Genomic DNA, 52,740 nt, shown 5'->3' with positions numbered 1-52,740 from the left:
GAGCGCGGACGACTGCAGGAATCGGCCGTAGCCGGCGGTGCTCATCCCGGCGAGGACGGCGACCAGGAGCACCAGCAACCGGACGTAACGGGTCATCGCCTCCTGAACGGTCCGGTTGTTCCGGTTGCGAGTGCGCACGATGCGACCGACGACCGGTTCGACGACGTACCAGCCGAGAAGGGCGACGACGAGGAACGCGGCGAAGAACCACGCGAGACGGACGACGAGTGACCAGTAGCCCACCAGTTCCTCGGGTTCGACACCCGGTGGCGGCGGTGTGGTCTGAACCACGACCGCGGCGTCCAGGACCATTACCGTGAAATAACGTGTCACACCACCAAAAGTCCGTGTGACGACGGGCCCGGGCGTAGCGGGCACGGACCACTTAACTCGGCAGGGGGTGAAATGCCGACCATGCCAGTGGTGCTGCCCAGCGAGATAGTCGTCGAGCGGTTCCTTCCGACGGCTCGGGCCATGCTCGTCGCCGAACTCGCGGAACGGGGGCTGACGCAGCGCGAGGTCGCCGACCACCTCGGGGTGACGCAGGCGGCGGTGAGCAAGTACCGGAGCGGGGACGTGACCGTCGAGGAGCGGTTCAGCGAGGACGCCCGGATGGTCGCGACCATCGAGCGCGTCGCGGACGGACTGGCCGACGGCGGGATGGACCACTACGAGGCGCTGGCGGAACTGGTCGCGCTCGTCGAGGAGTTCGAGGACCGGGGGCCCATCTGTGCCGTCCACGAGGACGTGATGCCCGCGCTCCGCGGGATGGGCTGTGACCTCTGCGTCCGGGGACCCGACAGCGGCCTCCTCGCCGAGCGCGAGGTGCTCTCGACCGTCCGCGAGGCGGTCCGGACGCTCTCCGGGTCGCCGTCCGTCGTCGACCACGTCCCGAACGTCGGAACGAACGTCGCGATGGCGCTCCCGGACGCCGAGGACGTGGGTGACGTGGCCGCGATTCCGGGACGCCTGCACGCCATCCGGGGGCGACTCGACGTGCCGGGGAGCCCCGAGTTCGGGGCGTCCCAGCACGTCGCGACCGTGGTCCTCGCCGCGACCGCGACCGACCCCGAAACGCGCGGCGCGGTGAACCTCAGGACCACACCGGAACTGCTCGAAGCAGTCCGGGAGGCGGGACTCGACCCGCTGTCGTTCGACGCCGACTACGAGGGCCGGGCGAGACGCCTGCGCGAGCGCTTCGCAGAGGCGGGCGTCCCGCGCGTCGCCTACCACGAGGGCGACTACGGCGTCGAACCCATCCTGTACGTCCTCGGACCGACCGCGGTCGACGCCGTCGACCTCGCCGTCGACCTGTGCGACCGCGCCGACGCCTGACTCACGCGCCGGTGGTGCTCGTGGCAGGGACCCCACCCACGAGCCACGTCGGACCCGGGTGAGCGGAAAGACTATGAGCGAAGTACAACACTACCTCGACATGAACGAGCGCCAGACGGTGGTCGCCAGCCTCGTGGCGGCCGTCGGACTCGCCGGCGCGACCAGCGTGGCGACGGGGCAGCCGACGCTGTTCTCGCAGACGCCGCTGGGCGTCGCCATCTACGCCTTCGTCGGCATCGCGGTCCCCCAGCACGTCCTCGCCACCCGGACCGGCTCCGACGTCCGACGCGGCCTGTCGGGCATCGCCGGTGCCGGGGCCGTCGTCGCCCTGCTCGCTGGCTACGCCCGCGGCGGCGTCAACGACCCGTGGTCGTTCGGTTTCACGTCGCTCATGCTCGCCATCGTCCTCGGCGGCCTGTTCGGGAGCGTCCTCCGCGAGTTCTGGGCCGGCTACCGGGCCGCCGCCGTCGAGCAGTCGCGCTGAGGAGGGTCGAGAGCAGGTCGAACCACTGCCGCCGAACCGAGGTGGACTGGTCGTCGCACCGCCCCACCACCGATTTATACTACCGTGTAATACCGTCGGGTATGCACGACCGTCAGCCAGCGGACCGACGGCCAGCACCGGACGGACGACCGGTCGCACTCACCGTCGCCGGGAGCGACTCCGGCGGTGGCGCGGGCGTCCAGGCGGATATCCAGACGATGGCCGCCCACGGCGCGTTCGCGACCAGCGCGATCACGGCCGTCACCGCCCAGCACACGCGTGGCGTCGAGTCGACGCACGTCCTCCCGACCGGCGAGGTGGCGGCACAGATAGACGCCGTCGTCTCGGACTTCGACGTCGGCGCCATCAAGACCGGGATGCTCGGGACCGCGGCCGTCGTCGAGACCGTCCACGACCGGGCGTCGGCGGTCGACGCGCCACTCGTCGTCGACCCGGTCATGGTCGCCACCTCCGGAGACCGACTGCTCGACCGAACTGCCGAGGCCGCGTACGAGGACCTCGTCTCCGCGGCGACGCTGGTCACGCCCAACGTCGACGAGGCCGCCGTCCTCACCGGTGCCGACCCCGTCGACGTCGAGTCCGCCCGTGTGGCCGCCGAGGAACTCGTCGAACTGGGCGCCGACGCCGCGCTGGTCACGGGCGGTCACCTCGACCAGGCCGCCGACGGCGTCGTCGACGTCCTCGTCACCGGCGACGGGGCGACGGTCGTCGACCACCCCAGCATCGTCGACGCCGCGACCCACGGCTCGGGCTGTACCCTCTCGGCCGCCATCGCGGCCAGACTCGCGGGCGGCGACGACCTCGTCACGGCGGTCGAGGAGGGCGTCGCCTTCACCGCCCGGGCCATCCGGTACTACGCGAACGTCGGCACGGGCCCCGGTGCGGTCAACCACGTCGTCGACGCCAGGAACGAGGCCGCCGCCCGCGAGACGCTCAGCGCCGTCGAATCCGTCGTCGACGACCTCGTCGCCGCAGACGCTCGCGCGCTTGTCCCCGAGGTCGGGACGAACGTCGTCGGGGCGCTCCCGCACGCCGAGACGGTCCCCGAGACCGTCGGCGTCGACGGCCGACTCGTCCGCCGTCACGACGGCGTCCGTCCCACCGGTGGAGTACGCTTCGGTGCGTCCAGTCACGTCGCACGCTTCCTGCTCTCGGCCCGCGAGTACGACCCCGCCCTCCGGTTCGCGCTGAACTGCCGGTTCGACGAGGACGTGGAAGCCGCCGTCGCGACCCTCGACTGGCCCGTCGCGGCGTACGACCGCGAGTCCGAACCCGACCCGGCGGTCGAGGACAACACGATGGGGTGGGGTGCCCGGCAGGCGTTCGGCGACGCGACGACGCGCCCCGTCGCCGTGTTCGACCGCGGCGCCGTCGGGAAGGAGCCGATGTGCAAACTCGTCGCCGAGGACGCCGCGACGCTGTCTGCGCGTGCGCTGGCGCTGCTGGAAACGGTACAGGAGTGAAACGAGTCCGACCGGAGAACGGAGCTACGCCAGCTGGATGTCGTCGACGTCGAAGTGTCGCGCCGCGAGTCGTCGCGCCGCGTCGATGTTGCGGCCGTCGACCCCGATGGCGACGCCCGTGTCCTCCTCCGCCACCTCGGCGTAGGCGACCGTGTCGCCGTTCTCGCTGATGGTGACGTGGTACACCGCCGCCGGTGCGAGCGCGTTCGCCACGAAGTCGGGTGCGGTGGCCGCGTCCTCGACCAGTTTCACGTCGCGGCCGAGTCGCTCCTCGAACTCGCGGACGTGCTGTCCACCCGGACCGATGGCGGTCCCCATGTCGCCGGCGGCGACGAGGACGACGACCCGGTCGTCGTCGACCAGGCAGTCCCGGCCGGTCGCCTCGGTCACCTCCTCGAACAGCCCGAGTATCTGGCGCGCCTCGTCGGACAGCGTGACCGCCATCAGTCCGCCTGCTCGGTCTCCCTGGTGATGGAACCCATCCGGAGGTTCACGTCGCCGGTGCCGAGCTTGATGGGTTTCCCGACGATGACGTTCTCGGTGACGCCGTTGAGGTCGTCCACCTCGCCGTGGATGGCCGCGTCGAGCAGGTGATTGACCGTCACCTCGAACGCCGCCCGGGCCAGGACGGACTCCTTCGACCCGGAGATGCCGTGACGGCCGATGGACTCTATCTCGCCGCGGTTCGTCATGATGTCCGCCACGAGCATCAGGTGGCGGACGTTCACGTCGTCGAGGCCCTGCTCTTCCAGGGTGTTCTTCGTCTCCTCGATGATCGTCTCGCGGGCGGCCTCGATGCCGAGTTCCGAGTGTATCTCGTGGATGTTGTTACACGTCGTCCGCGAGGCGTCGACGCCCTCTATCGTGAGCACGTCGCCGAAGGCCGACCCCTCGGTGTAGAGGACGAACTCCTCGGTGCCGTCGTCGAGTTCCTCCTTGCGGATGACGACCCGGGATATCTCCTCGATGCCCTTGAACGTCACGTCGCGCAGTTCCTCGACCAGCTGGAGCAGGTCGCGATAGGACGGTTCCTCGGGACCGAACTGGATGTCGGTGCCCTGCTGGACGGTCTCGACGCCCAGCGAGTCCTCGATTATCTCGGCGACCTCGCCAGCTATCTCGTCGGTGCTGTCGACGGTCGGCCAGCGCTCCTGCAGCGTGTCCGGGTTCAGGCTGACCTGGACGCGCATGTCGGCGACGTTCGTCGAGATGTCACCGAGTGCGAGTATCTTCGTCGCCTCTATCTTCCAGACGACCTCGTGGGCCTTCTCGCGGTCGGTCGCGTACTCCTCGTCGAGGTGGACCGTCATCATCGGCGTGTCCGGCGTCTTCCGGGCGTCCACGAGTTCGATGAGTCGCGGCAGCCCCTGGGTGACGTCGATCTCCGCGACGCCCGCGAAGTGGAACGTGTTCATCGTCAACTGCGTCCCCGGTTCCCCGATGGACTGGGCGCTGACGGTCCCGACGGGGTCGAGCGGGTCGACCCGCGTGTCCAGGTAGCGGTGTTCGACCGCGCGGGCGATCTGGTCCGCCTGCTCGACCGAGGCGCCGCGCTCGTCGACCGTCCGGTACACCTCCTCCTTCAGCCGGTGCGGCAGTTCGGTGTCCTCGACGACCGCCTCGACGTCGGGGGAGACGTCGAACTCAGTCATCGGACTCCACCTCCGTCAGGAGGTCGGGGTTCCGACGTGACTCCCCGTGTTCGGAGAGGTTCGTCGGGCGCGCCTTGGCCCCGAGGAACTCCTGTTTCGCCTCCTCGTCCTCGAACTCGGCCTCGATGACGCGGTCGGCGATCTGGTCGACGTCGATACCGTGCTCGTCGTCGTAGGCGACCTTCGTCGGCGACGTGCCGTCCTCGCCGAACTCGAACTGGACGACGGTGTCGCTGGTGTCGCGCACCGTGCCGTCGTACTGGGTCTCCAGTTCGGACAGCGCGTTGATGAGGCGACGCTGGAGGTACCCGGACTTGGAGGTCCGGACCGCCGTGTCGACCAGCCCCTCGCGGCCACCCATCGCGTGGAAGAAGAACTCCCGCGGGGTCAGACCGCCGGTGTAGGAGTGCTCGACGAAGCCGTGTGCCTCCGCACTCAGGTCGTTCTTCTGGTAGTGGCTGAGGGTGCGGTCCTCGTAGCCACGGTTGATGCGCTCGCCCCGGACCGCCTGCTGGCCGACGCACCCGGCCATCTGGGTCAGGTTGAGCATCGACCCACGGGCACCGGAGTTGGCCATGACGACCGCCGGGTTGTCGTCGGCGAAGTGCTCCTCGGCGATGTCACCGGCGTTGTCGCGGGCCTTGCCGAGCGTCTGCATGACCTTCATCTCCAGGGTCTCGTCGACCGTCCGGCCGGGCAGGGACTCGAGTTCGCCCGCCTCGTAGGTCTCGATGAGGTCCTGGACGCGGTCGTAGGCGTCGTCGATGGTCTCGTCGATGCGCGCCTGTGCCTCCTCCGGGATGGTCTCGTCGTCGATGCCGATGGAGAACCCGAAGTGCATGATAGAGCGCATCGCCAGCGTCGCGACCTCGTTGATGAAGATGCGGGCACGCGTCATGCCGTACACCTTCGCGAGCGTGTCGACGACCTCGCCGCCGAACGCCCCGACGCCGTCCTCGTCGATGGTCCCCTCGACCAGCTGTCCGTCCTCGATGACGACGGTGTCGCCGGTGTTCGAGACGAACTCTAGGTTCAGGTCGTCGGGGAGCAGTTCCGAGAACAGCTGGCGACCGGTCCAGAACGGGGCGTCGTTGTCGTCGGTGCCGACCGGTTCGGGCAGTTCGTCGATGCGCGTCGCACGGAGCAGGTCGAGCGCCTGCGTCTCGTTGAACCGCGGGTTGTCGTGGGTGAGGAGGTAGGTGCCACTGATGTGGTCCTGGATGGCACCGATGATGTTCTCGCCCATGCGGGGGCTGAGAATCTGCTCCTGCACGCGCATGAGGACGCGCGCCTCGGCGCGGGCTTCCTCGTTCTGCAGGGCGTGCATGTTCATCTCGTCACCGTCGAAGTCGGCGTTGTACGGCGGGCAGACGACGGTGTTCAGCCGGAACGTCTTGTACGGCATCACGACGACCTCGTGGGCCATGATGGACATCCGGTGCAGCGACGGCTGACGGTTGAACACGACGATGTCGCCGTCGATGAGGTGCCGGTTGACCTCCCAGCCAGGTTCGACCTTCTCGGAGAGTTCCTCGCAGTTCTTCTCGGTCACCTTCAGGCGACGGCCGTCGGGCCGTCGAACGTAGTTCGCACCGGGGTGGCCCTCCGGGCCGTTGCGGACGTACCGGCGCGCGTCGGCGAGGTTCCGCTCGGTGACGTTCATCGTCTGGGTCATCTCGGTCGCGACGCGGTCCGGGACGCCCACCTCGTTCAGCGAGAGCGTCGGGTCCGGCGAGATGACTGTCCGTGCCGAGAAGTTGACGCGCTTTCCGGACAGCGAGCCACGGAACCGGCCCTCCTTGCCCTTGAGGCGCTGGGAGAGCGTCTTCAGCGGCCGGCCGGAGCGGTGTCGCGCCGGCGGCGTCCCCGATATCTCGTTGTCCATGAACGTCGTGACGTGGTACTGGAGCAGTTCCCACAGGTCCTCGATGATGAGCTGGGGAGCACCGGCCTCGCGGTTCTCCATGAACCGCTGGTTGATGCGGATGATGTCGACCAGCTTGTGGGTCAGGTCGTCCTCGGAGCGCTGGCCGTTGTCCAGCGTGATGGACGGTCGGGCGGTGACCGGCGGGACCGGCAACACCGTCAGTATCATCCACTCGGGCCGGGACTTCTCGGAGCTGATGCCGAGGACCTCGATGTCCTCGTCCGGGATGTCCTCGAACCAGTCGCGGATGTCGGAGGGCATCAGCTTGTTCATGTCCTCCTCGGTCAGGTCGATGTCGAGGGCCTTCTCCAGGGCCTTCCGGTCGGACTCGCGCGGGCGGAACTCGCCCGAGAGTATCTGGTTCACCCGGGAGAGCTCGATGCCCGTCTCGTTCGCGAGGTCCTCCCGACTCATCGGTTCGTCGTCGTCCTCCCCGGGCTGCATCGCGGCGGCGATGCGCTGGGAGTACTCGGACGTGAGCACCTGCTGGACCTCGTAGTACGTCGTCGGCTTCTCGTGCTGGATGTCGAACTGGACCTCGCCACAGAAGGGACAGCGGTCCTTCTTCCGGGCCTGGCGGATCGCGGCCTTCGTCACGTCGTTCAGGTCGCGACCCAGCTTCCGGGTCTGGTCGAGTTGCTTCCGGAACTCCTCGCGCTCGTCCTCCGTGAGGCAGAGCCGAGCACACTCCCGGCAGGTGCCACGGAGGAGGCGACGGATGAGCTTCGTGAACCCGACGTGGATGACGGGCGCGGCCAGTTCGATGTGACCGAAGTGCCCGTTGCACGACCCCGAGTGCTTTCCGCAGGTCTTGCACTCCAGCCCCGGGTCGATGACGCCCAGTCGCGGGTCCATCAGCCCCATGTCGATGGGGAAGCCGTCGTCGTCGTACGTGTCCGCCGTGATTATCTTCGTGGCGGACATCTCGCGGTACTCCTCCGGGTCCATCAGCCCGAAGTCTATCTCGCCGATCTCTTTGGGTGTCTGAGAGCTTGCCATGTTAGACTGCGTCCTCCAGTTCCAGTCGCGGTGCGATACCCAGCGCCTTCATCTCGTCCAGCAGGAGCTTGAAGGCGTAGCTCATCTCTATCTCGTGGATGTCCGTCTCCTCGCCACAGTTCGGACAGTAGACCCGGCGCTGGTCGACGTTCTCGACCGCGCTCATGCCACACTGACCGCAGATGTGGATGAACTCGCGGTCGGACTCGTCGAGCAGGCGCTCCTTGAGCGCCATCGCCGCACCGTGTCCGATGAGCACGTCGCGCTCCATCTCCCCGACGCGCAGGCCGCCCTCCCGGGCGCGACCCTCGGTCGGCTGGCGCGTCAGCACCTGCACCGGACCGCGCGACCGGGCGTGGAGCTTGTTCGAGACCATGTGGTACAGCTTCTGGTAGAAGATGACCCCGACGAAGATCTCGGCGTCGATCTTCTCGCCAGTGACGCCGGAGTAGAGTATCTCCTTGCCCGAGGACTTGAAGCCGACGTCCTCGAGGCCGCCGCGGAGTTCGCTCTCGTCCTCGCCGGTGAACGGCGTCCCGTCGACGCGCCGTCCTTCGAGCGCGCCGACCTTGCCGCCGAGCATCTCCAGCACGTGGCCGACCGTCATGCGCGACGGGAGCGCGTGCGGGTTGACGATGAGGTCGGGGACGATCCCCTCCTGCGTGAACGGCATGTCCTCCTGGGGCGCGATGTGGCCGACGACGCCCTTCTGTCCGTGCCGGGACGCGAACTTGTCCCCCAGTTCGGGGATGCGCTCGTCGCGCACCGACACCTTCGACAGCTTCGACCCGTCCTCGCCCTCCATCAGCGTGACGGTGTCGACGACGCCGGACTCGCCTGAACGCATCGTCACGGAGGTCTCACGCCGCTTCTGCGGGGAGAGACCACCCATGTCGTCGGGTTCCTCGAGGAACCGGGGCGGCGACGTCTTCCCGAGCAGCACGTCGTTCTCGCCGACGCGCGTCTCGGGGTTGACGAGGCCGTCCTCGTCGAGGTGCGTGTAGGCGTCCTCGCCGCGTGCGCCGCGGACGTCCTGGCTCGGGATCTCGAAGCGGTCCTCCTGACCGCCGGGGTAGCGCCGTTCCTCGCCCTCGTACGTCCGGAAGAAGTGCGAGCGAGCGAGCGCGCGGTCGACCGACCCGCCGTTCAGGACGAGCGCGTCCTCGATGTTGAACCCCTCGTAGCTCATGACGGCGACGACGAAGTTCTGTGCCGCCGGCCGGTCGTCGTACCCGATCTGCTCGGTCGTCTGGGTCTTCACCATCGAGAGCTGGGGGTAGTGCAGCAGGTGCTGGCGGGTGTCCGGGCGGATGCGGTAGTTCGCGCTCGGCAGCCCCAGCGACTGCTTGATCATCCCCGCACCCATCGTGATGCGCGGGCTCGCGTTGTGTTCCGGGTACGGAATCATGCCCGCACCGATGCCGAAGATGAGCTGCGGGTCGACCTCCAGGTGCGTGTGGTCCTCGTCGAGGTCCTCCTCGTCGACGGCGACGTAGATGTCTTCCTCCTCCTCGGCGTCGATGAACTCGACGTAGCCGTGCTCGACGAGGTCGTCGAACTCCAGTTCGCCGTTCTCGACGGCCTCGAACTCCTCCTCGGAGATGAGCGGTTCGCCGTCCTCGACGACGAGCAGTGGGCGACGGGCGCGGCCGGCGTCGGCGTTGACGATGACCTCGCGGGTGCGGTCTTTCACCGAGACGTTGACCATCTCGGAGATGTCGCCGAGGCGACGGGCCTCGCGAATCTGCTCTGCCAGCTGGTGCGGTTCGGGATGTGTCCCGACCAGACTCCCGTTGACGTATACCTTCGCTTCGCGCTGTTGACTTGCCATGTATTAGTCGTCCGCAGGGTGTTCCTGTCCTTCGAGCCCGGGGATACCCTGCACCCCCATCGACGCCAGCTCCCGTTTGAGACCCTGTTCGTCCTCGATGTTCTGTGACAGCTCCATCGCCTGGGCGAAGTTCTTCACCAGCCCACAGTTCGGCCCCTCCGGCGTCTCGGAGGGACAGATGCGACCCCACTGGGTCGCGTGCAGGTCGCGCGCCTCGAAGTGCGGTTGCGACCGCGAGAGGGGACTGCGCAGTCGGCGCAGGTGCGACAGCACGCCCATGAAGTCCGTGCGGTCGACCAGCTGGGAGACGCCCGAGCGCCCACCGACCCAGTTACCCGTCGCGATGGGGTGTTCGAGGCGCTCCGTGAGCACGTCGGACCGAACGACGGTGCTGACCGAGAGCTGCCGGTTCCGCATGTTGGCGCGTTCGAGCTGGTACTTCACGTCGCGTGCCAGCTTGTTCAGCGCCGTCCGGAACAGGTCCTTCATCAGGTCGCCGCTGACCTTCAGGCGCTTGTTCGCGTAGTGGTCCTTGTCGTCGGAGTCCCGGCGCTGGAGCGCGAGTTCGAAACACGCCTCGGCCATCCGGCAGAGGTAGTACGCCTTGTTGATGCGCACGTCCTCCTCCTCGACGCCGTCCTCGTGGAGGTGCGGCAGGAGGTACCGGTCGATGACGTAGTTGGCGCGCTTGAGCTGGTAGTTCTTGCCCTGCCCGCTGGCGACGCGCTTGCCCAGCGTCTCGATGGCCTCCTCCTGGGTCTGGACCTCCGCCGCCTCCAGGTTCTCCAGCATGTACTTCACGACCTCCGGGTCGTCGCTGACCCGGTGGACGATCTCCTCGTCGGATTCCAGGCCGAGTGCGCGAACGAGGGTGACGAAGTTGATGCTCCCAGACACCGACGGGAACGACACTTCGAGCAGGCCCTCGCGGTTGCGCTCGGTCAGGACGAGCGCCCGGTAGCCCCGGCGCTGGCTGAACGTCTTCGCGACCTGGATCTCGTCGCCGTACTTCGTGTCGTACTCGGCGAGGATCTTGTTCGGTGCGAGGTCCTCGCTCGTCATCAGCACCCGCTCGGATCCGTTGACGATGAAGTAGCCACCCGGGTCGGCGGGGTCCTCGCCGATCTCGATGAGTTCCTCGTCGGAGAAGCCCGCGATGTTACACTTCTCCGACCCCACCATGATCGGCATCCGGCCGATCTTCGTCTCGGTCGAGTCGACGACCCGCTGTTCGCCCTCCTCGCCCTTGACGATGGACATCTCCATGAACACGGGCGCGGAGTACGTGATGTTGCGAAGCCGGGCCTCCTGCGGGTAGAGCAGTTCCTCGGAGCCGTCGGCCTCGCGGACGCGCGGGGTGACGACGCGGACGTCGCCGAGTTCGACGTGGACCGGCTCCTCACCCTCCTTGTCACCGATGTCCGTGTCGATGGTCTCCTTCTCGTCGACGACGCGCTGCATGCCCCGCGTCAGGAACGCGTTGAACGAGCGGAAGTGGTGTTCGGCGAGTCTGTCCTTCGAAAAGTACTCCCTCGAGATTGCGCGTCGGTTCTGTCGTTCCATTAGTTCAGTCCACCACCAGTCGGTACACTACGGCTGTGTCTGTTGTGCGCGATTCTCGGATTATCTTCACCACGTCCCCCATCTCCGCCTCGTCCGGGAGCGCGGGGTCGGTACGCTTGATCTTGGGAAGGTCCGTCCTGTCGATGTCGTACTCGGAGAGCACGTCGCTCAGTTCGTCCTCGTCGAGGACGACGTGTTCCGGTACGAGTTCGTGTTGGCTTACGTCTACCATGGTTGTGTCTGGCCGGAGAGAGAAGCTGCGGTCACGAGATACTACAGGCCACTATAGGCGGCAACCATTTAACGTTTGCCAAGTAGCTTCGAAGCTATCCGCTACTCGATTCCGCCGCGGCGGCGGCGGTGGCGAACTCGCACCCGAATCGACGCGGCCAGATTCAGTTCGTCCTGACGATTGCGCTACTTGCCTAAAGCGTTTGTGCCGAGGTGAGCACCCACACACGTCCCACGATTGGAAAGGCTTAAACGTACAACCCGGGTACGGGTAGGTGAAGCCCGGGTGGTGTAGTGGCCCATCATACGACCCTGTCACGGTCGTGACGCGGGTTCAAATCCCGCCTCGGGCGCTTCTGCGAGGAACCTCGTGACGAGCGGAGCGACTGCGTGCTACCCGCAGACGATTGTGCCATGCGAGACGCCCGTTCCTGCGAGTATCTATACGCGAAAGCGACCCAGTACGGAGCATGAACCCCTCGCGTCGAGGCGACGAAACCGAGGCGACACTCCTCGGGTTGTTGATGGAGGTCGGCTGTTCCGTCTCCGTCCCGTTCGGCGATAGCGACCGGTACGACCTGATCGTGGACGACGGTACCGAGTTACACCGGGTGCAGTGCAAGACCGGTAGCTGGGTGAACGGGACGGTCCGGTTCAACCTCTACAGTTCGACCGTCGGTACCGATGGCCGCGTCGACGCTGACTACACGCCCGAGGAGGTCGACGCCTACGCCGTGCACGCACCGGAGCAGGACGAGAGCTACTGGGTCCCCATAGCGGAAACTGGCTGCGGCGAGATGCGACTGCGCGTCGACGAACCGCATCCGAAGGCGCCAACCTCGAAGATCAACTGGGCCAACGACTACGAACTGGTGGACCGATTCACCCTCCCATGACCAGATTGTCACGGCGTCACACCCTCCGGCGACATCGACACCCATTAATAAGTTCACCCAGAACTGCCGAGTGCGTTCGAAGCCCGGGTGGTGTAGTGGCCCATCATACGACCCTGTCACGGTCGTGACGCGGGTTCAAATCCCGCCTCGGGCGTATTCTGCTGGCGCACCGTGAATGAGGAGCAACGCGACGAGTGAGCCATCGCCAGCGAATCGCCAACGAAAGGGTGAGACGCACCTCTGTCGAGCAGCGTCGCCCGTCGCGCCGCCGCCCCGTAGCCGACAGTAATCATCACTGGATGGCCTCTAATCGTTTAGTACCAGCGTTGCGTAGGACGCGATATGTCTCAGGACGGTCGCGACGACGTCGGCCACGGGACCCAGTCCACGGGGCCGGTATCGGTGCTCTTCGTGGACAACGACCCGGATTTCGCGGACATGTCCAGGGCGATGCTGGAACGGGAGAGCAGTGCGATGCGTGTGACGACCGCGGCAGACGGTGCCGAAGCGCTGTCGGTGCTCGACGACGGGGACCAGCCCGTCGACTGCATCGTGAGCGACTACGACATGCCGACGATGGACGGCCTGGCGTTGCTGGAGGCGGTCCGGGAACGGGACGAGCGCCTCCCGTTCGTCCTGTTCACCGGGAAGGGGTCGGAGGAGATCGCGAGCGACGCCATCGCGGCGGGCGTGACGCAGTATCTCCAGAAGCGACCGGGGGGCGAACGGTACGCGTTGCTCGCGAACCAGATAGCCAACGCGGTGTCGCAGTACCGCACCGAGAGCGCGTTGCGAGAGCGGGTTCGCCAGCAAGAGGCCGTCGCGACCATCGGGCAGCAGGCGCTGAACGAACCACAACTCGACGTGCTGTTCGGGACGACGGTGCGACGGGTCGCCCGGGCCCTGGACGTCACGCACGCACGGATTCTGTCGCTGGACGAGGCGACGGGCGAGTTGCGGACCGAGGCCGGGGTGGGGTGGCCGTCCGACGCGCCGCCGTCGGGGCAGGCACGCTACGCGGTCGAGGAGGACGCGCCGGTCGTCGTCGTCGACGACGCGAGTGCCGAGGAACGGTTCGAGGTGGACCCGACGTCGGGAGGGGACCTCCAGAGCGGCGCGTGCGTGACGGTCGGACTTCGCGGGAGCGACTGGGGCGTACTGGAGGTGCACGCGACGACTCACCGCCGGTTCACGCAGGACGACGTCACCTTCCTCCAGAACGTGGCGACGGTGCTCGCGAGTGCCGTCGAACGGACCGTCATCGAGGACGAGCGACGCGAGAGTTCGGAGCGCTACCGGACGCTGGTCGAGGTGTCCCCGAACCCGATCGTCGTCCACCGGAACGGCGAACTGGTGTACGCGAACCCGGCGTTCGTCTCTCTGGTCGGTGCGGCCGACGAGGCGGACCTCCTCGGGTCGGCGCTGTCGTCGCTGATGCACCCGTCGGAGGAGGAGCGCGTGTCGACGACGATGGCGCATACGCAGGCGGGCGAGGCCGAACCGACGCGGCAGGAGCGACGCATCGTGCGCCGGGACGGAACGGTCAGACACGTCGAGGTGACCTCGCGAGCCATCGAGTACGAGGGCGAGGACGCCGTGTTGACCATCGCCACGGACATCACCGAGCGAACGCGCTACGAGCAGACCCTCGACACGCTCCACGAGACCTCGCGGAAGTTCATGCGCGCGGAGACGCGCACGGACATCTCGGAGACCGCGGCGGAGACGGCGGCCGACCTGCTCGGGGTGAGCGCACTGGTCGTCTACACCTTCGACAGCGAGTCGGGGACCCTCAGGCCCGTGGCGACGACCCGGAGTACGGCCGACCTGCTCGAATCGCCACCGGTGGTCGAACGGGGGACGAACTACGTCTGGCAGTCGTTCAGCGAGGGTGAGTCGAGCTACCACCCGGACCTGACCGACGACGCGGACCGACTCGACCCCGCTGTGTGCAGCGAACTCGTCATCCCGCTGGGGACCCACGGCGCACTGGTCGCCGTCTCGGACGTTACGGACGGGTTCGACGAGTCGACCGTCGAACTGGTCCACATCCTCGCGGCGAACACCGAGGCGGCCCTGGACAGGGCGGAGCGCGAGTACCTGCTGCGCGAGCACGACCGGCGACTGGGCCAGCAGAACGAGGAACTCCGGAAGCTGAACCACACGAACAAGCTCGTCCGCGACGTGAACCGGGCGGTCGCGCAGGCGTCGACGCGACGCGAGATAGAGCAGGCGGTCTGTGACCGACTCGCCGAGGCCGACCCGTACGTCGCGACGTGGATCGGCGCGGTGGAGGAGACGGACGGGTCGGTCTCGCCGCTGGTCTGGGCTGACGCGGACGCGAACTACATGGACCGCGTCGCGGACAATCGGGAGACGCCGACGCCGGAGGGAACACTGGTGCGTCGGGCGGTCGAGGACCGCGAGGTCCGCGTCGTCGAGGACGTACTCAACGACGACGAGTGGGAGCGCCGCCGGACGGAGGCGCTCACCTACGGGTTCCAGACGCTGGTCGCCGTCCCGCTGGTCGACAACGAACGGGTCTACAGCGTACTCGTGTTGCACGTCGCGACGCCGGACGTCGTCACCGACCAGGAGCTGTCGGTGCTCGCGGAACTCGGCGAGACCATCGGCTACGCCGTACACGCCGTCGAGCGGACGCGCGCGTTGCTCACCGACAGCAACGTCGAACTGGAGTTCCACCTGCACGACGAGCGCTTCTCGTTCTCCCGACTCTCGGGGGCGGTCGGTGGGAGCCTCCACCTCGACGGCGCCATCGCCCGTCCCGACGGGACCCACCTCTGTTTCGTCCGGATGCAGGACGTCGACGACGAGGTGGTCGAGTCGACGCTCTCGACGTGGTCCTCGGTCTCGACGGTGGCGGCCATCAACGCAGAGGACGAGCAGTCGCTGTTCGAGGTCCGTCTGGCCGAACCGCGGCTGTTCGAACTCCTCAGGGAGTACGACGGGACGTTACAGGAGTTGTCGGCGACCGAGGGCGAGGTGTCCATGGTCGTCGAACTGCCACAGGGTGGCGACACGCGTGGACTGTGGGACGACCTCCGCGAGGCCTACCCGGAGACGGAACTCGCCGCCAGACGCGAGACGAGTCGTGGGGCACGACGCCACCGCGACCTCCAGTCGTGGGTCGAGGGCGAGTTGACCGACCGACAGTTCGAGGCGCTCCAGGCCGCCTACTTCGCCGGGTTCTACGACTGGCCGCGAGAGGTGACGGGCGAGGTGCTCGCCGAGGCCCTCGGGGTGACGCCCCCGACGTACCACTACCACCTGCGTGCGGCCGAGCGAAAGGTCGTGACCGGCATCTTCGACTCCGAATCTAATTGATTAGAGTGGGGTTCGTCGTTCCACTAATCAGTTAGAGTAAACTGTTAATCCCGTCGCATCCCTACCTACAGTCGGCGAACGAGCAGCTACCCGCTGTCGCCACCCGATACCCCAACCCCTTCCTGACGACGTCGCTCGCGAGTGGCGTCGCTGGTCCAGGTCGTCCGACACCTCGAAAGAAACAGTGGTGCAGTCGGGTCGCGCGCTGGCGTCAGTTGCGTTGCCCGATGGTGGTCGTGTTGTACTTCTGGCGGGAGGTGCCGCCGGCGCCGTAGGCGTCGACGTCGACCCAGTCGTACGCGAAGCGCTCGCTCGTCGCGTGGTAGGTCGGCAGGAGCACCACGTCCTCCCAGTTGGCCTCCTCCATCTCGACGTACGCGTTCGCGCGCGCGTTGCGTGCCGACTCGGTCGGGGCCTGGTTGTTCTGGATCGTCTCCCAGGCGCTCATCGCACGGTCGGAGGCGTTCGAGTTCGCGTCGTCCCAGTCGACGTACGCACCCTTCGCGCCGCCTTCCTGGTCGGTGTTGGTCAGCGACGGGACGAGTTGCCCCCAGAAGTTGTCCGGTGCGGGCCAGTCCATGACCCAGCCGAGCGAGTACACCCCGAGGTTCCCCTGCTGACCGCGGCTGAGCAGGGTCGCGAATGGCGCCTCTTCGAGGTTCATGTTGACGTGGGCGTTCGCGAGTTTGTCTCGGAGGATGGTCCCCAGCCCCTGCCACGTGTCGGAGGGATACGTGGTGAACGTGACCTCGTACTGGTTGTTCGGTCCGTAGCCGGCGTCCTCCATGACCTGCCGGGCGGACTCCAGGTCGGTCGTGTCGTAGCCGTACGGGTAGTTCTGTTCGGCGTGCTGGTCGTAGGCACTGACCCCGCCGGGGTAGATTCGCGGCGGCGTGAAGTGGTACGCGGCCTTCCCCCGACCCTTGAAGACCTCTTCGATGCCTTCCTTCTGGTTCATCGCGTACGCGATGGCCTTCCGGGCGGGGCGCTCGACGTTCTTCGCGTTCAGGCCGATGTAGTACGTGTTGATGGTCGGGACCGCGGTGTAATCGACGGTCTTGCCGTTCCGCATCGGTCCGTAGGTCCCCGTCTTGCGCCCACGGTCGTCCGTGTTGTCGGTCGAGACGAGGCTGGGGTCGTACTTCGACGTGGGAATCGAGAGGAGGTCTGCGTTCTCGTTCTGGCCGTAGTTGTACAGGGCGTCCGGGTCGGTGATGACCTGCCAGTGGACGCCGGCGACGTAGGGTCCCTCGCCGTGGTAGTTCTCGAAGCGACTGACCTCGGCCATGGTGTTGGACTCCCAGTTCTCGAACGTGAACGGACCCGCACCGATGGGGTTCGACCGGGCGAAGTCCTCGTAGGCCATCTCGCCGTCGTAGCCCTCGACGTCGCCCAGCAGTCCCTCGGGGACCGCGCCGCAGGCGCTGTAGGCGAGCAGTTCGAGCGTCGAGTGGAAGGGACCGGCGAGTTGTATCTCGAGCGTCGTCTCGTCGATGGCGGTGACGGCCAGCGAACCGGAGACGTAGTTGCCGTCGCCGTCCGTCTCGTGCTGGATGTTCATCGACGAGAGCAGGAAGTACGCCCGACTGGAGTTCGGGGACGACGCGAGGCGCTCGAACGAGTAGACGAAGTCGGACGCGGTGACGGGGTCGCCGTTGTGGAACTGCGCGTCCGACTCGAGGTCGAACGTGTACGTGGTGTAGTCCTCGGACACCTCGTAGTCCGACGCCAGCAGCGGTTCGACCTCGATCTCTCCGTCGGGGTAGTTCGTCAGCGGGTCGAATATCTGCTGGATGACCCGACCCGACGCAGTGTCGGTCGCCGCGATCGGGTCCAGCGTGCTCATCGTGGCGTTGGTCAGCTGGAGCGTCTTGTCGGACGGTTCGGGTGGGGCGTCGGTTTCGGTGTCCGTGTCGGGACCGTCGGTCCCGTCGGTGTTCGTGTCGGTCGGGTCGGACGGGTCGTCCTCGCCCGTGCAACCCGCGAGTGCGACTGTGGTCGCCGCGCCGCCGGTCGCTTTCAGGAACGTCCGGCGCTGGAGGGTCTGGTCGTCTGACATGCGCTCACACGTTGCCGGTCGTCGAAGAAATATCGACCGGAGACACAAGTGGACACTAGCCCAACGAAAACCCTTATAACGAAGTTACCGGATACGCCTTCCGGGATGAATCAAACAGACGTTTCAGTTTCGGCTATAGAATCTGACGGTGATAGCTGTCGACAGGAGGTGGACTCCGGTCGCAATCGTGAGTGGCGCTCCGCGGGGGATGACAGCGGGCGGCAGTCCTGTCGACGCTTCCGACTTCGGCTGGGACGATATTAACTCCGGTGAAGGGTCAAACCCTCACTTGATGCACTCCGGGCCTGTCGCCTCGCTCGCACGGGGACTCCCCCCGCCGTGTGGCGTCTCGCGTTCACGGACGCGAACCGCGTGCACGCGCTCGGTGGCGTCGTCGACCACGGTCACGTCGCCGGGTCGCGTCGGCATCGACTCCGCCAGTTCCGTGCCGGCGTAGGACGGCCGTGCCCGCTCCAGGGCTGCCCGGTCGCTGCGGTCGGTGAGCCGATGGACGACCAGGACGTCGGCCTGCGACGCCGCGACGTCCGGCAACGCACCCGGTCGCTGGGTCGCCGCTACGAGGCTCACGCCCGGCTGTCGTCCACGGGTGAGCACCGTCCGCAGTGCCGGTTCCGCCACGCCGCCGAAGAATGCGTGTGCCTCGTCGAGCAACAGCCACGGCAACCTGTCGACCGTGCCCGACGAGCGTCCCCGATAGCACGTCGACGCGACGGCGCGGACGACGGCGTTCGCTGCCGCCCTCGGCCGTCCGGACACGTCAAGCACCGTCGCCCGGTCCGACGCGAGTTCGGCCGCGTCGAGTCCATCCGGGTCGAACACGTCCCAGGACCGGGCGAGGGCGACGTGGTTCCGGGCCGCCCGACGCGCACCCCGTGTGCAGTCGAGGTCGACGAGCGCGTCGTCGACGCCGGAGAGCGTCGACGCCGTCGCCGCCGCGCGCCAGAGCGCCGCCCCGGCGGCCGATTCCGGGTCGAGTCCGACCAGGTCGCACCAGGCCGTCGGGGGGAGTGCGCCGGGGTCGACCCGCGGTTCTGGGACGACGGACGCCCGACCGCCGTCGGCCGCGAGCGTCTCGAACACGCCCATGGGGTCGACCACGACCGGTGCGACACCACGCGCGGCAGCGAGTCCCTCCGCCAGCACCCCCAGCGTGTAGGACTTGCCGTACCCCCGTTTCCCCACGACCAGCGCGGCGTGGGGGTGCTCGCAGTCGAGTTCGACGTGCGCACCGGCGCTCCCGTCCGGGGCGCGGTAGCGCCCGAACTCGACCGTCTCGCCCTCGCCGCCGTCGCGTCCGATGACGACCATGCCCCGTCTGGCCCCTCGATGGTACTTGAAGGGCGGGACCGGGATTCAAGTACGATGAGGCGGCCAGGGGCGGCGTGAACTGCACCCACCTCCGGCGCGACGAACGCGCCATCGAAGGACTGCCCATCCGACTCGTCATCGCCCTCGTCGTCGGCGTCGCGAGCCTCTCGGTCATGATGAACATGATATCGGGCATCGGCGGCCTCGCGGTCACCGAGGTCGACGCCCAGCCGACGCCTGACGTCGTCACGCCCGGCGACCAGACCGTCACCGTCCGCGTCGTCGACACGGACGGCAACGGCGTCGAGGGTGCGACGGTCGTCGTGAAGGGCGCGACCGCCCGACTCGACGGTATCGAGACGGTTTCGACCGGCGAGAACGGGACCGCGTCGGTGTCCATCTCGCCGTCGCTCGGTCCGAACCAGGTCGAGGGGACGCTGGAGATAGACATCAAGCCGCCCGCAGGAAGCGAGTACGCCGACCAGAGAGCGAACACCGTCATCCTGGTCGTCGAGGAGTAGGCCGGCCCGGGGCGGACGGGGCCAGTCAGTCCCAGTCGATCCAGTCGTGTTCCCAGCCGCGGCCGGCGGACTGCTCGGCGCGTTCACGGTCCTCGCGGTCGGTCCGGTTGCGTTCGAGTGCGCCGGCCTGCTCGCCCTCGACGAGAAGCGGTGCGTACGCGACGGGGCCGTGCTCCTCGACGACCCGGCCGTCGCCGTCGACCACGACGAGCGTCTGGTCGCCGACCCCTCGTGGCATGACGAGTCGTCCGTCGTCGGCCAGTTGCGAGACCAGCGCCCGCGGCGGTTCGACGGCGGCGGCCTCGACGAGTACCCGGTCGAAGGGGGCGTACTCGGCCAGTCCCTTCGAGCCGTCCCGGCAGTCGACCAGCACGTCACCGTAGCCGGCGTCGGCGAGGTTCTGGCGCGCGTCGTAGACCACGTGCCGGGTGATGTCGACCGCGTGGACGTTCCGTGCGCCCGTGAGTTCGGCCGCGACCGCACTCGTGTAGCCGACGCCGGCACCGACGACGAGGACGGCGTCGTCCGGGCGGACCTGCAGGGCCTCGAACAGCCTTGCGACCGACCGCGGGGCGAGGACGCGCGTTCCGGCGTGTTCGTGGGACTGGTCGCTGTACGCGCGTCGCTCGTCCGGAACGAACTCGTGTCTCGGGACGTCCCGGAGGGCGAGTCCGACAGCCTCGGTGCGTACGACCCCCTTCGAGTCGTGTTCGAGGCTGTCGACCATGTCGTCTCGGATGACCGCCCGGTCCATGCCCGGGGGTCGGGCATGCACGGTTATGAATCTCGCGCCTTCCCCAGCACCGTCTGCCGGTTCGTCCCCGGCACGTCCCGCACCTGTACGGCCTGCAACCCTGCCGCCTCGAACCACTCGCGGTAGGTTGACGGGTGGTATGCCTCGCCCGCGCCGAGCGCGAGTCTGGCGACCGTCGTCGGCGTCGCGGCGGGCGAGCGTCCGCGAAGGTGGTCGACGACGACCAGCCAGCCCCCGGGGACGAGCGCGTCGGCCGCCGCCGCGACCAGTCGCCGGTTCGTCGCCCGCGAGAACTCGCTGGTCCGCATCGGTACGAACGCGCAGTCGACGCCGTCGACCGGGAGCGAGTCGGCTTCGTCGACCGTCGACGGGTCCCACGCGACGGTCGTGACGGACTCGCGTTCGAGCAACGACGTCGACGCGTCGAGCCGGGGTCGCCCGTCCAGCAGCGTCACGTCGTAGCCCCGCCTGGCGAACTCACGGGCGTAGGGGCCCGGCGCTCCGCCGAGGTCGACGACCCGGTCCGCGTCGGGGGCCGCGTGCTGGGCGACCGTCACGCTGGCTCGCACCGTCGCCTCGTCGGTCGCCTCGACCCGCCCGAGTCGGTTGCGAACCCATTCGTCGGGAGCAGTCTCCGCCGCCAGCTCCGCGTCGGACGCCGCCCCGCCAGCGGGCGGGTCGGCACCGGTCATCGTCGCCGGAAGCGCCTGCAGCGCATCCAGGTCGTCGAGGTCGGCCGGTATCGACCCGACCGACCGGAGGTCACTCGCCGCCAGGAAGCCCAGTGCCCGGTTCGTCGGCTCGTAGGTCCCGTCGACCGGCGTGAAGAACCCCTCGTCGGCGAGCGCCTCGACCGTCAGTCGGGCCGCGCGCTCGGTCACGTCGGTCCGGTCGGCCACCTCGGCCGGCGTGTCGGCGTCCGAGAGCAACGCGTCGAGGACGCCCGTCTCGCGGGCCGCCCACAGCAGGAACAGCGTCTCCGTCTCCTCTGTCATGGCGGGAGCGTTCGACCGCCAGCGGATTAATACCCCATCCGGCCGCGACGACGCCCGGGTCGTCCGGTGGCTATCGGCCCTGCATCCTGACGAACCGCACGCCACCCCGGCCGTCGCGCTCCAGCGAACCGTCGGGACGCCGGGTCGCGTGCACCAGTTCCTGTCGGGTCGTGCCGATGGGGCCGAGGAGACGCCCGCCGGGGTGGACCTGCTCGACCACCGCCTCGGGGAACTCGCGTGCAGCACAGGTCAGGTACGCCGCGTCGTACGGCGCGTTCTCGGGCCACCCCTCGCGTCCGTCGCCGACGCGGACGGACACGTCGCCGTAGCCCAGTCGGGCCAGTCGCTCGCGGGCCTCCCCGGCGAGTCGTTCGCTGTACTCCACGGAGAAGACGTTCTCGGAGCCGACCACCTCGGCGGTCACCGCCGCGTGGTACCCACAGCCCGTCCCGACCTCCAGCACCGTCTCGCCCGGCGACAGGTCCAGCGCGTCGACCATGATGGCGACCATGTGCGGCGCGCTGATGGTCGCGTCGTCACCGATCGGGAGCGGCCGGTCCGCGTACGCGTTCGCCCGTCGCGACTCGGGGACGAACTCGTGGCGCGGGACCGACCGCATCGCCGCTAGCGTCGACTCGTCAGTGACGTCCCGGCGGCGCGCGAGGGCGTCGACCAGCGACTCGCGGGCTGCCTCGACGTCCACGCTACCACGCGGACCAGGCCGTCGTCTCCTCGTCCCAGGCGTAGACGCGCTTGACGTCCTTCGCCACGACGGTGTCGCCGTCGTGGTCCAGTTTGTCGTGGTCGTAGCCCGACGCGTCCCCACGGACCGCGATGCCACTGACGCTGAACTCGTCGTTGTCGAACGTCTCCGTCTCGCCCACGACGAACTCGTAGTCGCCCGGGACGAAGACGCGCTCGGAGCGCGTCTCGTGGTTGCGCCCGTCTCGCGGGTGGATGGTCACGTTGACCCCGACGTTCCCGACGGCACGGGTCCAGAACGTCGCTACCTCGCCGGCCGCGGCCTCGTCGACGCGACGGTCCCCGTCGAGTTCGAGGCTCGTTATCCGCACCGTCATGATGGCCTCCTCGGTGTCGAGGATGAACTCCTCGCCAACCGCGACCGTCTCGTCGGCCGGTGCGTCGACCGTCGCCGCGAAGGACTCGCCGTCCTGGCTGACGACGACGTCCACCGTTACGGTCTCCTCGGGTTCTATCTGTTCCTTGTGTACGTGGCCACACTCCGTGCAGCGCACGGTGTACATCTGGCCACGCTCCTTCAGGACCTCGTGTGCCCGTTCGAACTCGGGCGAACACGAGGGACAGGGGAGCGCGACCCTGTCGGCGACTTCGTTCATACCCCTCCCTACACCGCGACGCGGTAAAAGCCGTCGGACCCGTCCGCCGCGTGCGTTCGGTTGCCGTGGCCCCGACGGGCGACGGGACGGTCGCCCGTCGACGTCGACGCCCGGACCGGTCGCGTACGAATTCGGAACCGCATCGTACTTACTATCTGGCTCCCTTCACTCGACCGAATGGACGACCCCGTCCTCCTCACCGGCGCGTCAGGGCACGTGGGTACCGCGATACTCGGCGATTTGAGCGACGACTACGAGTGGCGGTGTCTCGACCGCGAACCGCCGACGGACCCCGACGACTACCCCGGCGAGTTCGTCGTCGCCGACGTGACCGACGAGGAGGCGATCCGCGAGGCGGTCGAGGGCTGCGGTGCGGTGGTCCACCTCGCTGGCGACCCCCGTAAGACCGCGCCGTGGGACAGCGTGCTCTCGAACAACATCGACGGGACGTACAACGTGCTGTCGGCTGCGGTCGAGGCCGGCGTCGGGAAGGTGGCGTTCGCCTCGTCGAACCACGCGGTGGGGGCCTACGAGACCGAGGAACGGACGCCACACATGTACCGGACCGACCACGAGTTCCGGCTGGACGGGAGCGAACTCCCGCGGCCGGGGAACCTCTACGGCGTCTCGAAGGCGAGCGGCGAACTCCTCGGCCGGTACTACTACGACGAGCACGACCTGTCGTTCGTCGCGGTCCGCATCGGCAACCTCACCCGGGGGCAACCCCCGGAGGACTACGAGCGCGGCCAGGCGATGTGGCTCTCCTACCGCGACTGCGCCCACCTGTTCGACCGGTGCCTGCAGGCCGACTACGGCTACGAGATAGTCTACGGCATCTCTGACAACGACCGAAAGTACTACTCTATAGAGCGCGCGCGCGAGGTGCTCGGATACGACCCGCAGGACAACTCGGCCGAGTGGGCGGAGTGACGGACGGGGGCGCACCGGCACCGGCGGGGACGCCTGAACGACGTTAAGTGTCCGGCGGCCATTCTCGCTGGTATGCAAGTCGGTTCGCGACGTGCCATCCTGAACCCCGTCAGCGGTAGCGGTGACCACGCCGACTACGTCCGTCGGTTGCTGGCTGCACGCGGTTTCGACGTCCGCGAGACCAGTGGTCCCGAGGACGCGGTCAGCCTCGGTCTCGAAGCCGGTCGCGACGGCGTCTCCGAGCTGGCGGTCGTCGGCGGGGACGGGACGATCAACGAGGTCCTGCGTGGACTGGCGGCGGCCGACCACTTCGGGTCGGTGACGCTGAGCGTCGTCCCGACCGGGACGGCGAACATCCTCGCGACCCAGATCGGCGTCCAGGACGTCGAGCAGGCCGTCGAGGTCGCCGACACGGGCGAGACGCGAACCGTCGACCTCGGGATGGCCGACGGGCAGCCGTTCGCCGTCTCCTGCATCGCCGGCCTCCCGGCGGAGGCGAGCATCGCGGCGTCCAGCGACCTGAAGGCGCGGGTCGGCACGCTCGCCTTCCTCGTCACGGGCATCCAGGAGGCCGTCGAGTTCGAACCGCTGGACATCGAGGTGGAGGCGTCGACCGACGAGTCGGTCGAACGCTGGGCGGGCGAGGCGCTCTGCGTCCTCGTGGGCAACGCCCGGAAGTTCGTCGAGGAGGGCGGACAGGCGGACCTCGAGGACGGGTTGTTCGACGTGGCCGTCGTCGAGCAGATGCCGGCGAGCAACCTCGTCACCGAGGCCATCCAGCACCGGTTACTCGGTTCGGGGAGCGAGAACGTCGCGCACTTCCAGGCGACGCGGGTGACCGTCTCCGACACGAACGGGGACGCGATAACGTTCAGCCGCGACGGCGAGATGAGCGAACACGAACGCCTCGCGTTCCACGTCGCCCCCGGTGCCATCGACCTGCGCGTCGGACCCGGCTATGAGTCCGACCCCTCCTGACCGAACAGTCCGTCCACGTCGCGTTCGCGGTGCTCGCGCCGGTCGACGTGCTCGCCGAGGCGCTGGTAGACGACGTCCCGGTTCCCCGGGTCGGCCGCGAAGTCCAGCACGAAGTGGACGAACGGACTGTTCTGCGCCCCGGAGTCGAGGTCCGTCCTGGCGAACTCGACGGCGCGCCCTATCACCGCCTCGTCGTAGCGGCCCCGTTCGGCGTACACCCCCGCGGCGACGGCCGCGGCCGGGAAGTCGAGGTCCGGGAGGGCGACCACGTCGCCCTCGTGGGTCAGCACGGGGACCCCCCGCCGGTAGAGGACCTCCGGGTCGGCCGCGAGGTCCACGAGGATGCGCCGGACCCGGGCGACGTCGACGCCCCGGTACTCGTCGGGCAGGTCGGCCAGGTACTCCCCCGCGCTCTCGGCCAGGCCCACGCAACCCGTCCAGTTGCGCCCCGAGGCGTGGTGGACCGCGGCGGTGAACTGGATGAGGCCGTGGAGCAGTCGCTCGTCGTCGGTGTCCCGGTCGAGGTCGAGCCACAGGTCCTCCCACGCGTCGTGTGCGTCGTGGAAGTCGCCGGCGTTGTAGACGGCGACGCCGGCCCGGAGATGTTCGCGCATTCGTGACCGGGTACGGTCTAGCCCCTCATAGGTCGCGGGGTTCGGCAGGGACGCGTCGGCGTCGCTCGGTGCTCAAACCTCCGCGTAGCGTTCGGTTCAGCCCAGACCGGTCGCTATCGCTCTCGTGGGTTGGTGCTGAAAGGAAACGTCCGGACGGAGTCCACGCGAGCGATAGCGAGCGTGGGCCCGTCGGGCGCGAACGAAGTGAGCGTCCGGACGGAGATTTGAACTCACTCGCTCCGCTCACCTCGTTCGCGTCGCTCGCTGCTCAAATCTCCGTGCCGAGTTCCGCTCGACCCGAACCGGTCGCCGTCGCTCTCGGGGTAGCGTCGAACGAAGTGAGCGTCCGGACGGAGATTTGAACTCCGGTCCCTGGCTCCGCAAGCCAAGAGGATAGTCCACTACCCTACCCGGACTCATCTCTACGTTCCAGGGAGAAGGATAAGAGGGTTACGATGTGGCGGGCCCGCGTCGCGTGCGTGCATCGCACGTGGAGTCGGTCCCCGTCGGCCGGGGTCGTGGAATCGGTAGGGGCACCGACGTAGCTGAAAGCCCGTTTTCACCGTTGGAAAGGGATTTGAAATAAGGGTCCGTCTGGCAGGACATGGAGCGGCGTGACCTGTTGCGGCGGACGGGCGCAGTGCTGGCCACCGGTGCGGTCGCCGGTTGTCTGACCGACGACGCCGACGCCGGCAGTGGCGGCGACCCCGACGGCACCGGACCGGAACTCGTCTCCCGGAGCGTCGAGACGGTCGAGACGGGGTGTGGCACGGAGAACGCCGCCACCGTCGCGTTCGACGACGGGAACGGGACCGTGACCCTCCAGGGTTCCATCTCGGCGTCCACCCCGTGTCACGTCGCGGCCATCGAGCGTGCGGACTTCGACGCGGAGTCGCGGACGCTCGTCGTCGTCGTGACCGCCGAGGACGACGGGTCCGACGGGTGCGTGCAGTGTCTCGGGCAGGTCGACTACACGGCGTCGTTCGAGTTCGCCGGCGGCCTCCCCGACTCCGTCGAGGTCAGGCACGCGAGCATGGGAGAGACGACGACCGTCGCGACCGGGTCGCGATGACGACTCCGAACGCGTCGCTCTCCGGGTGCGACCGTTCTTGTAGGAGGGCGCCCCAGACCGGGACGTGACCGCCCGACATCGACGAGCGAAACCGCACGATGGGACCGCCGTCCTCCGGCAAGGACAACGCTTAAGCGACGCCCAGACCTGCCAAACGGTACGATTATGGGCGCGATAGAGGACGTCTACGAGGACCTCGACACCGAGGTATCCTTCGAGGAGTTCGAGGAGGCCGTCGAGGCCAAGGTCGAACAGATGGGGGGACTGGCCGACGACGAGACGGCCGCGATGCTGATCGCACACGAACTCGCCGACGAGGAGGTCAACGGCGTCGCCGACGTGGACCCGGGGATGCAGGAGGTGAAGTTCCTCGCAAAGGTCACGGCCATCGGCGACGTCCGGGAGTTCGAACGCGACGGCGAGGACGCCGAGGACGGCCGCGTCGTCAACGTCGACGTCGCCGACGAGAGCGGGTCGATTCGGCTCGCGTTCTGGGACGAGAAGGCCGACGCCGTCGAGGACGAACTCGAGGTCGGGCAGGTCCTCCGCGTGAAGGGCCGCCCGAAGGAGGGCTACAGCGGCGTCGAGGTCAACATCGACGAGGTCGAGGTCGACGACGACGCCGAGGTGGACGTCCAGATACGGGACGCCTACCGCATCGATGACCTCTCGCTCGGGCTCTCGGACGTGAACTGCAAGGGTCGCGTCCTCGACACGGAGTCGGTCCGCACGTTCGACCGCGACGACGGGTCGGAGGGCAAGGTCGCCAACCTCACCCTGGGCGACCCGACCGGCCGGGTCCGCGTGACGATGTGGGACGGCCAGGCAGAGACCGTCGAGACGGTCGCTGCGGGGACGACCGTCGAGGTCGTCGACGGCTACGTCCGCGAGCGCGACGGGAGCCTCGAACTCCACGTCGGCGAGCGCGGGGCCATCGAGGAACTCGACGAGACGGTCGAGTACGAACCCGAGAGTACGCACATCGGGGAACTCGAGATCGGCGACACGGTCGACATCGCGGGCGTCGTTCGGTCGGCCGACCCGAAGCGCACGTTCGACCGCGACGACGGGTCCGAGGGGCAGGTCCGGAACGTTCGCGTACAGGACGACACCGGCGACGTTCGCGTCGCGCTCTGGGGCGACAAGGCGGACTACGACATCGGTCCCGGCGACCGCGTCGCCTTCGCGGACGTGGAGATACAGGACGGGTGGCAGGACGACGTGGAGGCGTCGGCTGGCTGGCGCGCGAGCGTCACCGTCCTCGACGGCGCGTCGGGCGGTTCGACCGGCGCCGACGCGACCGACGAGGGACAGTCGACCGGGCTGGATGCGTTCTCGGGCGACGCGGGGGCGGCCGACGAGGACGACGACGGCGGCGACGGCGACGATTCGGGCGACGGGGGAGCGTCCGACGACGGGTCCTCGCCGGCGTCCCGCCAGGGCGAGGTCGTCGAGTTCACCGGGACGGTCGTCCAGGCCGGGTCGCCCGTCATCCTCGACGACGGCGAAGAGACGATGAGCGTCGAGACGGACGCCGACGTCCACCTCGGGCAGGAGGTCACCGCCCGCGGAACGGTGCGCGACGGCACTCTCGACGCCGACGACGTGTTCTGAGCGGTCGGTCTGCAGACGTACGCTGCGCGCCCGTCCGGTCGGTTCGCGGGTAGTGATGGCGTGACGGAAAAGTACAAAGGGCCAGACTCACTCGGTTCAGGGTATGAGCGTTGAGCTACCGTTCGCCCCGGTGGACTCCATCATCCGACGGAACGCAGGTGACCTTCGGGTCAGTGCCGACGCCGCCGAAGAACTGGCGCGGCGAATCCAGCACCACGGCGCGACGCTGGCCGAGGACGCCGCGAAGGAGGCCACGGCGGACGGGCGAAAGACGCTGATGGCGTCCGACTTCGGCGTGGAGGCGACCATCGACAAGGACGAACTCGAACTGCCGGTCGCCCCGGTCGACCGCATCGCACGCCTCTACATCGACGACTCCTACCGCGTCTCGATGGACGCCCGGGTCGCGCTCGCGGACATCCTGGAGGACTACGCCGACAACGTCGCCGCAGCGGCGGCGAAACTCGCGCGCCACGCAGACAGACGCACAATCAAGGCAGAAGACATCGAGACGTACTTCGCCCTGTTCGAATGAGATGAGATTCGGATACAGTCCGCGCTGTCTCGACCACGACACCGGCCCCCGGCACCCGGAGACGCCGGACAGGTTGCGGGCCATCCGCGAGGGACTCAAGCGGAAGCACGGCGTCGAGTACGTCGACGCCGACCCGGCGGACCTCGCCGCACTCACGAGCATCCACGACCCGGACTACGTCGAGTCGGTCCGGGAGTTCTGCGCCGACGGCGGCGGCGACTGGGACCCCGACACGGTCGCCGTCGAGGAGTCGTGGGACGCGATGAACCAGAGCGCCGGACTGGCCCAGTGGGCCGCCCGGCGGGCGCTGGCCGGCGACCAGGGCCGGGAGACGCCCTTCTCCATCGGCAGGCCACCGGGGCACCACGCGGTCTTCGACGACGCGATGGGCTTTTGCTTCGTCAACAACGTCGCCGTCGCGACCCAGACCGTCCTGGACGATGGGTCGGTCGACCGCGTCGCCATCGTCGACTGGGACGTCCACCACGGCAACGGCACGCAGGACATCTTCTACGACCGCGGCGACGTGTTCTTCGCGTCGGTCCACGAGGAGGGCCTCTACCCCGGGACGGGCGACGTCGAGGCGACCGGCGAGGACGACGGTGAGGGGACGACGATGAACGTGTCGTTGCCCGCCGGCGGCGACACGGCGGACTACGCGGCCGTCTTCGAACGGGCCGTCGAACCGGCCATCGAACGCTTCGATCCAGGGCTGTTGCTCGTCAGCGCTGGCTTCGACGCCCACCGCCACGACCCCATCTCGCGGATGCGCGTGTCGACGGAGGGGTACGCGGTGTTGGCCGACCGACTCAGGGGACTCTGTGAGCGCGTCGACGCGCCCATCGCGTTCGTCCTCGAAGGGGGCTACGGACTGGACGTCCTCGCTGACGGCGTCGGAATCGTCCACGAGACGTTCGACGGACGGTCACCCATCGACCCCGACGAACCGGTATCCGACGACGTGGCCGAGCTGATCGAGGAGGTCCGTACGATTCACGGACTCGGCGAGAAGTAACGTGCGAACTCCCGCCCGAACTCGGTCGCAAGTGCCGTGACTTCTTCACCGACGAGTACCTCGTACCCCTCTTCGAGCTCCGTCTCCACGTTCGCACCGAGGGCGACGTCGAACAGCGCCTCGGGCGCGAGGACGTCCGCCGGCCGGCGCAGGTCGCGCTCGCGCTCGACCACGTAGCGGTCGCCCTCGACGAAGGGGCCGTAGGCGTCGGTGTCGGCGTACTTCTCGTAGAAGCCCGTCGCGTGCTCTCGCACGTGGACGGGCGGACCGTCGTGGTGCGCGACGGCCGGTCGCCGGGCCACCTCGCACTCGACGAACAGGGCCGCCGTCTCGTCGGCGAGCGCCATCGACCGGAGCGGGTCGAAGCCACGGCGGTCCAGCGCAGCCGTGACGCCGTCGAGCGAGCGTCGAAGCTGCGGCCAGAGCTGGTCCTCGACGACGTCCGGCGGGTCGAACCGGACCGCCACGGGCGTCGTCCCCCGGTCGTCGAGGTGCTTGCGGACCTGCGCCGGCGAGAGGGGGTCGACCGTCCGCGGTTCGAACCGCGACGGGTCGGGGTCGGAGAGCAGCGCCCGGGCGTGGTGTTGCAGGCGCGCGACGTTCGTCGTGGAGACGACGGCGGCGACGTTGCGCTCCGGGTCCGTCGGGTCGACGACGACCAGCGCGTCGTCGAACTCGCGTTCCCCGTGGTCCACCGGGTCCAGACGGACCGGCGGGTGCCAGTCCGCGGCGGCCTCGACGAACGGTCGGAACCCGCCGTACTCCAGCACGAGCAGTTCCGTCAGGTAGCCCGAGAAGCCCTCCGTCCGGAGGTCGCTCCCGTAGATGCCGACGGCCTTCAGGAACCCCTTGGCGACGCGGACGTCGCCGGCGAGTTCGTCGTCCAGGTGCTCGACGAGGTAGGCGTTGTGGAACGGGGTCCGGTCGACGGCCGACCGGATCTCCGTCGCCGTCGGCACGCGGAAACACGGCACGAGGTCGACGTCGAACCCCTCGTACTCGCCCTTGACGTAGGGATGCTCGGCGTACTCCTCGTGACCGTCGGGGAGGACCGCCCGGCCGACCTCGAGGCCGTACTCCTCCAGCGTCTCGCGGTCGAGGTCCGTGGGGAACCGCACGAACACGTCGATGTCCCGGTCGCCTGCCGTCCACGTCCCCCTGGCCGTGCTCCCGACCTGGACCACGTCCGCCTCGGGGGCGTACTCGGACACCGCCGCCTCGGTCCGCGCCACCAGTTCGTCGGCGACCGCGGCGAGCCGTCGGCGCTCCTCCGGCGACGGGTCGACCCGCTCACGGACGGTCTCGACCGTCGCCTCGAAGGCGTCCTCGCTCATGTCGCGGGCTACTCGGCGGCACCCTAAACCCGTGTCGATGGGGCGCCTGTGAGACAATACCGCGGTACACCACCGCCGTAAAGCGAAAGTCTCTTTATATCCGGGTGGCCTACGTGTGAACGCGTCGGGCCGTCATAGCTCAGTTGGTAGAGCACCACGCTGTTAACGTGGTGGTCCCAGGTTCGAGTCCTGGTGACGGCGCTTCTCTCACTCCTGCCCTCGAGAGGCGTTTCTGTGCAGTGCCGTCCCCGGATGCAGTCGGTCGGTCCCGATGTCGGCCCGACCGCTGCCCCCGATATCATTCGACACGTCTATTACGTCTCGTCAGGAACTTCGTCACGACGGGCCCTTAGCTCAGCCTGGTTAGAGCGCTCGGCTCATATCGACCGCGGACCCGCTCTCGGGATTCGAGTGCGTCCGGTCGTGGGACACCGAGTGGTCGATGGTTCGAATCCGTCAGGGCCCATACACGGTGCACGAGCGACAGCGAGTGCTCCGGGCTCTCCCCTGCCGATTCGAAGTACGGAGCGGAGCGACTGCAGTTCGAATCCGTCAGGGCCCATCCGAGGAGGCCCCGGCAACCGAAGGCTTTTCTGCGCGACGGTCGACCGGAGCGACATGACAGCGGTCGAGATACGTCCCGCCGAGGTGGCCGACGCGCCGGCCATCCAGCGCATCGCCCGCGCCGGGTGGCACGCCGCCTACGACGACGTCTTCGGCCCCGACGTCGTCGACGAGTACGTCGACGACTGGTACGCACCGGAAACGCTCGAGGACCCCATCACCGACCCCGGGGTCGGCTACTTCGTCGCCGAGGCGGACGACGGGACGGCAGAGTGTGCCGGCGATGGGAGCGACAGCGGGGGCACGGCCGAACCCAGCATCGTCGGGTACGCCTCCTGCGGACCGGCCGAGGACGAGTACCCCGACGACTGCGGCGGCCTCTACAGCATCTACGTCGACCCCGAACGCTGGGGCGAGGGTATCGGCTCGGCGCTGCTCGACCGCGCCGAGACCTTCCTCGAGGAACGGGGCCACGACCGACTCCGGGTCGTCGTCCTCGCGGCGAACGACGTCGGTACCTCGTTCTATCGCTCACACGGGTACGAGCGCAAGAAAAGACGTGTCGACGAATTCGGCGGGTCGGAACACGCCGAATACGTGTTCGGTGGGGACCTCTAGGCGGCGCGGTTACGCCGTCGTCGTCGTCGTCGTTCCGGTTCCGGTACCAGTGCCAGTGCTCTCCGACGAGACCGAATCTTCCGCGACGACCAGGTCGAACGACTCGTCGGCCGGTGCGGCGTCGGGGTCGAGGTAGCCGACCGCGAATCCGGTGTAGGCGGTACCCGATTCGACGGTGACGTCGAAGGTGGCGACCGACTCGCCGTCGCCATCTTCTCCTTCTTCGGTGGTCTCCTCGCCTTCGGTGCCCGTCATGCCACCCCCGGCCGGTCGGACGCCGAGCGTGTAGTCGCCGGCCGGGACCGTCGCGTAGTCGGCGCGGCTCCCGAACTCCAGGTTCTCGAACAGCACGTCACCGGAGGACTCGACGACAACGTCCACGGCCGGCGCGTCCGCCGAGGCGTGGAACAGGCTCACGGCCGCCTGGTCGCCCGAGAGCGACGGCGGCTCGTCGCTGAGCACGGCCACCTCGAACTGGTCCTCGGTCAGGTTCCCGTACGCGACGGCAGTGTACGCCGTGTCGGCTTCGACGGTCACCGTTCCCTCGAAGGCGACGGTGCTCTCGTCGCCGGCCGCGGTGATGCGGACCTGGTGGTCGCCCGCGGGGACCTCGAGGTAGTCGCTGATGGTCTTGAACGCGACGTCGGTCAGGACGGCTTCGTCGTTCACGTAGACGTCGACGTTGGGTGCATCGGCTGACGCGTGGACGACGCGCAGTTGGCCGGTGCCGCCCTCGCCAGTCGTCTCCTCTTCGGTCGTCTCCTCTCCGGTCGTCGTCTCCTCTTCGGTCATGCCACCGTCGGTCTCCTCTTCGGTCATGCCGGTCTCGGTACCGCCTGCGGGGTCGGTTTCGCCGGTTTCGTTGACGCCGGTTCCGGTTTCGGAACAGCCTGCAAGCCCGACGGCCGCGATTCCGGCTGTCAGTTGCAGTACTCGACGGCGGTGGAGGGGTTCGTCAGAACTCATGCAAGTCGGGAGTTTGCCAGATACACCGGTAAGTCTGATTTCGAGATTGTAGACGGCTAGCGAATCCTCCCGACCGGTTACCGACGGCACGGCGCCCTGTCGATAGCATCTGCCGACCAGTCGGCGAAGGGTAGTTACCACCAGACGGTGGTGCGCGAGATTCGTGGACCGGGTCGCCCCGTTTCGAAATCCTTTTCTAGTCTATCGACTGAGTGTGGAGTGCGCGCCGCCTTAGCTCAGACTGGGAGAGCACTCGACTGAAGATCGAGCTGTCCCCGGTTCAAATCCGGGAGGCGGCATCCCGATCGTACTGGTTCTGTTGACTCGGCTCTGGTGAATCACTAGACAGCGTCGACTTCGACCGTCGGAACTAGGAAGTTGAAGCGGGAAACCGTCGATGATCCATGTCTAAGATCTCCCGCTTCACGAGCAAGGCGGTTCGGTTAGCTAAAAATGCTGTCGGTGGGCGAGGCGAAGTCGCCGCCCCCGAAGGGGGTGGCGGCTTCGCCGAGTACGCGGTTGTGTCGCTGCACTGTCTGCGGGTTTACCTCGACAAATCCTACCGAGACAGCCTCGATCTGCTGAGCGAGATGCCACAAATTCTGGCCGAGATCGGCCTCAACGCAGCCAATCTCCCCGACCACTCAACGTTAGTCAAGGCATTTGATAGATTACAGATGAAGATCTGGCGAGTGCTGCTCCGACGAGAGTCGGAGCTGCACGACCTCTCGGGTCACGCCGCCATCGACGCCACGTTCTTCGACCGCGAAACCGCGAGCAAGCACTACTGCCGCCGGACGAATTACCGCGTTCAAACACTGAAAGCGACCGCGCTCGTCGACACAGAAACACAAGCTGTTCTCGACGTTCACTGTACGACCGGGAAACCGCACGACACCCAACTCGGCTGGCAGGTCGCCCGCCGCAACGCAGGCGACCTGCACAGCCTCGCCGCCGACAAAGGCTATGACTGGATGCAATTACGCGAGAAACTCAGAGAAGAAGGCGTGAGACCGCTGATTAAGCATCGCATCTTCCGGCCTATCGACCACGCGCATAACGCGCGGGTCGATGGACCTCGCTACCGCCAGAGATCGATGTGTGAGACCGTCTTTTCGGCGATCAAACGCACGCACGGCGACGCCGTGCGTGCTCGCACCCGGTACCGAGAATTTCGCGAACTCGTTCTGAAGTGTGTCGTTCACAACATCAAGCGAGCTGTGACACAGTGAAATCAAGCGCTGTATGGCGATTCACCAGAGCCGTTGACCCCAAAGTGGTGGCAGACTTCAGTGACTGTACTGACTCGTTTGAGTACGAATGTAGCGACGAGGGGTCCGGACGGACCAGTCCAGCAACGACGAGGCGAGCACCCGAGTTCGGACGATGACCGTCGTCTTCGAACAGTCCGTCAGTGCACGTTCGACGTGGTCAGCGGGTAACTCACCGTGACGTCGGGATAGGCGACCGGTTACAAAGTCTGCAGAGCGCGACTTCTCGGTGTGGAGTATCACCGCCGACAGACCGACGTCGACGTCGTGTCCTCGAAACGGTCGGCGCGATCACAGCTGCAACTACGCTCACCCTTCCAGCGGCAAACGGGTGGCGCAGAACTCCTCACGGGGAAGAACCAATGCCAACGTACATCACGCTGTTGAACTGGACGCAAAAGGGGCTCGAGAACGTCGAAGCCAGTCTCGAGCGAGACGAGGCTGGGGCAGAGGTAGTCGAGTCGCAGGGTGGAGAGGTCAAAGACATATACTATACGATGGGACCGTACGACAACGTCGTTATCTCTGAATTTCCCGACGACGAAAGTTACGCGAAAGCCATACTGAAGATCGAAAGTGAAGGTTACATCACGGGTCAAACACTCAAAGCCCTCCCCGAGGACGTCATCAGAGAACTCTCCGAATAACGTCCGCCCCGCATCGCTCCGTCGCATCGCGTCCGGTATCGGGGGCGGGAGTGCGGCCGGGCGCGACGTCCAGTGCCCGCAGCCAGCGCCGCTATCTGCAACTGTGGCGGCCTGTCGAGAACCGTTCTGAGGGCGGGGATACTGGCGCGAACTCCGCAGGGGTCGTCGGATGAGGTGGAAGCGGTCCGTCGATTCAGAACGTTTTTGTCAACCCAGAGAACGGATACGTCCATGCACCGGCGTTCGTTCCTGGCCGCCACGTGTGGCATCGGCGTCGCGACCCTCGCGGGTGCTCGGGAAGCGACCCGTATCACGTCGCCGGAGTAACGGGAGTCGAGGAATCGGAGATATTCGAGAGCCTACAGTGAAACCCGGCCAGACGGAGGTACGTTCCCATCAGCTGCAGTGACGAGACCGTCCCGGTCGACGTGGTCGCGTACGGCCCGAACGGCAGTCCGCTAGACGCAATCCAGGTGACGCTGGTGGTGGGCACCTCGACGTAGCAGTGACGGTCGCGGCGGCGGAGACGCTCTGGAGTCGAACGAACGGGCTATCGAACCGTCGAACGCGAAAAAAGACGGGACGCACCGACGTTCGGCTTACCGCGACCGTCGCAGTCGGACTTCGTCGTCGTCGATGGTGTCGACGTGGTCGTTCCTGATCTGGTTCGAGTCGTCGTCGCCCCAGCCGAGCATGTCTTTGACCTTGTCCGTGAGGCCCTCGTCGTCGTCGCGGTCGACCGTCGCGCGGTCGTCGTGGACGCTGTCGATGGTGCCGACGTGGTGGCCCTCGGAGGTGACGACGTTCTTGTCGCGGTCTTCGTCTGTGAAGTTTCGTGCCATTGCACGCGACGTAGTCCCGCGTCGCTTGGAAGGTCGTTGCCTGTACGTGCGTGCCCACTTTGAGTGGGACGTCCGACGGAGCGTCGACTGCCTCTGCAGGGCGGACACCATCACGGAAGCAGAGACAGCTACGACGGGCTAGCCGCGCATGAGGTTCATCACCTCGTCTGCGACGTCGGCCTCGACGGCGAGGAGGTACCGGTTGCCGGCTTCGAGGACGGTCTCCGGGCCGCCGATGTGTTCGCCGTCGGCGTCGACGATTATCAGGCTTCCCCGCGGGAGGCGGACGTCTTCGAGGCGCTTGCCGGCGACGGGGGCGCCCTCGGCGATCTCGACCTCGAGGACGTCGACGTCGCCGAAGACGTCCTCCAGCGACCGGACGCCTTCGCCCACTATCTCGTTGGTCGCGGCCCGGGCGCCGTAGTGCTCGGGGAAGACGATGCTATCGACGAACTGGTCGTAGAGGTCGTCCGGGGGACCCGCGACGCGCATGACGGTCCTGACGTCGGCCAGTCGCTGTGCAGCGAGGCAGATGGCGAAGTTGACGTTCTCGTCGCCGGTGAGTGCGGCGACGACGTCGGAGCGCTCGGGTTGGGCCTGACGGAGGACGCTCGGTCGGGCCGCGTCGCCCTCGATGACGGTCGCGACGTACTCCTCGCTGAGGAACTTGCCGCGTTCCGGGTCGCGCTCTATCAGGACGACCTTGTGGCCTCGGTTGGCGAGCAACCGCGTGCTTCGCAGGCCGACGGCACCTCCGCCGGCGATGACGACTCGCAGGTCCGGGTCTCGGTCTGGTTGTGACATTGGTTAATCTCCTTCGACGTCTATCTGTTCGGGGTCGGCGATGCCGGCCTCCCGTTCCTCGGCGGGACTCGGCTGGTACCCCTGCTGCCAGAGGAGCACGTAGACGCCGGCCCCGACGGCCAGCCAGCCGACCGCCAGTACCCACGTGAACGGGTCGATGAACAGTCCGAGCAGCAGGTTGAGGACGATTCCCAGCACTGGCGGGACGGGGTAGTACGGAATCTCGAACGGCCGACGGAGGTCGGGTTGCTGGCGACGCAGTCGGATGACCGCCAGGTTGACCACCACGAAGCCGAGCAGCGTGAAGAGACTCGCCAGGTTGCCGACGGTCCGGATCGGCACCACCACCACGGCCACGAGCATCACGCTCGCGCTGGCGAGGATGGCGACGAACGGGGTCCCGTACCGGTAGTGCAACCGGCCGAGGTGGCTCGGCAGTTGGCGCTCGCGCCCCATCGCGAACGCGACGCGACTGGAACCGATGACGACGGCGTTGAGCGCGCTGACGGTCGAGAAGACCGCCCCGAAGGCGATCAGCGCAGCGCCCGTTCCGAGGAGCGGGAGCCGTGGCATGAACCCCTCGGCGGCCGCCGCGATGGCGGTCTCGCCAGCCAGTGCCAGGCGCTCGGCCCCCAGGGTACCGATGGCGACGAACACGACGAGCAGGTAGACGACGACCGTGGCGACGATGCTCAGGACGATGGCTCGTGGGATGTTCTGGCGCGGGTTCTCGACCTCCTCGGTCACCGTCGCGATGAGGTCGTATCCCTGGAACGCGATGAAGGTCAACCCCATCGCGGGTAACATGGCGAGCGCTCCGTTCGGGAACAGCGGGTCGAACTCGGCGGTCCGGACGACCGGCAGTCCGAAGACGACGAACACGCCGAGGATGGCGACCTTCACGAGCGTGGTGGCGGTCTCGGCACCGCCCGACGCCTCCGTCGAGACGGCGTTCAACGCGACGAACGTGACGACAGCCAGGAGCGCGTAGAGTTCGGGGAACGTCTCCCCGTACGGCAGCGAGAACCCGTAGAGGTGGACGAACTCGACGAAGTTCGAGGAGAACCCCAGGGCGTAGAGTGCCCCGGCTATCATGTAGGTGAACCAGCGCGTCCACCCCATGACGAACGATACCGGTGCGGAGAACACCTCCCTGACGTAGGCGTACCCGCCACCGTTCCGGGGAATCGCACTCGCGAGTTCGGCGTACGAGAGTGCGGTGAAGGCGGTGACACCGCCGTTGAGCGCGAACACGACGATAGCGCCCGGCCCGGTGATGTCGGCGGCGAGGCCGGTCAGGACGAAGATGCCGGCACCGATCATCGCCCCCACGCCGACCATCGTCGCGTCGAGCAACCCGAGGCTGGTGGCGGGGGCACGTTCGCCTGACTGACTCATCCTGTCGGGTACCCGTTACTTAGTTGCTCGTCCGTCCGGACGCGGACTGCCGGGAGCGACGACGACCGGGGTGTCGGAACGGTCGACCGGCAGCACTGGTTCGGGCGCTACGTCTCGCCGTCCGAACCGTGGACCTCTAGCAACCGCAACTCGAACTCCAGTGGCGCTCCCGCGAGGTCGTGGTTGAAGTCGACCGTCACCGTGTCCTCCGAGACGTCCGTTATCCACCCCATCTCCCCCGTCTCGCTCTGGACGATTCGCCAGGGGCGGGCGTCGCGTCCGCTCCGGGACTCGAGTTCACCGCGTGGGACCTCGACGACGCGCTCGTCGTCCCGTTCGCCGAAGGCCTCGTCGGGGGCGACGGTGACCGTTCGCTCCTCGCCGGCGTCCATCGTTCGGACCGCCTCGTCTATCGGTGGGAGCACCTCCCCGGCCCCGACCTCGAACGACAGGGGTTTGAAGTCCCGGTGGGCCCGGTAGACGCCCGACTCGAGGGCGACGTCGACGTCCGAGGTGTCGACCACGGCCCCTTCCTCGTCGCCCGCTGCGATACGACCGACGTAGTGAACGACCGCCGTGTCGCCGGGTTCGGCCATGGTCATTCGACGGTCACGTCGACCCCGTGGGGCACGTACGCGTTGTTGATGTAGCCGTCCTGGTTCCAGGGGAACTGGTCGTCCTGGATGCCACGCAGTTGCGCGCTCGGGTCGGAGATGGTCGCCGGCTGGGTCCGGTCGAGGGAGTCCGTCGCCCGCGAGACGAGCGTGTACTCGCCGGGTTCGGGCGACCAGTCGTAGCGGAACAGCCGCCAGGAGAACGGACCGAGGTCGGGCCTGAAGAACTCGGCCTCGTTCCACGTCTCGCCGCCGTCGGCGGACACCTCGACCGTCTCGACCTCGTTCACCCCCGCCCAGGCGACGCCGACGACCTCGACGCTCCCGTCGGCCCGGCGACTGACGGTGCTGTCCTCGCCCGGGAACCCGATGATGGACTTGACCAGCTGGTCGTAGATGTAGGCGTTGCGTATCTGGTCGGGGTTCTGCATCTGCTCGTACGTGTCGAAGGTGTCGATGCTCTGGTACTGCTGGGCCTCCTCGTCCTGTTGTGGGATGATGCGGTAGGAGTACTGCTGCCAGTGGGTGTACGTCCGCTGGTCCTGTGACTCCCACTCGTCGCCGAACACCATCATGTCCATGACGTGCATCCGGTCGACCCACTTGACGTTGTTGTTGCCGTACCAGCCCGGGGCGACGAACCGCACCGGGAACCCGTGGTCCGGCGCGAGCGGTTGGCCGTTCATCTCGTAGGCGAGGATGCAGTCGTCCATTATCTTCTGCATCGGGATGGACCGGGTGAAGATGTCCTCCCCCTCCGGTGCCTCGCCGCCCATCACAGACAGCCACATCCCGTCGCTCGTGTCCGCGCCGTAGCGCTCCAGGATGGCGCTGATGGGCGTCCCAGTCCACTCGGCGTTTCCGACGGCGCCGAACGTCCACTGGTTCCCGCCAACCTGCGGTTCGAAGTACGACCGGCCGTTCCCGGAGCACTGCATCACGTGGAAGACCGTCTCGGTCGGGAACCCCCGTTTCAACTCCTCCATCGATATCTCGACGTCCTGGTCGGCCAGCCCGGTCAGCGAGACGGTCCACTCGCTCTCCTGGATGTCGGGGGTCGGGTAGTGGTTCCGGATGTAGAACTCCTCGAGCGGCGTGATGAGCGTCGTGTAGGTGTCTCGCTCCGCTGCCTCGGCGTTCTCGGGTTCGGGCGAGAGGATGCGGAGTCCCGGGTATCGCTCCTGCAGCGACTCCTCCGGTTCTTCCGTCGTCTCGGTCTCAGTCTCGGTTTCGGTCTCCGTCTCCGTCTCCGTGTCGGCCGGCATGTCGGTCGGTTCCGTCCCGGTCGTCGGCGTTCCGGTCCCGCCCTGTGGGCAACCCGCCAGCAGGGACGCACCGCCGACCGCGCCGGCGGCTCGCAGGAACCGTCGGCGCTTCAGGTATCGGTCGCGTCTCGTCGGCCCCGAACCGTCGTCTGAGCGCTCTGACATACCGGTAGTGGTCGCATTCAGTGAGTATTGTTATACATGCACAAATGCCCACGGTTCTCGGTATGGTCGTCTTATCTGCACCACGGGACGGGGAACGAAACCGGCGCTACTCCTGGACGACGACCGTCCCGACCATCCCCTGGCCGGCGTGCGGGGCGCACACGTAGACGTACTCGCCGGGGACGTCGAAGGTGTGTTCGTACGTCTCTCCCTCGGGAACGACGGCGTAGTGCTGGTTCCCCTCGTAGGACGCGAACGGCTCGGCACCCTCCGGGTTCCTGACCTTCTCGGACGACCCCGGCTTGGAGGTGACGTTGTGACCGGGGCTCTCGAACGTCCACCGTACCGTGTCCCCGACGCTGATCTCGACGGTCTCCGGCACGAACCGGAGTCGCCCCTCGGGTCCGGCGGCCACCTCGGTGACGCCGCCGCCATCGCCGCCGCCACCGGTCGTGGTATCAGCCGGTTCGGCCGTCGTCTCGGTGGCCGTCGACGTCGGCTCGGTTGTCGGTTGCGTCCCCTCGCCACCGACGCAGCCGGCGACAGCCACGAGTCCGGCAGCACCGAACCGTCGGAGGACCGCTCTTCTGTCGAGCATATCACGACCGACGCCGGGGAGACCCATTGTAACGGGGAGCTTTCTCACCCCCCGGCGACGCCGGAGCCGAGCGTCACGAGCGCGGCCCCGACGACGACCAGGACCGCACCGGCGACGACGCCACGGGTCACCCGTTCGAGGTCCCGCAGGAGGAAGAAGGCGAACGCCGTCGTGAACAGCGGCGCGGTCGAGGAGAGCGACTCGACGATGGCGACCCGGCCCTCCGGCAGCGACAGCGCCGTGAAGAGCGAGAGGAGGGCGACGGCCGTGAGGGTCCCGCTGACGGCGAAGTAGACGTACGAACCGCGGGCGGCCGAGCTGACGCTGCTGTTCCCGCGGACGACGGCGTAGGCGACGAACACGAGGAGCGCACCGGCCTCGTTGAGCGCGACCGCTTCGAGCAGTACCACGTCGCTACTCTGGAGGCCGAACCGTCTGAGAACGTTTCCGAACCCGAAGAACGCCGCCGACCCGACCGGATACAGCAGGTCGCGGGGCCGCCACCCACCGAGGTCGCCGCCCTTCGCCAGACCGAGGACGACCAGCCCCGCGACGAGGACGACGACGCCGACGGCGGTGCGGGGCGCGACCGGTTCGCCGAGCAGGCCGAACGCCAGCGCGGTGGCGAACAGCGGTCTGGCGCTGACGGCGGCGCTGTTGATGCTCGCACCGACCCGGTCGACGCCGACGAACACGGCGAGTCGACCGAGCGCGGTCCCCGTGGCGCCCGCGAAGAGGAAGAGTCCGGCGATGGCGAGGTCCAGCCCTGCGAACGCCTGCGTCCCCTGGCTGACCGCCAGCGCGATGCCGAAGAGGCTGAGGTCGACGAGGACGACCACGAGGGAGGCCTGGACGGCGGTGCCGCCGAGGGACATCCCTCGCTTGTCGAGGATGGGCGTGAACCCCCAGAGGACGGCGGGGACCAGGGCGAGGAGGTAGACGGACTCCACGGGACCGAGAGCCATGGCGAGACTCCGCCATCGCCCGCCAAAAAAGCGCGGATTGGGTCACCGCCTCCACAGCGACATGATGGCCCCGCCGCCACCGACGCTCATCCCGAGCAGGCCGCAGGTGAGGTCGTCCGCCACCATGGCGTAGGCGAGCGAGGTGGCGAGCATCCCACCCGAGGCGCCGATGGGGTGGCCGAACGCGATGGCACCGCCGTCAGGGTTCAGTTTCTCGCGCGGGATGCCCAGGCGCTCCATCACGTACACCGACTGGGCGGCGAAGGCCTCGTTGACCTCGAAGTAGTCCACGTCGGCGACGTCGAGGTCGTTGGCGTCGAGCAGGCGTTCGATGACGTCGCCGACGGCCTCGTTGAACTCGTCCGGGTGGCGGTAGACGAGGTCGTAGTCGACGAGTTCGAGCATCGGGTCGAGGCCGGCGTCCGCGGCGGCGGCGCGGTCGGCCAGCAGTACGGCACCGGCACCGTCGGAGAGTTTCGAGGCGTTGGCGGGCGTGATGGTGCCGTCCGGACGGAACGACGGGTCGAGCGACGCCAGCGTCTCCATCGTCGACTCGGGACGGGGACCCTCGTCGCGGTCGACGACGCCGTCGGGCGTGTCGACGGCGACTGTCTCCGCGTCGAACCGCCCCGACTCGATGGCCGCCGCGGCCCGGCGGTGGCTCTCCAGCGCGTAGCGGTCCTGTGCCGTCCGCGAGAGGTCGTACTCGTCTGCGAACCGGTCGAGCAGGCGCTCGGTTATCTCGCCCATGTGGACGTCGAGGTTGACGTCCCAGAGCGAGTCGAGGAGCATCGAATCCTTCAGCGTGACGTCGCCGTACCGACGGCCCGTCCGGTAGCCCGGCAACACCCAGGGCGCGTTCGTCATCGACTCGAAGCCACCGGCGACGGCGAACTCGCTACGGCCCGCGTCGATGCGGTCGGCGGCGAGCGCGATGGCCCGGAGACCGGACCCCGATGCCTCGTTGACCGTCGTCGCCGGCGTCTCGTCCGGGAGCGACGACTCGACGACGACCTGTCGGCCGGGAACCTGCCCGATGCCGGCCTGGATGGCGTTCCCCAGCGAGACCCAGTCGACGGTCCCGGGGGCGAGGTCGACGCGGTCGAGGAGTCCGTCGACCGCCGTCCGGCCGAGTTCGACCGCCTGGACGTCTGCGAGAGACCCCAGCAACGTTCCGTGAGGCGTCCGTGCCCCGTCGACGAGGACTACGTCGGACATGGAAGAGGGTTCGACGGGCGGCCGTGTCAATGTTCGTGTCGGGGCACGGCCCCGAGACATCGTTCCCGGGGCCGAAGATAAATATAACCCCGTTCTGTACAATATCTAACGTACATGACCAGTGAACTGAACGCCGACGAACTTCGAGAGGTCGTCGGCGACGAGTCGGAAGTCGAAGACGTGGACGACGACGAGACGTCCGTGGCGGAGGCGTTCGGATGGAAGACCGGCGTCCCGGTGGGACTGGTCGCCGTCTACGCGATGTTCCTCGGACCGGATCGCGTCGTCGGCCTGTCGCCGGTCGCCGGGGACCTGCTCGCGGTACAGACCGGCGACGGTGCCGGGCCGTTCGTGCTCGTGTCCGGTGCGACGCTCGTCGCTGGCTTCGTCGGCGGACTCGCGTTCACGGTGGTCGCCGACGAACTCGAAGCGGACTACAGGCAGGACCTGGCCATCGGCGTCCTGTTCCCGCCGGTCGTCGTCGTCCTGCTCGTCGTGCTCGTCGTCCTCCTGGAACCCGTCGCGAACCACCTCGTCGCCGGCCAACTGGTCGACGCGACGATACTGTTCGTCGTCGAGGCAGTCGTCGCCGCCATCGTGGTCGGGTCCTCTATCGGCATCCTCGCAGCGATGGTCGTCTTCGGCGTCTACTTCGGCATCCCCTCGTTCGTCGGCGTCTACGCCGGGAGTCTGCTCGGCGAACTCGGCCGGAGGCTACTGGGAGCGTAGCGGGGAACGTCCCTCCAGATTGACGACTAGGCTCGTTCTTGAAATGACTCCCGACCCAACTACCGGTCATGAGCGACGACGAACACGGCATCGACATCGAGGAGGATACGGCGCTCGAAACGGCGGAGGAAGCCGACGAGGAGGAACGAGAGGAGGCCGAGGAAGCGGCCCGCGAGGAGGAACGACGCGCCGAGGAGCGCCAGAAACAGCGACGCGTCGAACAGGAGTCGGAGGTCCGCGAGGAGGAGGCGAGAGAGCAGGAGAACCCCGACAACCACCGCGACGAGGAGCCGTTCCAGTCCGAGTGAGCGGCCGGCGACGCGATAACCCCTTCTGCAGGTCGTCCTCAAGGAGCGTGTCACGGAGGAGTCGTCGGACAGTCGGTCGCGCGTTCCGGCGCGCGGCCGCAGGGTGGCACTCGCGGGCGCGGGCGCGGTTCAGACGTCCTGGTAACCGTTCAGAGTCAGGTAGACCTTCTCGCCCCGTATCCGGGTGTGGGCCGGTTCGTGTGGCGGGAAGTCCAGCGCCCGGATCCGGTCGTACACCTCGACGCCGCCGTCTCGAACCTCCTCCAGCGGAATCTCCTTCATCCCGTCGAGGCTCGACTTACGGTAGAAGTACCGTGGGCCGTCGAACTCGGACTGTGGCGTCCGCAGTTCGTCTACCTCCCGGTCGACCAGCTTCGGGAGGGCGTCCTCGAACAGCGCGACGGATTCGTCTCGCACCTTCTGGTACAGCGACCACGCGGTGTCCGTCTCGGTTATCTCCGCGAAGCGTCTGTCGACGACGTCCCCCGCGTCGACCGATTCGGCCATGACGTGGAGCGTCGTCCCGTGCTTCCAGTGGTCGTCCGCTCTCGCGTTCAGTATCGAGTGCGTGAACACGTTCGACCCCCGGTACCGGGGGAGCTCGGCCTGGTGCAGGTTCAACGAGTGTTCGTTCGGGTGCTCGAGGAGTTCGGGGCCGAGGATGTTCGGGTAGTAGACGCTCAACAGGTAGTCGACGTCGTACTCTAACACGGACTCCTCGTCCGAGACGGGGTAGACGGTGTGACCGAGGTCACTCGCCGTCCGGTGGAGGTCGCCGTCCCACCAGTTGTCCGCGTCGGGCGGGTACGTGACCACCAGCTCCACCGACACCGATTCGTGGTCCGTGAGGCGTTCGAGGCACCGTTCTCCCAGCGGATGACTGCCGAAAAACGCGACCGAGATTTCACTCATACCTCGGTACCACCTTCGCGTTCCCGACAGATAACTGTTCGAGGCACGGGGAGTGGAGCGGCTCTGGCGGCCGATTCCGCCCGACGAGCTAAAGAGGGCTTGCACCTGACCGCAGAACTGGTAACTCGGGGTAGACCGACTTCCGAACGCAATGGCACTATTCCAACAGCGCGAGTCGAGCGCAAGCGAAAGCCCGGAGAAGAGCGAGCGACGTCGACGCGTCGAGGAGCGCGTCGACAGGGTGACCGAGCGCACGCCGATGTCGACCGGCGACCCAGTCGCTGCCGCGGCGGCGGCGTCGGTGCTGCTCGCCTGGTACCAGTTCTACGCCAAGGGCAACAAGGAGACCGGAATCTTCGTCGGTCTGTGGGCACCTACGCTCCTCGCGGCCGCGAGCTACCTCCAGCAGAAAGACATCGTCCGCAAGTTCAAGCGCGGTCTGTCGTCCTTCTAGGTCGGGGCGCGAGGCGGGCCAGCTCTCCGGCCGGCGACTGGCTCCCTGGCGTACGAATCACGGCGTTCACACGTACCCCCCAAGTGTAACCGTCGCGCGACCGAACTGGACGGTGGCATGCAAGCGTCCTCCATCGTACTCGCGTTCGGCGCAGTCCTGTTCGTGCTCCCGGTTCCCGGCACGTTCGTCGCCGGTGCACTCGTACTCGCCGCCGGAGCGCTCGCGCGCTTGCTCGGGTCGTAGTCGCGGCGCCCCGGACCCGTCACTCGGGCGTCACGCGCCCGGTCATCCTGTCGATGTCCATCTCGAAGAGCACGATCTCGATGTCGGCGATGTCCTCGTCGAAGACGCGGATCGGCGCGAAGTCCCGGTTTATCTCGGTGGGGTCGAACGCCTCGCGCTCCTCGTCGGTCAGTTCGTGGAGCGTCCCGGTTATCATGACGCTCCATGACTCTATCTCCCGTGCCTCCTCCGTCTCTTCCGTCCCGTAGAGGACGTACGACGCCGTCGTCGTCGACTCGATGAACGACCGCTTCTTCGTGTCGCCCGTGTCGCCGAGTCTGAAGTACAGTCGCTCGCCGTCGTAGTAGTGTGCGAGCGGTATCCCGTAGGCCTCGCCGTCGTGTGCGAGCGAGAGGACGCCCGTCTTGGTGTTTCGCAATCGGTCCTCGAGTTCCGACTCGGCCATGCCACGCGTGTAGGCGTATTCGACGTTCTCCATGGTACTCGCCCGGGTTCGGTCACCCGAGTCACGTACGGTACATGACGCGGCGACGGTGGATAGTACTTTCTCGCGGTCACCGCGTGGGAGCCGTCACCAATACCGGTTCCAGAATAAAGGTTTTTGAACGGGACGGCAGTTACTCCGGGCCACATGATTCCCGTCGCAGTATCGACGCACGTCTCACCCGACCGACCGACGGCGGCACACGAACGGGGTGTCACCTGAATGACGGCGACTGCCACGCGCGAACGTCCCGGTCGCATCGCCAGTCCGGCCGACAGGTGGGTCGGTCACGACGCCTGACTCTCCTCAGAGACCAGCTATGAGTTCCACAACCTACGACCTGCTCCTGTCGAGGTTCCTGCAGTACCAGCACGTGTTCGTCTTCCTCGCGCCCCTCCTGTTCGTCGGCGGCGTGTTCGTCGGTGCGCCGACGGAGGGCAGCGGCGTCGAGTACTGGCTGGAGTACTGGTGGCTGTTCCCGTTCTTCCTGCTCGGTGCGACCATCGTGAACACGGTGGGCATCAGCGGGTCGGCACTGTTCGTGCCGTTTCTCATCTTCGTGTTCCCGGTCGTCGCCGGGGAGACGCTCACGCCCCAGACGCTCGTGAAGGTCGGCCTCATCAGCGAGGCGTTCGGCCTGTCGAGTTCGTCCATCGCGTTCGTCCAGTACGGGCTCGTCGACCGGCGACTGGCGCTCGCGCTCGTCGGCGGCGGGTTACCGTTCGTCGTCGGGGGCGCGTTGCTCTCGTTCGTCATCCCGGAGTGGATCTTCCACCTGCTGCTCGGCGTCGCACTCATGGCGGCGTCGTTCCTGCTGTTCAAGGCCGACCTCGGCCACGAGAGTCCCGCGGACGAGGCCGAGACCGCGACCGACGGCGGGACCGAGTCCGAACTGCCCGACGACGACAGCAAGCTCGGCCCGGCCGGCGTCGAGACCGACGAGGACGGCGTCGTCACCCGCGTCGACCGCGACGGGAACGACTACGTCTACGACCGTGGCGGCTACCTCCGCCGGTTCGGCAACTACAGCATCGGCGGCGTCTTCCAGGGACTCGCCGGGTTCGGCATCGGCGAACTCGGCATCGTCACCATGCTCAGCACGAAGGTCCCGGTCCGGGTCGCCATCGGGACGAACCACATCGTGGTCGCGACGACGGCCATCATCGCCTCGCTGGTGCACGTCTTCGGCGGTGGCTTCGTCGGCGCCGGTCACCAGATGGACCTCGCGTCGACGCCGTGGAACATGGTCGTCTTCACCGTCCCCGCGACGGTCACCGGCGGTCAGATAGCGCCGTACGTCTCCGCGGCGCTCGACACGGAAACCATCAAGAAGGGCGTCGGCGGCCTGTTCGCCGTCATCGCCGTCGCGCTCTTTCTCATGGCGCTCGGTGGGTTCTGACCCGTGGCGAACGGATAGCTACGCCACGGGTCAGGACGAGTCGTCCTCGTACAGCGCTGCTCGTTGCTCGACGACCAGCCCGGGCCACGCGGACACGTGGGACCTGAGCGCGCCGACCACGGCGCGCGGGACCGTTCGCAGGGCCGGCCCACGGGGTTCACCGGGCGTTCGGTCGCCGGACTGGCGGTCCGACTCGGGGCGGCCGAGTGAGGAGTCGTCGTAGCTCATCACGTGTGGGCGTTGTGCCCCCCGGCCAAAAATTGTCATGGTCGTTCCCGACCGTCGGGAACGGCCACAGACCGGGCCGAACCGGTTTACGCCGGGGTTCCGTCGTCCAGCGTATGGACACCGTCGACGCCGACGAACTCGACTGGGAAGCGACCGAGCGCGGGGAGACCTCGTTCCGGCGGAAGCGCCTCGCCTCCGCGGCCGGCGGCGAGGAACTCGGCTGTAGCCTGTACGAACTCCCACCGGGCGGTCGGTCGTGGCCGTACCACTACCACACCGGGAACGAAGAGGCGCTGTTCGTCCTCGCCGGGTCGGGGTCGCTCAGGCACGGCGACGAGACGGTGCCCCTGAGTGCGAACGACTACGTGGCGTTGCCCGCGGGCGAGGCGGGCGGCCACCGGGTCGTCAACGACACCGACGACCCGTTGCGGTACCTGATGGTGTCGACGATGCACGACCCCGACGTGACCGTCTACCCTGACTCCGGGAAGATCGGCGTGTTCGCCGGGTCGCCGCCGGGCGGGTCGGACGAGCGCTCGGTCCACGGCTACTACCGGCGCGACGACGACGTCGACTACTGGGCGGGCGAGGAGTCGGACGGCTGAGGGCCGCCCACAGACAAGGTATATTCCGTTCGTGGCCGAACTGCGCTACTGTGGCGCACAGTACCGTCGTCCCGGTCGCTCGACGAGCCGTCGTCGTCGGCCTCGGCGCGTGCCTCGCCGGGTGTCTCGGGAACGACCGGGCCGATACCGGGACGGAGTCGACGACCCGGACCGGCAACCCAGCGACAGGAGAGGTGACACAGATGGGAGACCTGACACTCACGAGTCAAGCGTTCCAGGACGGCGAACGGATACCCGAACAGTACGGCTACAGGGCCGAGAACGTCAACCCACCCCTGGATATCGACGGCGTGCCCGACGACGCCGAGTCGCTCGCGCTCGTCGTCGACGACCCCGACGCGGTGAAACCGGCGGGGAAGGTGTGGGACCACTGGGTCGTCTGGAACGTCCCGCCGGACACGCGACGGATTCCGGAGGGGTGGGACGCCGCCGGCGCGACCGAGGGGACCAACGACTTCGGCGAACGCGGCTACGGCGGGCCGAACCCGCCGGACCGGGAGCATCGCTACCGGTTCAAGTTGTTCGCGCTCGATACGACGCTCGACCTGTCGGGCGACGCCGACGCCGAGGCGCTCGGCGAGGCGATGGACGGACACGTCCTCGCCCAGACGCAACTGGACGGGACGTACCCCGCCTGAGTCACTCGCCGTCGAACTCCAGGCCGGAGCAGTGCGGGAAGTCGTCTCGCTCCGGACAGCCCTCGCAGTCGTCGAGCGCGGTCAGGCCCTTGAAGCCGACGTAGACGACGAGGAAGCCGGCGACGAGGAGCCCCCCGACGAGCCTGTCGGCGGGCCTGAACAGCACCGGCATCGCGGCGACGGCGAGTCCCATCGCCAGGAGCGCCTTCGTGAGGACGCGCCAGCGAACGCTCCGAACGTCGACCAGCGCCTTGGAGACGAGAAGCGGCCCCGCCAGGAGCGCTCCGACGGCGTAGAACAGGACCGTCTCGGCGGCGAACAGGCCGGTGACTGCGAGTCGGAGCGCGGTCAGTCCGGCCAGCGAGGCAAACCCGACGGGATAGACGACGAAACAGCCCAGACAGAGCTGTGCGCCGTACAGTTCGAACGTGTGATGCGCGTAGTACGCACAGCTCGGGTGGTGCGACAGCAGGAACGGGTTCCGCTGCCAGACGTACTGGACCAGTCGTTCGAGGGGGTTCTGCATGGTGCGTATCAGGGGCTGTATGGTTCGGTGCGGGTCGACGCCTGAAAAAGTACGTCGGTCGGTCGTTACGCTTCGTCTTCTTCGAGGTCGCCGGTCTCGTCGCCCGTCGTGTGCGAACGCAGGTCCTCGCCACAGTGCGGACACGTGCCGGCGCCGATGCGCACCGAGCCACGGCACTCCGGACAGACCCACATCTCCTCCTTGTTCGTGAAGTAGTAGTAGATTCCTGCGGGGAAGCAGATGAGCACGGCGAGGATCAGTGCGGCCATGCTTCCGTCGAATTCTGAAGTCGTCTCCATACACGGCTCAACTCAAAGAGCGCTCACTTATATCTTGTCATCAGAAGTGACTGTTCGCGCGGCGGGTGCACCCGTCGCCGACTCGTAGGGGGACACGACCACTACGAGGGTTTACAAGCCCGTCCGGTGAACCTCTCGGATGGATGGAAGGCGTGCTCTGGTACGTGCTGGCGAGTTCGCGAGGTGGCCCGACACGGGTACGCATCGTCCGCTTGCTCGACGAGCGTCCGCGTAACGCCAACCAGCTCGCGACGGCGCTGGACATGGACTACACCACGATTCGCCACCACCTCGACGTGCTGATGGACAACAACGTCGTCGAACGGAGCGGCGACGAGTACGCGGCGGTGTACATGTTCACCGACGCGGCACGGTCGAACTGGGAGACGGTCGAGGACGTGCTGGACACGGTCGACTCTGGGGACTGAGTATGGACGAAGTTTGGACAATACAGATGGCTGTTCGCACACGAGGGACGAACCGATGACGCTCTGGCTCGACGTCGCACTGGCCGCTGCGTCGGTGAACGTGCTGTTGCTGCTGGTGCTGGGGTCCGTCTGGGTCGGGAGCTACCGGCGACACGGCGCGGCGCACACGCTCGGCCTGCTGGTGTTCGCAGGGTTCCTCCTCGTCGAGAACGTGCTCTGGGTGTACTTCTACTCGCTCCATCCCGGGTTCGTCGGCTGGTTCGAGGCGACGAGCGTCGACGTCCAGGTCGGGCTGACGCTCCTGTGTGCGCTCGAACTCGTCGCGTTGCTCGTCCTCGTCCGCATCACCTGGCGGTGAACCTGCGGATGTCGGACGAATTTGGGACCGAGTTCGGACAATCCTCATGCCGGGAGCTACCGTCGTCTCCGCTATGGCACCGACACGACGGACGCTGCTCGGCGCGACTGCCACGGCTGCGACGACGCTCACGCTCGCCGGTTGCCTGGGCGGCGACGATGACACGGAGGCGACCACACCGCCCGACGGCGCCGCCGCGACCGACGAACCGACGGACACGGCGACTGCGACGGACACCGAGACGACCACCGGGGAGACCGACGCCGATGGGACCGCCACGACGACCGACGAGGGGGCCGTCACCGTGCAGGTGCGGTCGCACCCCGACCTCGGCAACGTTCTCGTCGGTCCCGACGGCCTGACCCTGTACATGTTCGACAACGACGAGCAGGGGGCCGGCGCGAGTACTTGCACCGGTGACTGTGCCGGGGCGTGGCCCCCGCTGACCGTCGACGGCACGCCGACCGCGGGCGACGACGTCACCGCGACCCTGAGCACCTTCGAGCGCGAAGACGGGACGACGCAGGTGGCCGCGAACGGCTGGCCCCTCTACTACTTCTCGTCCGACGCTGCGCCCGGCGACGCGGCCGGACAGGGCGTCAACGACGTCTGGTGGGTCCTCTCGCCCGACGGGGCGCCCGTCCGGTCGACTGGTGGCGAAACCGACGCCACGTCGACGCCGACCGGAACCGAGACCAGTACCGAAACCGACGCGTCCGGTCCGGAGTACTGACCGTTCGACGGTCGCTGTGACGGACCGGACGGGTTCCGGGGCAGTCCTCGGGTCGATTCGACGGCATCGAACGGGTGAATCGTCGGATTTCTGGCGTGAGAACCGCTCTGACCCGGTATCGCCGACGAGCAGCCGAACGCGGAAGCCTTATCGGGCTGCCCCTCTTTCGTTAGCTTGCAATGGCGAAAGGCAAGGTTGATTTCTTCAACGACACCGGCGGTTACGGTTTCATCGACACTGAGGACGCGGACGAGGACGTTTTCTTCCACATGGAGGACGTTGGCGGACCGGACCTCGAAGAGGGACAGGAGATCGAATTCGAGATCGAGGACGCCCCGAAGGGCCCGCGCGCGAAGAACGTTACCCGTCTCTAAGCGCCGGCCCCCCGACGGCCGACCACGATCGCACTCGCGCCGCCTCGCGGCGTGAGCTGCTCGCACTCCGCGCAGGGCACCCCTTCGGGTTCCAGCGCGTGTATTCAGGTTTTATCGAACAATTCGCTCACAGTCGCGACGCCCGGTAGCGACGGGAGCGGTCGGGTCAAACCGACCACCGACCGGTACACCTGGCCGGGGATCCGTCGGTGTCGGTCCGGGAACGCAGGGGCCGGTACACGAACGCCCAGTTCGACGGCCGCCGTCAGCTACGGAGTGGACTATACACCAGCTTCACCCAGAATTTGGCAACAGATGTGCGAGTAATAAGTCGATAGGCGGTCAAATTTGCTCTATCGGGCAAGATTTTAATACATCGTCGCATAGAGGAGAGTGCAGCGGTTACCCGCTGTGCGCTGGAGTACCTGTCCGCAACGCTGGCTCGCAGGTGCCTCTGTGTGCTGCCGTCACTCGTGCTCGAGACGGCGGCCGTGAGTGGCTGCACGGCCGCCGGCCCGTGTCCTACCACCACCCGGGCGGCGTCAACCCCGCCCGGGACCGTGTCCTACTCCACGTAGCAGGAGGTGCGGTAAGGGGCGTGCGGTGGAATACCACCCGTGGGAGAGAATATCAATACGTGTAGAAGGGAGTATTAGGTTATCTTACGTTCTGGGGCATAGATTTATATTCGATGTAGTCGAGTTTCCATATACAATGAGCACCCAACAGGCTGTCGCCAGACCCGCCATCGAACCCCTTCCCGAGCGCCTCTCCTCGCCGTCCGCGAAACTCGTCTACTTCTACCTCGACGCGACCGGCAGTGCGACCCTCGACGAACTCCAGACCACCCTGCGCCTGCAGAAGATATCGCTGCTGAGCGTCCTGCGGTCGCTGGACGACGACGGGCTCGTCGACCGCGACGGGGACACCTACGTCGCGTCCTGAGTCGCCACGACCGCGTTCGCGGTCGGAGTCGACAGCCACCCCACGCCCGTTTCTCCGCGTCACTCGCTCCTCACCGAGCGACGCGACCGTCACCGGCGGCGTCTCCGCTTCGAAGGCTTTATTCGCTCGCTCGGCCTCAGTTGCCCGTAATACCCATGTCCGACAAACCGGCGTCGATGTACCGGGAGATCTCCAAACCCGCGTACACGCGACGTGAGTACATCACCGGCATCCCCGGTTCGAAGATCGCACAGCACAAGATGGGC

56 protein-coding genes, 6 tRNA genes and 1 pseudogene (1 of these 63 only partly in view) are annotated in these 52,740 nt (G+C 67.4%); 33 read left to right on the top strand and 30 right to left on the bottom strand.

The window, feature by feature from the left end:
• Nucleotides 1–312, bottom strand: partial view of a mechanosensitive ion channel family protein gene (locus ACSC1W_RS00315; protein WP_435344374.1) — the start only. Its footprint begins 576 nt before the window's first position; 312 of the gene's 888 nt are visible here — the first part of the coding sequence; its start codon is at nt 310–312; the stop codon falls past the left edge of the window.
• Between the two features lie 102 nt (nt 313–414).
• On the opposite strand from ACSC1W_RS00315, the gene ACSC1W_RS00310 reads away from it, so the two are divergent.
• The 3 genes from ACSC1W_RS00310 (at nt 415) to thiD (ending at nt 3,303) form a co-directional block, all read left to right on the top strand.
• Nucleotides 415–1,335 carry a thiamine-phosphate synthase family protein gene (locus ACSC1W_RS00310; protein ID WP_435344372.1) on the top strand — a complete coding sequence of 307 codons (921 nt, stop codon included), beginning with the start codon at nt 415–417 and terminating at the stop codon, nt 1,333–1,335.
• A gap of 73 nt (nt 1,336–1,408) precedes the next feature.
• Nucleotides 1,409–1,819 (top strand): hypothetical protein, encoded by a 411-nt coding sequence (locus ACSC1W_RS00305; protein ID WP_435344371.1) that lies wholly within the window; start codon nt 1,409–1,411, stop codon nt 1,817–1,819.
• 101 nt (nt 1,820–1,920) lie between these two features.
• Nucleotides 1,921–3,303, top strand: coding sequence for a bifunctional hydroxymethylpyrimidine kinase/phosphomethylpyrimidine kinase (gene thiD, locus ACSC1W_RS00300; RefSeq protein WP_435344369.1), 1,383 nt, complete (start codon nt 1,921–1,923; stop codon nt 3,301–3,303).
• Between the two features lie 24 nt (nt 3,304–3,327).
• Here thiD and ACSC1W_RS00295 read toward each other — a convergent pair whose 3' ends face one another.
• Genes ACSC1W_RS00295 through ACSC1W_RS00270 form a run of 6 tightly spaced genes read right to left on the bottom strand, consistent with a single transcriptional unit; the run spans nt 3,328 to nt 11,507 of the window.
• Nucleotides 3,328–3,747, bottom strand: a complete 420-nt coding sequence (locus ACSC1W_RS00295) for a NusA-like transcription termination signal-binding factor (RefSeq protein WP_435344367.1) — start codon at nt 3,745–3,747, stop codon at nt 3,328–3,330.
• Nucleotides 3,747–4,955, bottom strand: a complete 1,209-nt coding sequence (gene rpoA2, locus ACSC1W_RS00290; protein ID WP_435344365.1) for a DNA-directed RNA polymerase subunit A'' — start codon at nt 4,953–4,955, stop codon at nt 3,747–3,749. The genes ACSC1W_RS00295 and rpoA2 overlap by 1 nt, the downstream gene beginning before the upstream one ends.
• A complete protein-coding gene (locus ACSC1W_RS00285) occupies nt 4,948–7,881 on the bottom strand; it encodes a DNA-directed RNA polymerase subunit A' (protein WP_435344363.1) in 2,934 nt (977 codons plus the stop codon). Before ACSC1W_RS00285 ends, rpoA2 begins: the two co-directional genes overlap by 8 nt.
• Nucleotide 7,882: 1 nt before the next feature.
• Complete coding sequence (rpoB, locus tag ACSC1W_RS00280; RefSeq protein ID WP_435344361.1) at nt 7,883–9,712, bottom strand: DNA-directed RNA polymerase subunit B; 1,830 nt, start codon at nt 9,710–9,712, stop codon at nt 7,883–7,885.
• A 3-nt stretch (nt 9,713–9,715) separates the two neighbouring features.
• The gene (locus ACSC1W_RS00275) at nt 9,716–11,275 is read right to left on the bottom strand and encodes a DNA-directed RNA polymerase subunit B'' (protein WP_435344359.1); all 1,560 of its coding nucleotides are present in this window, start codon (nt 11,273–11,275) and stop codon (nt 9,716–9,718) included.
• A 4-nt stretch (nt 11,276–11,279) separates the two neighbouring features.
• Entirely contained in the window at nt 11,280–11,507 is a 228-nt protein-coding gene (locus ACSC1W_RS00270; RefSeq protein ID WP_435344357.1) for a DNA-directed RNA polymerase subunit H, read from the bottom strand.
• A 279-nt stretch (nt 11,508–11,786) separates the two neighbouring features.
• Here ACSC1W_RS00270 and ACSC1W_RS00265 point away from each other — a divergent pair.
• From ACSC1W_RS00265 to ACSC1W_RS00250, 4 genes are all read left to right on the top strand, one after another.
• Nucleotides 11,787–11,859, top strand: a tRNA-Asp gene (locus ACSC1W_RS00265).
• A 117-nt stretch (nt 11,860–11,976) separates the two neighbouring features.
• Nucleotides 11,977–12,402, top strand: coding sequence for a group I intron-associated PD-(D/E)XK endonuclease (locus ACSC1W_RS00260; protein ID WP_435344355.1), 426 nt, complete (start codon nt 11,977–11,979; stop codon nt 12,400–12,402).
• A gap of 81 nt (nt 12,403–12,483) precedes the next feature.
• Nucleotides 12,484–12,556, top strand: a tRNA-Asp gene (locus tag ACSC1W_RS00255).
• 188 nt (nt 12,557–12,744) lie between these two features.
• Nucleotides 12,745–15,747, top strand: a complete 3,003-nt coding sequence (locus ACSC1W_RS00250) for a bacterio-opsin activator domain-containing protein (protein ID WP_435344353.1) — start codon at nt 12,745–12,747, stop codon at nt 15,745–15,747.
• Between the two features lie 211 nt (nt 15,748–15,958).
• On the opposite strand, the gene ACSC1W_RS00245 is transcribed toward ACSC1W_RS00250, so the two are convergent.
• Together ACSC1W_RS00245 and ACSC1W_RS00240 are read right to left on the bottom strand one after the other, a co-directional pair.
• Nucleotides 15,959–17,806, bottom strand: coding sequence for an ABC transporter substrate-binding protein (locus ACSC1W_RS00245; protein ID WP_435344351.1), 1,848 nt, complete (start codon nt 17,804–17,806; stop codon nt 15,959–15,961).
• A 285-nt stretch (nt 17,807–18,091) separates the two neighbouring features.
• On the bottom strand, nt 18,092–19,135 hold the full coding sequence (locus ACSC1W_RS00240) for an ATP-binding protein (protein ID WP_435344349.1): 1,044 nt from the start codon (nt 19,133–19,135) through the stop codon (nt 18,092–18,094).
• Between the two features lie 74 nt (nt 19,136–19,209).
• Between ACSC1W_RS00240 and ACSC1W_RS00235 the strand changes: the two genes are divergently transcribed.
• Complete coding sequence (locus ACSC1W_RS00235; RefSeq protein ID WP_435344347.1) at nt 19,210–19,656, top strand: DUF7382 domain-containing protein; 447 nt, start codon at nt 19,210–19,212, stop codon at nt 19,654–19,656.
• Nucleotides 19,657–19,681: 25 nt separating this feature from the next.
• On the opposite strand, the gene ACSC1W_RS00230 is transcribed toward ACSC1W_RS00235, so the two are convergent.
• The 4 genes from ACSC1W_RS00230 to ACSC1W_RS00215 form a co-directional block, all read right to left on the bottom strand.
• Nucleotides 19,682–20,410, bottom strand: coding sequence for a protein-L-isoaspartate O-methyltransferase family protein (locus tag ACSC1W_RS00230; RefSeq protein ID WP_435344345.1), 729 nt, complete (start codon nt 20,408–20,410; stop codon nt 19,682–19,684).
• Between the two features lie 23 nt (nt 20,411–20,433).
• On the bottom strand, nt 20,434–21,405 hold the full coding sequence (locus tag ACSC1W_RS00225; RefSeq protein WP_435344343.1) for a methyltransferase domain-containing protein: 972 nt from the start codon (nt 21,403–21,405) through the stop codon (nt 20,434–20,436).
• Between the two features lie 70 nt (nt 21,406–21,475).
• Nucleotides 21,476–22,108: a protein-L-isoaspartate(D-aspartate) O-methyltransferase gene (locus ACSC1W_RS00220; RefSeq protein WP_435344341.1), complete on the bottom strand. Its 633-nt coding sequence runs from the start codon at nt 22,106–22,108 to the stop codon at nt 21,476–21,478.
• Nucleotide 22,109: 1 nt separating this feature from the next.
• Nucleotides 22,110–22,763, bottom strand: a complete 654-nt coding sequence (locus ACSC1W_RS00215) for an HVO_0476 family zinc finger protein (protein WP_435344339.1) — start codon at nt 22,761–22,763, stop codon at nt 22,110–22,112.
• 177 nt (nt 22,764–22,940) lie between these two features.
• On the opposite strand from ACSC1W_RS00215, the gene azf reads away from it, so the two are divergent.
• Both azf and ACSC1W_RS00205 read left to right on the top strand, forming a co-directional pair.
• Nucleotides 22,941–23,693, top strand: coding sequence for an NAD-dependent glucose-6-phosphate dehydrogenase Azf (gene azf / locus ACSC1W_RS00210; protein ID WP_435344337.1), 753 nt, complete (start codon nt 22,941–22,943; stop codon nt 23,691–23,693).
• Nucleotides 23,694–23,765: 72 nt separating this feature from the next.
• A complete protein-coding gene (locus tag ACSC1W_RS00205) occupies nt 23,766–24,671 on the top strand; it encodes a diacylglycerol/lipid kinase family protein (protein ID WP_435344335.1) in 906 nt (301 codons plus the stop codon).
• Here ACSC1W_RS00205 and ACSC1W_RS00200 read toward each other — a convergent pair.
• Together ACSC1W_RS00200 and ACSC1W_RS00195 are read right to left on the bottom strand one after the other, a co-directional pair.
• Nucleotides 24,650–25,285, bottom strand: coding sequence for a DUF309 domain-containing protein (locus tag ACSC1W_RS00200; RefSeq protein WP_435344334.1), 636 nt, complete (start codon nt 25,283–25,285; stop codon nt 24,650–24,652). The two genes, ACSC1W_RS00205 and ACSC1W_RS00200, sit on opposite strands and share 22 nt — an antisense overlap.
• Nucleotides 25,286–25,628: 343 nt before the next feature.
• Nucleotides 25,629–25,701 (bottom strand) — tRNA-Arg (locus ACSC1W_RS00195).
• Between the two features lie 188 nt (nt 25,702–25,889).
• Between ACSC1W_RS00195 and ACSC1W_RS00190 the strand changes: the two genes are divergently transcribed.
• The 4 genes from ACSC1W_RS00190 to ACSC1W_RS00175 all read left to right on the top strand — a co-directional run bounded on the left by ACSC1W_RS00190 (nt 25,890) and on the right by ACSC1W_RS00175 (nt 29,521).
• Nucleotides 25,890–26,357, top strand: coding sequence for a hypothetical protein (locus ACSC1W_RS00190; RefSeq protein WP_435344332.1), 468 nt, complete (start codon nt 25,890–25,892; stop codon nt 26,355–26,357).
• Nucleotides 26,358–26,522: 165 nt separating this feature from the next.
• Nucleotides 26,523–27,971, top strand: coding sequence for a single-stranded DNA binding protein (locus ACSC1W_RS00185; protein ID WP_435344331.1), 1,449 nt, complete (start codon nt 26,523–26,525; stop codon nt 27,969–27,971).
• Nucleotides 27,972–28,074: 103 nt separating this feature from the next.
• Nucleotides 28,075–28,506, top strand: a complete 432-nt coding sequence (locus tag ACSC1W_RS00180; protein ID WP_435344329.1) for a histone — start codon at nt 28,075–28,077, stop codon at nt 28,504–28,506.
• A gap of 1 nt (nt 28,507) precedes the next feature.
• Complete coding sequence (locus ACSC1W_RS00175) at nt 28,508–29,521, top strand: histone deacetylase family protein (RefSeq protein WP_435344327.1); 1,014 nt, start codon at nt 28,508–28,510, stop codon at nt 29,519–29,521.
• Here ACSC1W_RS00175 and cca read toward each other — a convergent pair.
• Nucleotides 29,500–30,855 (bottom strand): CCA tRNA nucleotidyltransferase, encoded by a 1,356-nt coding sequence (cca, locus tag ACSC1W_RS00170; protein WP_435344325.1) that lies wholly within the window; start codon nt 30,853–30,855, stop codon nt 29,500–29,502. The two genes, ACSC1W_RS00175 and cca, sit on opposite strands and share 22 nt — an antisense overlap.
• A 128-nt stretch (nt 30,856–30,983) precedes the next feature.
• Here cca and ACSC1W_RS00165 point away from each other — a divergent pair.
• From ACSC1W_RS00165 to ACSC1W_RS00155, 3 genes are all read left to right on the top strand, one after another.
• Nucleotides 30,984–31,056 (top strand) — tRNA-Asn (locus ACSC1W_RS00165).
• Between the two features lie 142 nt (nt 31,057–31,198).
• Nucleotides 31,199–31,321: transfer RNA gene (locus ACSC1W_RS00160), tRNA-Ile, on the top strand.
• 152 nt (nt 31,322–31,473) lie between these two features.
• Complete coding sequence (locus ACSC1W_RS00155; RefSeq protein ID WP_435344323.1) at nt 31,474–32,037, top strand: GNAT family N-acetyltransferase; 564 nt, start codon at nt 31,474–31,476, stop codon at nt 32,035–32,037.
• 9 nt (nt 32,038–32,046) lie between these two features.
• On the opposite strand, the gene ACSC1W_RS00150 is transcribed toward ACSC1W_RS00155, so the two are convergent.
• Complete coding sequence (locus tag ACSC1W_RS00150; RefSeq protein WP_435344321.1) at nt 32,047–33,003, bottom strand: DUF4397 domain-containing protein; 957 nt, start codon at nt 33,001–33,003, stop codon at nt 32,047–32,049.
• Nucleotides 33,004–33,228: 225 nt separating this feature from the next.
• On the opposite strand from ACSC1W_RS00150, the gene ACSC1W_RS00145 reads away from it, so the two are divergent.
• The 3 genes from ACSC1W_RS00145 (at nt 33,229) to ACSC1W_RS00135 (ending at nt 34,921) form a co-directional block, all read left to right on the top strand.
• Nucleotides 33,229–33,302, top strand: a tRNA-Phe gene (locus tag ACSC1W_RS00145).
• Nucleotides 33,303–33,407: 105 nt separating this feature from the next.
• Nucleotides 33,408–34,235, top strand: a complete 828-nt coding sequence (locus tag ACSC1W_RS00140; protein WP_435344320.1) for an IS5 family transposase — start codon at nt 33,408–33,410, stop codon at nt 34,233–34,235.
• Nucleotides 34,236–34,636: 401 nt separating this feature from the next.
• Nucleotides 34,637–34,921 (top strand): GYD domain-containing protein, encoded by a 285-nt coding sequence (locus ACSC1W_RS00135; RefSeq protein WP_435344318.1) that lies wholly within the window; start codon nt 34,637–34,639, stop codon nt 34,919–34,921.
• Between the two features lie 599 nt (nt 34,922–35,520).
• Here ACSC1W_RS00135 and ACSC1W_RS00130 read toward each other — a convergent pair.
• The 8 genes from ACSC1W_RS00130 to ACSC1W_RS00095 all read right to left on the bottom strand — a co-directional run bounded on the left by ACSC1W_RS00130 (nt 35,521) and on the right by ACSC1W_RS00095 (nt 42,790).
• The gene (locus ACSC1W_RS00130) at nt 35,521–35,763 is read right to left on the bottom strand and encodes a DUF8593 domain-containing protein (protein ID WP_435344316.1); all 243 of its coding nucleotides are present in this window, start codon (nt 35,761–35,763) and stop codon (nt 35,521–35,523) included.
• 138 nt (nt 35,764–35,901) lie between these two features.
• Complete coding sequence (locus ACSC1W_RS00125) at nt 35,902–36,567, bottom strand: potassium channel family protein (protein ID WP_435344314.1); 666 nt, start codon at nt 36,565–36,567, stop codon at nt 35,902–35,904.
• 3 nt (nt 36,568–36,570) lie between these two features.
• Nucleotides 36,571–37,965, bottom strand: coding sequence for an APC family permease (locus ACSC1W_RS00120; protein ID WP_435344312.1), 1,395 nt, complete (start codon nt 37,963–37,965; stop codon nt 36,571–36,573).
• A 107-nt stretch (nt 37,966–38,072) separates the two neighbouring features.
• On the bottom strand, nt 38,073–38,567 hold the full coding sequence (locus ACSC1W_RS00115) for an FKBP-type peptidyl-prolyl cis-trans isomerase (RefSeq protein ID WP_435344310.1): 495 nt from the start codon (nt 38,565–38,567) through the stop codon (nt 38,073–38,075).
• Complete coding sequence (locus tag ACSC1W_RS00110) at nt 38,564–40,009, bottom strand: sulfite oxidase (protein WP_435344309.1); 1,446 nt, start codon at nt 40,007–40,009, stop codon at nt 38,564–38,566. The genes ACSC1W_RS00115 and ACSC1W_RS00110 overlap by 4 nt, the downstream gene beginning before the upstream one ends.
• Nucleotides 40,010–40,115: 106 nt before the next feature.
• Nucleotides 40,116–40,607 (bottom strand): cupredoxin domain-containing protein, encoded by a 492-nt coding sequence (locus tag ACSC1W_RS00105; protein ID WP_435344307.1) that lies wholly within the window; start codon nt 40,605–40,607, stop codon nt 40,116–40,118.
• Between the two features lie 44 nt (nt 40,608–40,651).
• Nucleotides 40,652–41,572: an EamA family transporter gene (locus tag ACSC1W_RS00100; RefSeq protein WP_435344305.1), complete on the bottom strand. Its 921-nt coding sequence runs from the start codon at nt 41,570–41,572 to the stop codon at nt 40,652–40,654.
• A gap of 42 nt (nt 41,573–41,614) precedes the next feature.
• Nucleotides 41,615–42,790 (bottom strand): thiolase family protein, encoded by a 1,176-nt coding sequence (locus tag ACSC1W_RS00095; RefSeq protein ID WP_435344303.1) that lies wholly within the window; start codon nt 42,788–42,790, stop codon nt 41,615–41,617.
• A 114-nt stretch (nt 42,791–42,904) separates the two neighbouring features.
• Here ACSC1W_RS00095 and ACSC1W_RS00090 point away from each other — a divergent pair, with 114 nt between their 5' ends.
• Together ACSC1W_RS00090 and ACSC1W_RS00085 are read left to right on the top strand one after the other, a co-directional pair.
• Nucleotides 42,905–43,519 (top strand): hypothetical protein, encoded by a 615-nt coding sequence (locus tag ACSC1W_RS00090; RefSeq protein WP_435344301.1) that lies wholly within the window; start codon nt 42,905–42,907, stop codon nt 43,517–43,519.
• A gap of 68 nt (nt 43,520–43,587) precedes the next feature.
• On the top strand, nt 43,588–43,827 hold the full coding sequence (locus ACSC1W_RS00085) for a hypothetical protein (protein ID WP_435344299.1): 240 nt from the start codon (nt 43,588–43,590) through the stop codon (nt 43,825–43,827).
• Nucleotides 43,828–43,956: 129 nt separating this feature from the next.
• On the opposite strand, the gene ACSC1W_RS00080 is transcribed toward ACSC1W_RS00085, so the two are convergent.
• Nucleotides 43,957–44,739 (bottom strand): formyltransferase family protein, encoded by a 783-nt coding sequence (locus tag ACSC1W_RS00080; protein ID WP_435344297.1) that lies wholly within the window; start codon nt 44,737–44,739, stop codon nt 43,957–43,959.
• A 151-nt stretch (nt 44,740–44,890) separates the two neighbouring features.
• Between ACSC1W_RS00080 and ACSC1W_RS00075 the strand changes: the two genes are divergently transcribed.
• Nucleotides 44,891–45,193: a hypothetical protein gene (locus tag ACSC1W_RS00075; protein WP_435344296.1), complete on the top strand. Its 303-nt coding sequence runs from the start codon at nt 44,891–44,893 to the stop codon at nt 45,191–45,193.
• A gap of 117 nt (nt 45,194–45,310) precedes the next feature.
• Nucleotides 45,311–45,436, top strand: coding sequence for a hypothetical protein (locus ACSC1W_RS00070; RefSeq protein WP_435344294.1), 126 nt, complete (start codon nt 45,311–45,313; stop codon nt 45,434–45,436).
• A 19-nt stretch (nt 45,437–45,455) separates the two neighbouring features.
• Here ACSC1W_RS00070 and ACSC1W_RS00065 read toward each other — a convergent pair whose 3' ends face one another.
• Nucleotides 45,456–45,914, bottom strand: coding sequence for a pyridoxamine 5'-phosphate oxidase family protein (locus ACSC1W_RS00065; RefSeq protein WP_435344292.1), 459 nt, complete (start codon nt 45,912–45,914; stop codon nt 45,456–45,458).
• A gap of 325 nt (nt 45,915–46,239) precedes the next feature.
• On the opposite strand from ACSC1W_RS00065, the gene ACSC1W_RS00060 reads away from it, so the two are divergent.
• Nucleotides 46,240–47,319 carry a sulfite exporter TauE/SafE family protein gene (locus ACSC1W_RS00060; protein WP_435344291.1) on the top strand — a complete coding sequence of 360 codons (1,080 nt, stop codon included), beginning with the start codon at nt 46,240–46,242 and terminating at the stop codon, nt 47,317–47,319.
• Between the two features lie 30 nt (nt 47,320–47,349).
• Here ACSC1W_RS00060 and ACSC1W_RS00055 read toward each other — a convergent pair whose 3' ends face one another.
• Nucleotides 47,350–47,547: a hypothetical protein gene (locus ACSC1W_RS00055; RefSeq protein ID WP_435344289.1), complete on the bottom strand. Its 198-nt coding sequence runs from the start codon at nt 47,545–47,547 to the stop codon at nt 47,350–47,352.
• A gap of 113 nt (nt 47,548–47,660) precedes the next feature.
• Here ACSC1W_RS00055 and ACSC1W_RS00050 point away from each other — a divergent pair, with 113 nt between their 5' ends.
• Entirely contained in the window at nt 47,661–48,152 is a 492-nt protein-coding gene (locus ACSC1W_RS00050; protein ID WP_435344288.1) for a cupin domain-containing protein, read from the top strand.
• A 203-nt stretch (nt 48,153–48,355) separates the two neighbouring features.
• Complete coding sequence (locus ACSC1W_RS00045; protein ID WP_435345984.1) at nt 48,356–48,811, top strand: YbhB/YbcL family Raf kinase inhibitor-like protein; 456 nt, start codon at nt 48,356–48,358, stop codon at nt 48,809–48,811.
• A 1-nt stretch (nt 48,812) separates the two neighbouring features.
• Here the strand turns inward: ACSC1W_RS00045 and ACSC1W_RS00040 are convergent, their stop codons facing one another.
• Entirely contained in the window at nt 48,813–49,337 is a 525-nt protein-coding gene (locus ACSC1W_RS00040; protein ID WP_435344286.1) for a hypothetical protein, read from the bottom strand.
• A gap of 65 nt (nt 49,338–49,402) precedes the next feature.
• The gene (locus ACSC1W_RS00035) at nt 49,403–49,636 is read right to left on the bottom strand and encodes a heavy metal-binding domain-containing protein (protein ID WP_435344284.1); all 234 of its coding nucleotides are present in this window, start codon (nt 49,634–49,636) and stop codon (nt 49,403–49,405) included.
• A gap of 143 nt (nt 49,637–49,779) precedes the next feature.
• Here ACSC1W_RS00035 and ACSC1W_RS00030 point away from each other — a divergent pair, with 143 nt between their 5' ends.
• The 6 genes and pseudogenes from ACSC1W_RS00030 to rpl10e form a co-directional block, all read left to right on the top strand.
• A complete protein-coding gene (locus ACSC1W_RS00030) occupies nt 49,780–50,064 on the top strand; it encodes a winged helix-turn-helix domain-containing protein (protein ID WP_435344283.1) in 285 nt (94 codons plus the stop codon).
• A gap of 55 nt (nt 50,065–50,119) precedes the next feature.
• Nucleotides 50,120–50,422 carry a DUF8036 family membrane protein gene (locus ACSC1W_RS00025; RefSeq protein ID WP_435344280.1) on the top strand — a complete coding sequence of 101 codons (303 nt, stop codon included), beginning with the start codon at nt 50,120–50,122 and terminating at the stop codon, nt 50,420–50,422.
• A 73-nt stretch (nt 50,423–50,495) separates the two neighbouring features.
• A complete protein-coding gene (locus ACSC1W_RS00020; RefSeq protein ID WP_435344278.1) occupies nt 50,496–51,155 on the top strand; it encodes a COG4315 family predicted lipoprotein in 660 nt (219 codons plus the stop codon).
• 179 nt (nt 51,156–51,334) lie between these two features.
• Nucleotides 51,335–51,529: a cold-shock protein gene (locus tag ACSC1W_RS00015; RefSeq protein WP_256298372.1), complete on the top strand. Its 195-nt coding sequence runs from the start codon at nt 51,335–51,337 to the stop codon at nt 51,527–51,529.
• A gap of 714 nt (nt 51,530–52,243) precedes the next feature.
• The gene (locus ACSC1W_RS00010) at nt 52,244–52,474 is read left to right on the top strand and encodes a MarR family transcriptional regulator (protein ID WP_435344275.1); all 231 of its coding nucleotides are present in this window, start codon (nt 52,244–52,246) and stop codon (nt 52,472–52,474) included.
• A 155-nt stretch (nt 52,475–52,629) separates the two neighbouring features.
• Nucleotides 52,630–52,740: pseudogene (gene rpl10e, locus ACSC1W_RS00005) on the top strand (50S ribosomal protein L16); the annotation flags it as partial.

Origin of the sequence: Haloarchaeobius marinus (assembly GCF_051207415.1) — an archaeon.
Lineage (GTDB): Archaea > Halobacteriota > Halobacteria > Halobacteriales > Natrialbaceae > Haloarchaeobius.
This window is presented reverse-complemented; position numbering and strand designations above follow the sequence as displayed.

Excerpts from the sequence above, each read along its gene's own strand:
- ACSC1W_RS00055 (WP_435344289.1), bottom strand. The coding sequence starts at position 47,547 with ATGAGCTACGACGACTCCTCACTCGGCCGCCCCGAGTCGGACCGCCAG.
- ACSC1W_RS00080 (WP_435344297.1), bottom strand. The coding sequence starts at position 44,739 with ATGAGTGAAATCTCGGTCGCGTTTTTCGGCAGTCATCCGCTGGGAGAA.
- ACSC1W_RS00060 (WP_435344291.1), top strand. The coding sequence starts at position 46,240 with ATGAGTTCCACAACCTACGACCTGCTCCTGTCGAGGTTCCTGCAGTAC.
- ACSC1W_RS00215 (WP_435344339.1), bottom strand. The coding sequence starts at position 22,763 with ATGAACGAAGTCGCCGACAGGGTCGCGCTCCCCTGTCCCTCGTGTTCG.
- ACSC1W_RS00120 (WP_435344312.1), bottom strand. The coding sequence starts at position 37,965 with ATGAGTCAGTCAGGCGAACGTGCCCCCGCCACCAGCCTCGGGTTGCTC.
- ACSC1W_RS00205 (WP_435344335.1), top strand. The coding sequence starts at position 23,766 with ATGCAAGTCGGTTCGCGACGTGCCATCCTGAACCCCGTCAGCGGTAGC.
- ACSC1W_RS00020 (WP_435344278.1), top strand. The coding sequence starts at position 50,496 with ATGGCACCGACACGACGGACGCTGCTCGGCGCGACTGCCACGGCTGCG.
- ACSC1W_RS00025 (WP_435344280.1), top strand. The coding sequence starts at position 50,120 with ATGACGCTCTGGCTCGACGTCGCACTGGCCGCTGCGTCGGTGAACGTG.
- ACSC1W_RS00140 (WP_435344320.1), top strand. The coding sequence starts at position 33,408 with ATGTCTAAGATCTCCCGCTTCACGAGCAAGGCGGTTCGGTTAGCTAAA.
- ACSC1W_RS00015 (WP_256298372.1), top strand. The coding sequence starts at position 51,335 with ATGGCGAAAGGCAAGGTTGATTTCTTCAACGACACCGGCGGTTACGGT.
- ACSC1W_RS00125 (WP_435344314.1), bottom strand. The coding sequence starts at position 36,567 with ATGTCACAACCAGACCGAGACCCGGACCTGCGAGTCGTCATCGCCGGC.
- ACSC1W_RS00090 (WP_435344301.1), top strand. The coding sequence starts at position 42,905 with ATGACCAGTGAACTGAACGCCGACGAACTTCGAGAGGTCGTCGGCGAC.
- ACSC1W_RS00310 (WP_435344372.1), top strand. The coding sequence starts at position 415 with ATGCCAGTGGTGCTGCCCAGCGAGATAGTCGTCGAGCGGTTCCTTCCG.
- ACSC1W_RS00130 (WP_435344316.1), bottom strand. The coding sequence starts at position 35,763 with ATGGCACGAAACTTCACAGACGAAGACCGCGACAAGAACGTCGTCACC.
- ACSC1W_RS00070 (WP_435344294.1), top strand. The coding sequence starts at position 45,311 with ATGCAAGCGTCCTCCATCGTACTCGCGTTCGGCGCAGTCCTGTTCGTG.
- ACSC1W_RS00065 (WP_435344292.1), bottom strand. The coding sequence starts at position 45,914 with ATGGAGAACGTCGAATACGCCTACACGCGTGGCATGGCCGAGTCGGAA.
- ACSC1W_RS00275 (WP_435344359.1), bottom strand. The coding sequence starts at position 11,275 with ATGGAACGACAGAACCGACGCGCAATCTCGAGGGAGTACTTTTCGAAG.
- ACSC1W_RS00250 (WP_435344353.1), top strand. The coding sequence starts at position 12,745 with ATGTCTCAGGACGGTCGCGACGACGTCGGCCACGGGACCCAGTCCACG.
- ACSC1W_RS00050 (WP_435344288.1), top strand. The coding sequence starts at position 47,661 with ATGGACACCGTCGACGCCGACGAACTCGACTGGGAAGCGACCGAGCGC.
- thiD (WP_435344369.1), top strand. The coding sequence starts at position 1,921 with ATGCACGACCGTCAGCCAGCGGACCGACGGCCAGCACCGGACGGACGA.
- ACSC1W_RS00115 (WP_435344310.1), bottom strand. The coding sequence starts at position 38,567 with ATGACCATGGCCGAACCCGGCGACACGGCGGTCGTTCACTACGTCGGT.
- ACSC1W_RS00155 (WP_435344323.1), top strand. The coding sequence starts at position 31,474 with ATGACAGCGGTCGAGATACGTCCCGCCGAGGTGGCCGACGCGCCGGCC.
- rpoB (WP_435344361.1), bottom strand. The coding sequence starts at position 9,712 with ATGGCAAGTCAACAGCGCGAAGCGAAGGTATACGTCAACGGGAGTCTG.
- ACSC1W_RS00190 (WP_435344332.1), top strand. The coding sequence starts at position 25,890 with ATGGAGCGGCGTGACCTGTTGCGGCGGACGGGCGCAGTGCTGGCCACC.
- ACSC1W_RS00045 (WP_435345984.1), top strand. The coding sequence starts at position 48,356 with ATGGGAGACCTGACACTCACGAGTCAAGCGTTCCAGGACGGCGAACGG.
- ACSC1W_RS00150 (WP_435344321.1), bottom strand. The coding sequence starts at position 33,003 with ATGAGTTCTGACGAACCCCTCCACCGCCGTCGAGTACTGCAACTGACA.
- ACSC1W_RS00285 (WP_435344363.1), bottom strand. The coding sequence starts at position 7,881 with ATGGCAAGCTCTCAGACACCCAAAGAGATCGGCGAGATAGACTTCGGG.
- ACSC1W_RS00180 (WP_435344329.1), top strand. The coding sequence starts at position 28,075 with ATGAGCGTTGAGCTACCGTTCGCCCCGGTGGACTCCATCATCCGACGG.
- ACSC1W_RS00035 (WP_435344284.1), bottom strand. The coding sequence starts at position 49,636 with ATGGAGACGACTTCAGAATTCGACGGAAGCATGGCCGCACTGATCCTC.
- ACSC1W_RS00260 (WP_435344355.1), top strand. The coding sequence starts at position 11,977 with ATGAACCCCTCGCGTCGAGGCGACGAAACCGAGGCGACACTCCTCGGG.
- ACSC1W_RS00075 (WP_435344296.1), top strand. The coding sequence starts at position 44,891 with ATGGCACTATTCCAACAGCGCGAGTCGAGCGCAAGCGAAAGCCCGGAG.
- azf (WP_435344337.1), top strand. The coding sequence starts at position 22,941 with ATGGACGACCCCGTCCTCCTCACCGGCGCGTCAGGGCACGTGGGTACC.
- ACSC1W_RS00100 (WP_435344305.1), bottom strand. The coding sequence starts at position 41,572 with ATGGCTCTCGGTCCCGTGGAGTCCGTCTACCTCCTCGCCCTGGTCCCC.
- ACSC1W_RS00295 (WP_435344367.1), bottom strand. The coding sequence starts at position 3,747 with ATGGCGGTCACGCTGTCCGACGAGGCGCGCCAGATACTCGGGCTGTTC.
- ACSC1W_RS00230 (WP_435344345.1), bottom strand. The coding sequence starts at position 20,410 with ATGGACCGGGCGGTCATCCGAGACGACATGGTCGACAGCCTCGAACAC.
- ACSC1W_RS00270 (WP_435344357.1), bottom strand. The coding sequence starts at position 11,507 with ATGGTAGACGTAAGCCAACACGAACTCGTACCGGAACACGTCGTCCTC.
- ACSC1W_RS00200 (WP_435344334.1), bottom strand. The coding sequence starts at position 25,285 with ATGCGCGAACATCTCCGGGCCGGCGTCGCCGTCTACAACGCCGGCGAC.
- ACSC1W_RS00105 (WP_435344307.1), bottom strand. The coding sequence starts at position 40,607 with ATGCTCGACAGAAGAGCGGTCCTCCGACGGTTCGGTGCTGCCGGACTC.
- ACSC1W_RS00225 (WP_435344343.1), bottom strand. The coding sequence starts at position 21,405 with ATGACAGAGGAGACGGAGACGCTGTTCCTGCTGTGGGCGGCCCGCGAG.
- ACSC1W_RS00245 (WP_435344351.1), bottom strand. The coding sequence starts at position 17,806 with ATGTCAGACGACCAGACCCTCCAGCGCCGGACGTTCCTGAAAGCGACC.
- ACSC1W_RS00010 (WP_435344275.1), top strand. The coding sequence starts at position 52,244 with ATGAGCACCCAACAGGCTGTCGCCAGACCCGCCATCGAACCCCTTCCC.
- ACSC1W_RS00110 (WP_435344309.1), bottom strand. The coding sequence starts at position 40,009 with ATGTCAGAGCGCTCAGACGACGGTTCGGGGCCGACGAGACGCGACCGA.
- ACSC1W_RS00135 (WP_435344318.1), top strand. The coding sequence starts at position 34,637 with ATGCCAACGTACATCACGCTGTTGAACTGGACGCAAAAGGGGCTCGAG.
- ACSC1W_RS00185 (WP_435344331.1), top strand. The coding sequence starts at position 26,523 with ATGGGCGCGATAGAGGACGTCTACGAGGACCTCGACACCGAGGTATCC.
- ACSC1W_RS00085 (WP_435344299.1), top strand. The coding sequence starts at position 43,588 with ATGAGCGACGACGAACACGGCATCGACATCGAGGAGGATACGGCGCTC.
- ACSC1W_RS00095 (WP_435344303.1), bottom strand. The coding sequence starts at position 42,790 with ATGTCCGACGTAGTCCTCGTCGACGGGGCACGGACGCCTCACGGAACG.
- ACSC1W_RS00040 (WP_435344286.1), bottom strand. The coding sequence starts at position 49,337 with ATGCAGAACCCCCTCGAACGACTGGTCCAGTACGTCTGGCAGCGGAAC.
- rpoA2 (WP_435344365.1), bottom strand. The coding sequence starts at position 4,955 with ATGACTGAGTTCGACGTCTCCCCCGACGTCGAGGCGGTCGTCGAGGAC.
- cca (WP_435344325.1), bottom strand. The coding sequence starts at position 30,855 with ATGAGCGAGGACGCCTTCGAGGCGACGGTCGAGACCGTCCGTGAGCGG.
- ACSC1W_RS00030 (WP_435344283.1), top strand. The coding sequence starts at position 49,780 with ATGGAAGGCGTGCTCTGGTACGTGCTGGCGAGTTCGCGAGGTGGCCCG.
- ACSC1W_RS00305 (WP_435344371.1), top strand. The coding sequence starts at position 1,409 with ATGAGCGAAGTACAACACTACCTCGACATGAACGAGCGCCAGACGGTG.
- ACSC1W_RS00175 (WP_435344327.1), top strand. The coding sequence starts at position 28,508 with ATGAGATTCGGATACAGTCCGCGCTGTCTCGACCACGACACCGGCCCC.
- ACSC1W_RS00240 (WP_435344349.1), bottom strand. The coding sequence starts at position 19,135 with ATGGTCGTCATCGGACGCGACGGCGGCGAGGGCGAGACGGTCGAGTTC.